General features: G+C 73.4%; 42 protein-coding genes and 1 pseudogene (1 of these 43 running past the window's edge). 32 read left to right on the forward strand and 11 right to left on the reverse strand.

Annotation, left to right across the window (positions count from 1 at the left end; translation table 11 throughout):
* The first annotated feature begins 88 nt into the window (after positions 1-88).
* Together AB0E24_RS21210 and AB0E24_RS21215 are read left to right on the forward strand one after the other, a co-directional pair.
* Positions 89-1,126, forward strand: a complete 1,038-nt coding sequence (locus AB0E24_RS21210; RefSeq protein ID WP_359378940.1) for an aldo/keto reductase — start codon at positions 89-91, stop codon at positions 1,124-1,126.
* Positions 1,123-2,223, forward strand: a complete 1,101-nt coding sequence (locus AB0E24_RS21215; RefSeq protein ID WP_079256125.1) for a winged helix DNA-binding domain-containing protein — start codon at positions 1,123-1,125, stop codon at positions 2,221-2,223. The genes AB0E24_RS21210 and AB0E24_RS21215 overlap by 4 nt, the downstream gene beginning before the upstream one ends.
* 100 nt (positions 2,224-2,323) lie before the next feature.
* Here the strand turns inward: AB0E24_RS21215 and AB0E24_RS21220 are convergent, their stop codons facing one another.
* From AB0E24_RS21220 to AB0E24_RS21230, 3 genes are all read right to left on the reverse strand, one after another.
* Entirely contained in the window at positions 2,324-3,517 is a 1,194-nt protein-coding gene (locus tag AB0E24_RS21220) for an acyltransferase family protein (protein ID WP_359378943.1), read from the reverse strand.
* Positions 3,518-3,643: 126 nt separating this feature from the next.
* Positions 3,644-4,564 (reverse strand): MBL fold metallo-hydrolase, encoded by a 921-nt coding sequence (locus tag AB0E24_RS21225; RefSeq protein ID WP_093701636.1) that lies wholly within the window; start codon positions 4,562-4,564, stop codon positions 3,644-3,646.
* Positions 4,565-4,585: 21 nt separating this feature from the next.
* The gene (locus AB0E24_RS21230; RefSeq protein ID WP_359378946.1) at positions 4,586-5,866 is read right to left on the reverse strand and encodes an MFS transporter; all 1,281 of its coding nucleotides are present in this window, start codon (positions 5,864-5,866) and stop codon (positions 4,586-4,588) included.
* 144 nt (positions 5,867-6,010) lie between these two features.
* On the opposite strand from AB0E24_RS21230, the gene AB0E24_RS21235 reads away from it, so the two are divergent.
* The 3 genes from AB0E24_RS21235 to AB0E24_RS21245 all read left to right on the forward strand — a co-directional run bounded on the left by AB0E24_RS21235 (position 6,011) and on the right by AB0E24_RS21245 (position 8,298).
* Positions 6,011-6,220 carry a hypothetical protein gene (locus tag AB0E24_RS21235; RefSeq protein WP_069862411.1) on the forward strand — a complete coding sequence of 70 codons (210 nt, stop codon included), beginning with the start codon at positions 6,011-6,013 and terminating at the stop codon, positions 6,218-6,220.
* Positions 6,207-7,598 carry an amidase gene (locus AB0E24_RS21240; protein ID WP_359378950.1) on the forward strand — a complete coding sequence of 464 codons (1,392 nt, stop codon included), beginning with the start codon at positions 6,207-6,209 and terminating at the stop codon, positions 7,596-7,598. The genes AB0E24_RS21235 and AB0E24_RS21240 overlap by 14 nt, the downstream gene beginning before the upstream one ends.
* A 130-nt stretch (positions 7,599-7,728) precedes the next feature.
* A complete protein-coding gene (locus AB0E24_RS21245) occupies positions 7,729-8,298 on the forward strand; it encodes a TetR/AcrR family transcriptional regulator (protein ID WP_099012369.1) in 570 nt (189 codons plus the stop codon).
* A gap of 65 nt (positions 8,299-8,363) precedes the next feature.
* Here AB0E24_RS21245 and AB0E24_RS21250 read toward each other — a convergent pair whose 3' ends face one another.
* Positions 8,364-9,584 carry a cysteine desulfurase-like protein gene (locus AB0E24_RS21250; protein WP_359378954.1) on the reverse strand — a complete coding sequence of 407 codons (1,221 nt, stop codon included), beginning with the start codon at positions 9,582-9,584 and terminating at the stop codon, positions 8,364-8,366.
* Positions 9,585-9,799: 215 nt separating this feature from the next.
* On the opposite strand from AB0E24_RS21250, the gene AB0E24_RS21255 reads away from it, so the two are divergent.
* From AB0E24_RS21255 to AB0E24_RS21270, 4 genes are all read left to right on the forward strand, one after another.
* On the forward strand, positions 9,800-11,053 hold the full coding sequence (locus AB0E24_RS21255; protein ID WP_425508781.1) for an AI-2E family transporter: 1,254 nt from the start codon (positions 9,800-9,802) through the stop codon (positions 11,051-11,053).
* A 37-nt stretch (positions 11,054-11,090) separates the two neighbouring features.
* Positions 11,091-11,540, forward strand: coding sequence for an RrF2 family transcriptional regulator (locus tag AB0E24_RS21260; protein WP_359378958.1), 450 nt, complete (start codon positions 11,091-11,093; stop codon positions 11,538-11,540).
* Positions 11,541-11,664: 124 nt separating this feature from the next.
* The gene (locus AB0E24_RS21265; RefSeq protein ID WP_359378961.1) at positions 11,665-12,876 is read left to right on the forward strand and encodes a globin domain-containing protein; all 1,212 of its coding nucleotides are present in this window, start codon (positions 11,665-11,667) and stop codon (positions 12,874-12,876) included.
* 170 nt (positions 12,877-13,046) lie between these two features.
* Positions 13,047-13,865 (forward strand): class I SAM-dependent methyltransferase, encoded by an 819-nt coding sequence (locus AB0E24_RS21270; protein WP_069862399.1) that lies wholly within the window; start codon positions 13,047-13,049, stop codon positions 13,863-13,865.
* Positions 13,866-13,909: 44 nt separating this feature from the next.
* On the opposite strand, the gene AB0E24_RS21275 is transcribed toward AB0E24_RS21270, so the two are convergent.
* On the reverse strand, positions 13,910-14,137 hold the full coding sequence (locus tag AB0E24_RS21275; protein ID WP_069862397.1) for a hypothetical protein: 228 nt from the start codon (positions 14,135-14,137) through the stop codon (positions 13,910-13,912).
* A gap of 202 nt (positions 14,138-14,339) precedes the next feature.
* Here AB0E24_RS21275 and AB0E24_RS21280 point away from each other — a divergent pair, with 202 nt between their 5' ends.
* Positions 14,340-15,080, forward strand: a complete 741-nt coding sequence (locus AB0E24_RS21280) for a MerR family transcriptional regulator (RefSeq protein ID WP_069862395.1) — start codon at positions 14,340-14,342, stop codon at positions 15,078-15,080.
* Entirely contained in the window at positions 15,077-15,757 is a 681-nt protein-coding gene (locus AB0E24_RS21285) for a hypothetical protein (RefSeq protein WP_232636440.1), read from the forward strand. Before AB0E24_RS21280 ends, AB0E24_RS21285 begins: the two co-directional genes overlap by 4 nt.
* Before the next feature lie 112 nt (positions 15,758-15,869).
* Here AB0E24_RS21285 and AB0E24_RS21290 read toward each other — a convergent pair whose 3' ends face one another.
* The gene (locus tag AB0E24_RS21290) at positions 15,870-16,889 is read right to left on the reverse strand and encodes an aldo/keto reductase (protein ID WP_174882432.1); all 1,020 of its coding nucleotides are present in this window, start codon (positions 16,887-16,889) and stop codon (positions 15,870-15,872) included.
* 204 nt (positions 16,890-17,093) lie between these two features.
* On the opposite strand from AB0E24_RS21290, the gene AB0E24_RS21295 reads away from it, so the two are divergent.
* Together AB0E24_RS21295 and AB0E24_RS21300 are read left to right on the forward strand one after the other, a co-directional pair.
* On the forward strand, positions 17,094-17,684 hold the full coding sequence (locus tag AB0E24_RS21295) for a TetR/AcrR family transcriptional regulator (protein WP_069862389.1): 591 nt from the start codon (positions 17,094-17,096) through the stop codon (positions 17,682-17,684).
* A 76-nt stretch (positions 17,685-17,760) separates the two neighbouring features.
* Positions 17,761-18,048 carry a YiaA/YiaB family inner membrane protein gene (locus tag AB0E24_RS21300; RefSeq protein ID WP_069863131.1) on the forward strand — a complete coding sequence of 96 codons (288 nt, stop codon included), beginning with the start codon at positions 17,761-17,763 and terminating at the stop codon, positions 18,046-18,048.
* A gap of 38 nt (positions 18,049-18,086) precedes the next feature.
* Here AB0E24_RS21300 and AB0E24_RS21305 read toward each other — a convergent pair.
* Positions 18,087-18,269: pseudogene (locus tag AB0E24_RS21305) on the reverse strand (substrate-binding domain-containing protein); the annotation flags it as partial.
* A gap of 103 nt (positions 18,270-18,372) precedes the next feature.
* On the opposite strand from AB0E24_RS21305, the gene AB0E24_RS21310 reads away from it, so the two are divergent.
* On the forward strand, positions 18,373-18,897 hold the full coding sequence (locus AB0E24_RS21310) for a hypothetical protein (protein WP_232564252.1): 525 nt from the start codon (positions 18,373-18,375) through the stop codon (positions 18,895-18,897).
* Positions 18,898-18,958: 61 nt separating this feature from the next.
* On the opposite strand, the gene AB0E24_RS21315 is transcribed toward AB0E24_RS21310, so the two are convergent.
* Both AB0E24_RS21315 and AB0E24_RS21320 read right to left on the reverse strand, forming a co-directional pair.
* Complete coding sequence (locus AB0E24_RS21315) at positions 18,959-20,011, reverse strand: acyl-CoA dehydrogenase family protein (RefSeq protein ID WP_359378970.1); 1,053 nt, start codon at positions 20,009-20,011, stop codon at positions 18,959-18,961.
* A gap of 121 nt (positions 20,012-20,132) precedes the next feature.
* Positions 20,133-20,879 (reverse strand): TetR/AcrR family transcriptional regulator, encoded by a 747-nt coding sequence (locus AB0E24_RS21320; protein ID WP_359378973.1) that lies wholly within the window; start codon positions 20,877-20,879, stop codon positions 20,133-20,135.
* 96 nt (positions 20,880-20,975) lie between these two features.
* Between AB0E24_RS21320 and AB0E24_RS21325 the strand changes: the two genes are divergently transcribed.
* Entirely contained in the window at positions 20,976-22,499 is a 1,524-nt protein-coding gene (locus AB0E24_RS21325) for an MFS transporter (RefSeq protein WP_093706320.1), read from the forward strand.
* A gap of 377 nt (positions 22,500-22,876) precedes the next feature.
* On the opposite strand, the gene AB0E24_RS21330 is transcribed toward AB0E24_RS21325, so the two are convergent.
* Both AB0E24_RS21330 and AB0E24_RS21335 read right to left on the reverse strand, forming a co-directional pair.
* Positions 22,877-26,239 carry a type 2 lanthipeptide synthetase LanM family protein gene (locus tag AB0E24_RS21330; RefSeq protein ID WP_359378977.1) on the reverse strand — a complete coding sequence of 1,121 codons (3,363 nt, stop codon included), beginning with the start codon at positions 26,237-26,239 and terminating at the stop codon, positions 22,877-22,879.
* A gap of 88 nt (positions 26,240-26,327) precedes the next feature.
* On the reverse strand, positions 26,328-26,498 hold the full coding sequence (locus AB0E24_RS21335) for a mersacidin/lichenicidin family type 2 lantibiotic (RefSeq protein ID WP_079152910.1): 171 nt from the start codon (positions 26,496-26,498) through the stop codon (positions 26,328-26,330).
* 293 nt (positions 26,499-26,791) lie between these two features.
* Here AB0E24_RS21335 and AB0E24_RS21340 point away from each other — a divergent pair, with 293 nt between their 5' ends.
* The 17 genes from AB0E24_RS21340 to AB0E24_RS21420 all read left to right on the forward strand — a co-directional run.
* Positions 26,792-27,964, forward strand: coding sequence for a hypothetical protein (locus AB0E24_RS21340; RefSeq protein ID WP_359378979.1), 1,173 nt, complete (start codon positions 26,792-26,794; stop codon positions 27,962-27,964).
* Positions 27,955-28,269, forward strand: coding sequence for an acyl carrier protein (locus AB0E24_RS21345; RefSeq protein ID WP_359378982.1), 315 nt, complete (start codon positions 27,955-27,957; stop codon positions 28,267-28,269). The genes AB0E24_RS21340 and AB0E24_RS21345 overlap by 10 nt, the downstream gene beginning before the upstream one ends.
* The gene (locus AB0E24_RS21350; RefSeq protein WP_079256142.1) at positions 28,262-29,212 is read left to right on the forward strand and encodes a thiamine pyrophosphate-dependent dehydrogenase E1 component subunit alpha; all 951 of its coding nucleotides are present in this window, start codon (positions 28,262-28,264) and stop codon (positions 29,210-29,212) included. The genes AB0E24_RS21345 and AB0E24_RS21350 overlap by 8 nt, the downstream gene beginning before the upstream one ends.
* Positions 29,209-30,267, forward strand: a complete 1,059-nt coding sequence (locus tag AB0E24_RS21355) for an alpha-ketoacid dehydrogenase subunit beta (RefSeq protein ID WP_359378986.1) — start codon at positions 29,209-29,211, stop codon at positions 30,265-30,267. The genes AB0E24_RS21350 and AB0E24_RS21355 overlap by 4 nt, the downstream gene beginning before the upstream one ends.
* Entirely contained in the window at positions 30,264-31,493 is a 1,230-nt protein-coding gene (locus tag AB0E24_RS21360; RefSeq protein WP_359378989.1) for a 2-oxo acid dehydrogenase subunit E2, read from the forward strand. Before AB0E24_RS21355 ends, AB0E24_RS21360 begins: the two co-directional genes overlap by 4 nt.
* Complete coding sequence (locus AB0E24_RS21365) at positions 31,493-33,229, forward strand: hypothetical protein (RefSeq protein ID WP_359378992.1); 1,737 nt, start codon at positions 31,493-31,495, stop codon at positions 33,227-33,229. The genes AB0E24_RS21360 and AB0E24_RS21365 overlap by 1 nt, the downstream gene beginning before the upstream one ends.
* Positions 33,222-36,545 (forward strand): non-ribosomal peptide synthetase, encoded by a 3,324-nt coding sequence (locus tag AB0E24_RS21370; protein ID WP_359378994.1) that lies wholly within the window; start codon positions 33,222-33,224, stop codon positions 36,543-36,545. Before AB0E24_RS21365 ends, AB0E24_RS21370 begins: the two co-directional genes overlap by 8 nt.
* Positions 36,535-41,151, forward strand: coding sequence for an SDR family NAD(P)-dependent oxidoreductase (locus AB0E24_RS21375; RefSeq protein ID WP_359378997.1), 4,617 nt, complete (start codon positions 36,535-36,537; stop codon positions 41,149-41,151). The genes AB0E24_RS21370 and AB0E24_RS21375 overlap by 11 nt, the downstream gene beginning before the upstream one ends.
* Positions 41,152-41,238: 87 nt before the next feature.
* Positions 41,239-44,589: a non-ribosomal peptide synthetase gene (locus AB0E24_RS21380; RefSeq protein WP_359378999.1), complete on the forward strand. Its 3,351-nt coding sequence runs from the start codon at positions 41,239-41,241 to the stop codon at positions 44,587-44,589.
* Positions 44,586-47,996, forward strand: a complete 3,411-nt coding sequence (locus AB0E24_RS21385) for a non-ribosomal peptide synthetase (RefSeq protein ID WP_359379002.1) — start codon at positions 44,586-44,588, stop codon at positions 47,994-47,996. The genes AB0E24_RS21380 and AB0E24_RS21385 overlap by 4 nt, the downstream gene beginning before the upstream one ends.
* Positions 47,993-49,810: a condensation domain-containing protein gene (locus AB0E24_RS21390; protein ID WP_359379005.1), complete on the forward strand. Its 1,818-nt coding sequence runs from the start codon at positions 47,993-47,995 to the stop codon at positions 49,808-49,810. The genes AB0E24_RS21385 and AB0E24_RS21390 overlap by 4 nt, the downstream gene beginning before the upstream one ends.
* Entirely contained in the window at positions 49,807-50,742 is a 936-nt protein-coding gene (locus tag AB0E24_RS21395) for a class I SAM-dependent methyltransferase (RefSeq protein WP_069862357.1), read from the forward strand. The genes AB0E24_RS21390 and AB0E24_RS21395 overlap by 4 nt, the downstream gene beginning before the upstream one ends.
* An 89-nt stretch (positions 50,743-50,831) precedes the next feature.
* Complete coding sequence (locus AB0E24_RS21400; protein WP_069862355.1) at positions 50,832-51,053, forward strand: MbtH family protein; 222 nt, start codon at positions 50,832-50,834, stop codon at positions 51,051-51,053.
* Positions 51,054-51,106: 53 nt separating this feature from the next.
* The gene (locus AB0E24_RS21405) at positions 51,107-52,453 is read left to right on the forward strand and encodes a lysine N(6)-hydroxylase/L-ornithine N(5)-oxygenase family protein (RefSeq protein WP_283888067.1); all 1,347 of its coding nucleotides are present in this window, start codon (positions 51,107-51,109) and stop codon (positions 52,451-52,453) included.
* Positions 52,454-52,464: 11 nt separating this feature from the next.
* Positions 52,465-53,136, forward strand: a complete 672-nt coding sequence (locus AB0E24_RS21410) for an FMN-binding negative transcriptional regulator (RefSeq protein ID WP_069862353.1) — start codon at positions 52,465-52,467, stop codon at positions 53,134-53,136.
* A 28-nt stretch (positions 53,137-53,164) separates the two neighbouring features.
* Positions 53,165-54,001: a 2OG-Fe(II)-dependent halogenase WelO5 family protein gene (locus AB0E24_RS21415; protein ID WP_141729573.1), complete on the forward strand. Its 837-nt coding sequence runs from the start codon at positions 53,165-53,167 to the stop codon at positions 53,999-54,001.
* A gap of 27 nt (positions 54,002-54,028) precedes the next feature.
* On the forward strand, positions 54,029-57,671 hold the 5' portion of the coding sequence (locus AB0E24_RS21420; RefSeq protein ID WP_359379011.1) for a non-ribosomal peptide synthetase. It continues 419 nt past the right edge of the window; the window shows 3,643 of its 4,062 coding nt (coding positions 1-3,643); the start codon lies at positions 54,029-54,031; the stop codon falls past the right edge of the window.

A 57,671-nucleotide genomic window follows, 5' to 3' on the forward strand; every position in this document is an offset into this window, starting at 1 on the left:
GCGCCGGTGACGGACGTCACCGGCGCGGCTCCGGAACCCAGGAGCCAGGGAACCCAAGAACCAAGGAACCGAAGGGAACGGCGCGACCGTGAAGACGCGTGAGCTGGGGCGGACCGGTATCCGGGTCAGCCCCTACTGTCTGGGCACGATGGTGTTCAACCCGATGGGCAACCCCGATCACGACGACTGTGTCCGGATCATCCACCGGGCGCTGGACTCGGGGATCAACTTCATCGACACCGCCGATGTGTACGGCCACGGGGAGTCCGAGGAGATCGTGGGCAAGGCGCTGAAGGGGCGGCGCGACGACATCGTGCTGGCCACCAAGGTCAACGGAAGGATAAGCGAGGACCCCAACCGCGGCGGCAGCTCCCGGCGCTGGATCGTCACCGAGGTCGAGCAGTCGCTGCGGCGCCTGGGGACCGACCACATCGACCTCTACCAGGTGCACCACCCCGACCCGCACACCGATATCGAGGAGACGCTCTCCGCGCTGACCGATCTGGTGCGCAGCGGCAAGGTGCGCGCCATCGGGTCCTCCAACCTCCCGGCCTCGGAGATCGTCGAGGCGCAGTGGGTCGCCGACCGGCGCGGACTGCACCGCTTCCGCACCGAGCAGCCCACGTACTCCATCCTCAACCGGGCGATCGAACAGGAGGTCCTGCCGGTCTGCCACCGCTACGGCATGGGCGTACTGGTGTGGAGCCCGCTGGCGATGGGCCTGCTCACCGGCCGCTACCGCAAGGGCGGGCCCACGGTGCGGAACGAGCGGATGAAGTGGGTGCCCCGCCATCTGACCGACGAGCGCAAACTCGACGCCGTGGAGCGGCTCATCCCGCTGGCCGAGGAGGCCGGTCTGTCGCTGACCCATCTGGCGATGGCCTTCGCCATCACCCACCCCGATGTCACCTCGGCCATCATCGGGCCGCGCACCATGGAGCAGTTGGAGGATCTCCTGGCCGGGGCCGCGGTGAGCCTCGATGACGAGATCCTCGACCGGATCGACCGGATCGTGGCGCCCGGAACCGACATCGGCCCGCTCGATGTGTCCTACACCCCGCCATCCGTCCAACACGCGGCGCTACGGCGGCGATCGGCCGATGAGCGCGCCGCGGTGGCACGATGACCGTTCTCGGCAACCGGGCGCTGGGCCGCGCGACGCTCGCCCGACAGCTGCTGCTCGACCGCGCCGATGTGCCGGTCGTCGACGCCGTCGCGCACCTGTGCGGTATGCAGGCGCAGGAGCCGCAGGAGCCGTTCACCGGGCTGTGGTCGCGGCTGCGCGCGTTCGCACCGGGCGCCCTCTCCGACCTGCTGATTCAGCGAAGCCTGGTGCGCACCCACCTCATGCGCCGCACCGTCCATCTCCTCACCGCCGATGACACCGTGGCCTGGCGGGCCCGCCACGACGCCATGCTGCGCCAGCGGGTGCTCGGGACCTACCGCCGCGAGCTGGCGGGGATAGACCTCGGCGAACTCGGCGCCGCGGGCCGGGCGGTGATGGCCGATGGCGAGCCGCGCTCGATGGCCGAGCTCGTCGGGGCGCTCGCCGCGCGCTGGCCGGGCCCGCCGCCGCGGGCGCTGGGCGAAATGCTGATCGCCGCCCTCGTCCCGGTGGCGCAGACGCCGCCCCGCGGGCTGTGGCGCGCCAAGGGAGGGGTGCGTAACGTCCTGCTCTCCTCCTGGCTGGGGCGGGAGATGGCCCCGCCCGCCCCCGATGGCGCCGATCCGGTCGGCCAGGCGCTGGTACGGCGGTATCTGGCCGCCTTCGGCCCCGCGGCCTCGGCCGATCTGCGCGCCTGGTGCGGTCTGGCCGGACTCCCGGCCGCGGTGGCGGCGATACGGGAGGAGCTGGTCACCTTCCGCGATGAACGCGGCCGGGAGCTGCTCGACCTCCCCGGCGCGCCACGCCCCGACCCCGACACGCCCGCGCCGGTACGGTTCCTGCCCGCGTTCGACAACGCGATCCTCGGATACCACGACCGCGGCCGGATCATCGACGACGCCCACCGCGGCCTTTCGGTGGCCGGGGAGCGCGTTGTGCTGGTGGACGGCCGGGTGGCCGCGACCTGGACCGTCGACGCCGGCACCGTGGCCGTCGCCCCGCTGGGCCGCCTCTCCCCCGCCGACCGCACCGCGGTGGCCGAGGAGGGGCGGGAACTGGCGTCGTTCCTCTCCGACGGCGAAAGCCATCGCGTAAGCGTCGCCGCCTCGCCAGGCTGAGCGGCTCCGCGCGACCGCCGCGCGCGGGCGTTCACGGGGCCGCCCGGTGGGCGGTGTTCACGGGGCCGCCCCGTCAGCGGTGCTCACCGGGGCGCCCCGGTCATGGGGCCGGGTCCTCCTGGCGCATGGGGGCGGTCCGGTCGTCGGGCGTGGCGGGGCGCGCTGGCGGCGTGGAACGGCCGCCGGGGCGGGCGAAACGGCGCATCATCGGCACCTCGACCCCGCGCCACAGCAGCAGCGACACCGCCACGCACAGCGCCGATACCGCCACGGACAACACCGTGGCGGTCACGGTGTCGAACGTCCGCCGGTCCAGCAGTACCCGGATCGCGTACAGCACCGGGAAGTGGACCATGTAGAGCGCGAACGACGCTTCGCCCAGCAGCACCAGGCCGCGACGGCCCAGCCGGCTCTCCCGGCCCTGGATGTCGCGGGTGGCGAGGGCCGGGATCAGGGCGGCCACCGGCAGACAGGTCGCCGCTCCCCATACGTACTCCTCCGGCAACTCCGGCCGCACCGCGAAGACCGCCGCCAGGGCGAGCAGCGGCCAGGCGGGGCGGAGCGCCGGCCAGCGGCCCAGCTGGACCGCCCGGGCGAGCACCAGGCCGAGGATGAACTCCAGCAGCCGCACCGGAGGGAAGAAGTAGATCAGCCACCAGCGCTCGGTCGACAGCGGTGACCAACTCCCCGGGGCCGCCTCGTCGGTGACGGCCATGGCCACCATCGGCATCGTCACCACCGCCCCCGCCACCAGGGCGATCACCGGCCACAGCAGCCGCGCCGGGACCGCCCGCACCGGCCGGATCAGCAGGGGGAAAAGAAGGTAGAAGAACGCCTCGCACGAGATGGACCACGTCACCGGATTGACACTGCTGAAATCGGTCATGGCCGGAACCCAGGCGTGTACCAGCAGCAGATTCCGGACCGCCTCCCCGAGCCCCGGATCCGGCACCGGAAGCAATGCGGCGGTGCCCGTCACCATGAGCAGACCCAGCATCAAGGCCCAGGTCACCGCGTGGTTGGGGAAGATCTTCACCACTCGGCGGCGCCAGAACCTGAGGGCGGTGTCGGACGGGGACGCGTTCCACGCCAGCACAAAGCCGCTGAGGAGGAAGAACGAGGAAACCGCCGCCGCGCTCGCCATGGACGAGGCGTCGGCGGCCTCGTAGACCCCCTGGGCCTCGAAGAATCGGCCCAGCGTCAGCACATGGCCCGCCAACACCACACCGGCCAGCAGAAAGCGAAGCCCCGTCAACGACGGCAGCCGATCGCCACGCGGTAACACACCGGCCACAGAAGACCCCTCCCCATACGAAGCAGGCACAGCACCCACGAGCCTGCCCGCCGCACCGCCCCGGCCCCAAGACCGCCCCTACGGGAACATCCACGCGAACACCACCACCCCCCGGGAGGACTCGCGTCAGTGCGAGGCCGGGGGCACGGGCGAGAGCCGGTAGGCGTTCCCGTCGGTGATCACATGACCGCCGGTGGGCGGCGGGAAGTGGGTGCCCAGCAGAAGGGTGCCCGTATCGGCGAGGGAGCCGAGAAGCTCGCGGCGGGTGGCCTCGGACTGCTCGGGGGCGATGTCCACGCACGAGCCGATGGCGGGATGGGCGAGCTGGACGGGGTGGTGGACACAGTCGCCGGTGATCAGCGCCCTCTCGCCGTGGCTGTCGAGCTGGAGGGCGATATGGCCGGGGGTGTGCCCGGGTGTGGGGATCAGCCGCAGCCCGGGGGCGACCTCGGTGCCCCCGGCCGGGACGTCGACCAAGTCGAGCAGTCCCGCGTCCTCGACGGGCGTCACGGAGTCATGGAACATCCGCGCACGCGGTTCGTCCATGTCGTAGGACGCCCAGAACTCACGCTCGGTACGGGAGGTGAGGTAGCGCGCCCGGGGAAAGGTGGGCACCCATGCGCCGTCCACCTCATGGGTGTTCCAGCCGACGTGGTCGGTGTGCAGATGGGTGAGGATCACCAGGTCGACGGATTCCGGAGGGAACCCGGCGGCGGTGAGTCGCTCCAGGTAGTCGGTACGCAGATCGTGCCAGGCCGGGTTGGCCCGCGTCTTGCCGTTGCCTATGCCGGTGTCGACCAGCACCCGCGCCCCGGCCACCTCGAAGGCGAAGCTGTGGCTGTCGAGGCGCAGGATGCCCCGCTGGTCGGCGAAGTCGGGGCGCAGCCAGTCCTGTTGGGCGACCACGTCGGCGGTGGCGTCGGGCAGCAGCCACGGCCCGGTCCGCGGTGGCAGCAGCACCTCCTCGATGCGGTGGACGGCGATGTCGCCCACGGTCCAGAAGGGGATGGTGTGCGGCGCGCGCGTGCTGGCGTGCGGTGTGCGCATGGTGTGTCGTCTCCTGGGTGGCTAGTGAGGGAGGGCGTTGGTGGTGCGGGGCGCGGTGCGGCGCCGTGACGCGGTCAGTGCCGCCACCGCCGCGGCGGCGAGCACGGCGGCACCGATGGCGTAGGCGTGGCAGGCGGTACGGAGCCCGTAGTGCTGGGTGGCGGCGCCCGCGGCGATGGCGGGCAGACTCATCGACAGATAGCTGAGGATGTAGTAGGCGGCCACGGTGGTGGCCCGGTCCCGCTCGTCGAGCGAGGCGAGCAGCAGCCGCAGCGCTCCCTGGGACACGGCGCCGAAGGCGACACCGGCCAGGGCCGCGCCTCCGAACAGGGCGAGCGGGCCGGCACCGTGCAGCGCGGCCAGGCTCAGGGCGGCGGAGGGGATGACGGCCAGGCAGCCGCCGGTCGCGGCGGCGCCCGGAGCCGTGCGCCGCAGTGTCCACACGGTGAGAGCGGCGGCGGCGCCGACGGTGAAGAACACCATCCCGCCCGCGGGAGGCGGAGTGCCGGGGGCCACCAGGCGTACGAGCGCGGGCCCCAGGGAGGAGTAGAGACCGCCCAGCGCCCAGACGGCGACGACGCCCGTGCCCACGGTCAGCAGCGCGCCGCGGGCCGACGGCGGGAGGCCGAGCCGCGGGCGCAGGGACCGCAGCGCCCCGGGCCGCCGGTGTCCGGTCTCCGCGGCGCGGGCGACCGCGGCCGCCTGGGCCACGAACAGCGCGGCCAGCAGCAGATAGACGGTGACCGTGGGTGCCGGGGAGAGGGCGATGAGGAGGGTCGAGGCCAGCACGCCGGCGGCCATCCCGGCCACCGGGGTGATGCTGTTGATCAGGGCCGGTCTGCCGGGGCGCAGGGGGTCTTCGAGGTCGAGGAGCGCCGCGCCCGAGGCGCTGGTGGCCGCGCCCGTGGCCGCCCCTTGCAGGACCCGGGCGGCGATCAGCGGTCCGGGCCCGTCCGCCGCGGCCAGCAGCGCCATCGAGCCCGCCTCCAGGATCAGCGCGCCCAGCAGGACGGGGCGCCGTCCCAGATGGTCGGAGAGGGCTCCGACGGTGAGCAGGGCCAGCAGCAGCGCCAGGGCGTAGGCACTGAAGATCACCGTGATGGTGAGCGCGGAGAGGTCCCAGCGGTCCTGGTAGAGCGGATACAGCGGGGTCGGGGCGCTGGACGCGGCCAGGAGTGCCGTGAGGACCGAGGCGTGGAGGACGAGGGGGCCGAGGGGGGCCGCGCGGTGCGCCGTGGCCTTCCGGATGGGGGCGGCCGCGTAGGGGCAGTGCGCGGGGGCGCCGGATATGGCGCTGGGCATGAGACTCCTTCTCGCTAAACGCTACGATTTTGCTTTAAGCGACCGTAGCCCCTACGATCACCTAACGCAAACCCTTAGCCTTTATCGCGAGAATCGGGGTCGCCGGGAGCGCGCCGCCGCGCTGGCCCAAGAAACGGAGACACCATGTCCACCGCCGGACTCACGCCCGAGGAGGCGGCCCGCTGGGCCGACCGGGCCGGGCTTCCGCTGCCGCCCGACCGCCACACCGCGGTGGCGGCCACCGCCCAGCACATCCACTCCGTCGTCGCCGTCCTGCGCGAACTCGACTTCGGCGACACCCCGCCCGCCTCCGTCTACCGCGCGGGAGAGGAGGAGCACGATGCGGCCGTATGAACTGACCCTCACCGCGGCCGCCGACGCGATCCGGGCCGGGCGGCTGTCCCCCGTCGAGCTGGTGGACTCCGTCCTGGAGCGCATCGAGCGGCTGGAACCCCACCTCAACGCCTACGCCACGGTGACCGCCGAACGGGCGCGTCTGACGGCCCGGGAGGCCGCCGACGACGTCGCGGCCGGCCGCCTCCGGGGCCCGCTGCACGGCATCCCGATGGGGCTGAAGGACCTGATCGACGTGGCGGGAGTGGCCACCGCCGCAGGTTCCCGGGTCCGCGCCGACCACCGCGCCCAGGCGGACAGCGCGGTCGCCGCACGCCTCGGCGCGTCCGGCGCGATCCTGGCCGGCAAGACCCACACCCATGAGTTCGCCTACGGGCTGATCACCCCGCAGACCCACAACGCCTGGGACACCGGGCGGGTCGCGGGCGGCTCAAGCGGCGGATCCGCCGTGGCCGTCGCCGCGGGCACCGCGACCTTCGCCCTGGGCACCGACACCGGCGGTTCCATACGCGTCCCGGCCGCGCTCAACGGGGTCGTCGGCCTCAAGCCGACGTACGGCCTCGTCCCCCGGCACGGCGTCACCTCCCTGTCGTGGTCGCTGGACCACGTCGGCCCCCTCACCCGCACCGTCGAGGACCAGGCCCTGGTCCTGGCGGTCCTGGCCGGGCACGACCCCCGCGACCCCGCGTCCCTGGCCGGGCCCGCGCGGGACTACCGGCCGGGCGCGGGCGAGGACCTGACGGGGCTGCGCGTCGGCGTGCCGCGCAACTACTACTTCGAGCGGGTCGACGCGGAGGTGGAAGCCGCGGTCCGGCGGGCCATCGACGGGCTCGAAGCCCTCGGCGCGCGCCTCGTCGAGGTCGAGATCCCCATGACCCGCTACATCCAGGCCACGCACTGGGGCCTGATGGTGCCGGAGGCCACCGCCTACCACGAGCGCACTCTGCGCGCGGCCCCCGAGCTGTACCAGACGGATGTGCGCACCCTGCTCGAGGCCGGCGAGCTGATGCCCGCCGGGGACTATCTGCGCGCCCAGCGCTCCCGGACGCTGATGCGGCGGGAGTGGGCGCGCATGCTCCAGGACGTCGACCTGATCGCCGCCCCGACCGTCCCGGCGACCGCGGTGAAGGCCGATGAGGAGGTGATCACCTGGCCGGACGGCACCGTCGAAGCCGTCTCCGAAGCCTATGTACGCCTCTCGGCCCCCGCCAACGTCACCGGGGTGCCGTCGCTGTCCATCCCGGTCGGCCATGACACGGCGGGCCTGCCGATCGGCATGCAGCTGCTCGGGCGGCCGCTCGGGGAGAGCGTGCTCCTGCGGGCCGGTCACGCCTACGAGCGGACCCGGCCCGCCCGCGAGCTCGCGCCGGTGGTCTGACGACGGCCCCGGGCCCGGTCTGGAGCCCACCGGCGGACGGCCGGGCCACGGCGGCCGAACTCCCCTGAGCAGCCTCGGGGCGCACCGCTCCTAGAAGCAACGGAATTGCCTTAAGGCTTAAGGTGGTGGAATGAGCAGGCAGATGGTGCGCCCCGGCGGGCGCAGCGCCCGGGTCCAGGCGGCGGTGCACACCGCCGTGCGCGAGCTGGAAGCCGAGGTGGGCCGCGACGCTCTGACGGTGCCGCTGATCGCCCAGCGCGCGGGGGTCACCCCCTCCACGATCTACCGCCGCTGGGGAGCCCTCACCGAGCTGCTGTCGGACGTGGCGGTCGAGCGCCTGCGGCCCGACACCGCGCCCGGGGACCACGGCGGCCTGGCGTCCGATCTGGCGGCCTGGGCCGAGCAGTTCCTCGACGAGATGTCCTCCCCCGCGGGCCGTGCCTATATCCGCGACGCCCTGCTCGGCGACCCGGACGGCAGCAACGCTGGCCGGTGCTCGGCCTACGCCGCCGATCAGGTCGACGTCATCCTGACCCGCGCGGCCGAGCGCGGGGAGGACACCCCCGCCGTCGAGACGGTCATGGACCGGGTCGTCTCACCTCTGATGTACCGCATCCTCTTCCGCCCCGCCGGGCTCGGCGCCGCGTATGCCCGCGGCCTGGTGGCGGGGCTTCTCGAAGGGGATTCGGCCGGGAACTGACGGCGTTCCCGGCGGGGTGGGTCAGCCGTCCCGGCGGGGTGGGTCAGCCGTCCCGGCCGGGTGCGTCAGCCGCGTGGGGTCGGCGTGCGCAGGAAGTCCGAGAGGGCCTCCAGCAGTCGGTCCACGTCCTCGCCGCTGTTGTAGGGGGCCAGGCCGATACGCAGTCCTCCGGTGTCGCCCAGGCCCAGCCTGCGGGACGCCTCCACGGCGTAGAAGGAGCCGGAGGGGGCGTCGACGCCACGGCTCGCGAGATGGCGGTAGGCGTCGGTGGTGTCGTGGCCGTCGATGGTCAGCAGCACGGTCGGGGTGCGGTCCGCCGCCCGGGAGTGGACGGTGATCGGGTCGAGGGCGGCCAGCCCCTCGTCGATACGCCGCCGAAGGGTGGCCTCGTGCCCTTCGAGGGCCGTGAACGCCGCCGCCAGCCGCTCCCTGCGGCCGCCTTCGGCGCCGGGGGCCAGGGTGGTGAGAAAGTCGACGGCGGCGCGGGTGCCGGCGAGGAATTCATAGGGCAGGGTGCCGAATTCGAAGCGCTCGGGAACGGCGTTCGAGGAGGGGAGCAGCTTGTCCGGGGTCAGGGTCTCCAGGAGCTCGGACGCGCTTGCCAGAACGCCGAGGTGGGGGCCGAGGAACTTGTAGGGGGAGCAGACGAAGAAGTCCGCGCCGAGCCGCTCGATGTCCACCTGGGCATGGGCGGCGTAGTGCACCCCGTCGACGTAGAGCAGCGCTCCGGCCGCGTGCGCCCGCCGGGAGATCTCCGGGATGGCGGGGCGGGTGCCGATCAGGTTCGATGCGGCGGTGACCGCGACCAGCCGGGTACGGTCGCCGAGCTGGGCGCTGACGTCATCGGGTGTCAGTTCGCCGGTGGCGGGGTCGAAGTCGGCCCAGCGCACGGTGGCCCCGGCGGCTTCGGCGGCCTGGATCCAGGGGCGGATGTTGGAGTCGTGGTCCAGCCGGGACACCACGACCTCGTCCCCCGGTGACCAGGTCTTGGCGAGGGTGCGGGCGAAGTCGTAGGTGAGGGCGGTGGCGCTGCGCCCGAAGACGATCCCGGCCGGGTCGGCGCCGAGCAGATCGGCCATGGCCTGCCGGGCCGACCGGACGAGGGCCTCGGCGTTGCGCTCCCCCGCTGTCAGGTGGCCGCGATTGGACAGGGGGTTGGCCAGTGCGTCGGAGACGGCCTCGATGACGGGGAGCGGGGTCTGGGTGCCTCCCGGGCCGTCGAAGTGGGCCGACCCGGCCTTCAGTGCGGGGAACTGCGCGCGGATGGCGGTGATGTCGTATGTCACGAGCGACTCCTTGCAGAGGTCCTGGCACAGGGGTGACCAGGGCGATCCTAGGCAGTCGACGGTGCGGAACGGCAGGGGGCGGGCAGGGGCCGCCGCGCCGGGGAGAGGTGTTCGGGCGCCCGGACGGCCACCCTGATTGAATCTGTGCGTATGGGGATGAATCGCCATCCTCTTCCGCCGCGCAGGACCGGGACGCAGAAGGCGGTGGCGCCGACGTGAGCAGCGACTCTCCTCCCCCGCCCGAGCGACCGGGAGGGCGGGGCAGGCACCCTCGGCGCGGTGTGACCGGCGGACCGGCGGGGCGGGCCTCACGGGCGGTGGCGCGGGCCCGCGGCACCGGTTCGGCGGCCCTGGCCGCGGCGGTGCGCCGGGCGGGGGACGAGAACGGGAGGGTCCATCCGGGACTGCGGCTGGCCACCGCGTACGTATGGCGGCTGATGGTCATCGGGGTGGCCGTCTATCTGGCGTTCTCGGTGCTGGGGCAGTTCGAACTCGTCGCGATCGCGGTGTTCCTGGCACTGGTGGCCACCGCCCTGCTGCGGCCGTTGGCCGATCTGCTGGCACGGGCGGTCCCCAGGCCGCTCGCGGTGGCGCTCGCGGTGTTCGGCACGCTGTTCGTCGTACTGGGGCTGCTGGCGCTGGTGGGAAGCGCGGCGGCCGCGGAGGCGGGCCGGCTCGTGGGAGAGCTGCGCGGTGGGATCGGCCGGATCGAGCGGTGGCTGGAGGGGCCGCCGTTCCATGTCCGGCGCGGTGTGCTCTCGGGGGCCCACCAGAAGGTCAGCGACTTTGTGACACGGCATCGCGGGGCGCTGATCAGCAAGGCGCTCAGCAGTGCGGGGCGGGTCGTGGAGGCGGGCACGGCGGCGTTCCTGGCCCTGTTCTGCTCGGTCTTCTTCGTCCATTCCGGCGACCGGATGTGGCAGTGGTTCCGGGAGCAGCTCCCCGAGCGCGCCCGGTCCACCTGGGATCGGGGGGCGCGGGCGGCCTGGAGCACCTTCGCCGGATACACCCGGGGCATCATCGTCGTGGCGGCCTCCAACGCGGTCCTGGTCGGCATCGCCCTGTCCGTGCTGCGGGTGCCGCTGGCCCTGCCGCTGACGCTGCTGGTCTTCTTCGCGACGTTCGTTCCGCTGATCGGTTCGCCCATCGCGCTGGCGGTGGCGACGGTGGTGGCTCTGGCCGGGCGCGGTCCGGCCATCGCGGCCGTGGTGCTGCTGCTGATCGTGGCGGTGGGTCAGTTCGAGGGCCATGTGCTGCATCCGCTGGTGATGAGCTGGGCGGTGCGGCTGCATCCGGTGGTGGTGGCGATCTCGGTCATCGCCGGCTCCATCATCGCGGGGGTGATCGGGGCGGTCGTGGCCGTGCCCATGGTGTCCGTCGCCTGGTCGGTGACCCGGGCGCTGCGCGGACAGCCGCCCGGCGGGGCCCGACCCGCGACGGGGCCACCTTCGCCACCCAAGCGCCCATAAATTGCATCTCAGATTCGCATTAAGTTAATCTGAGGCCATGCGGCTGACGAAGTCAACGGACCTGGCCCTCCGCACGATCATGCGGCTGGCGGTCACCGGAGCCGAGCCCTGCACCGCGCGGCAGATCGCCGGGGAGATGCAGGTGGCCTATAGCCATCTGGCCAAGGTGGCGGCCCGGCTCCAGCACCTGGACCTGATCGAGACACGGCGCGGACGGGGCGGCGGGCTGACGCTCACCGCGACCGGGCGCACCGCCTCGATCGGCCGGCTGGTCCGGGAGTTCGAAGGGGTCGGCGATGTCGTCGACTGCGAGGGGGATATGCCGTGTCCGCTGCGGCAGGGCTGCCAACTGCGCATGGCGCTGCGCCGGGCACAGGAGGCGTTCTTCGCCTCGCTCGACCCCCTGACGGTCGACGATCTGGTGGCGTCCCCGACCGGTCCGGTACTGCTGGGGCTGGTCGGGCGCGCACCCGGCTTGTCCCCATGAGGCCGCCGCGCGGGGCATGAACCCCGGGCCCCGCCCCGCCGAGCAGCGAGGACACGGAGGCCCTATGCCCGGCTCACCGACCATGCCGCATAATACGAATCTAAGATACAAGTTAGGCCCGCCCATGCTCACCCAGAAGTCCGCCGAGACCGTTCGCGCCACGCTTCCCGCCGTCGGTGAGGCCATCGACACCATCACCGACCTGTTCTACCGAAAGCTCTTCGCGGCCCACCCCGAACTGCTGCGGAATCTGTTCAACCGGGCCAATCAGGCGGCGGGCACCCAACGACAGGCTCTCGCGGGCGCGTTCGCCGCGTTCGCCACCGCCCTGGTCGAGCGGCCGGGCACCCGCCCCGACGCGCTGCTGAACCGGATCGCGCATAAGCACGCCTCGCTCGGGGTGAGCGCCGCGCAGTATCCGGTGGTGCACCGTCATCTGTCCGCCGCCATCGCGGAGGTGCTCGGCGACGCGGCCACCGAGGAGGTGACCGCCGCCTGGGACGAGGTCTACTGGCTGATGGCCGACGCCCTGATCCAGATCGAGCGGGGGCTGTACGCGGAGCGGGGTGTACTGGTCGGCGGGACCTGGCGGCAGTGGCGGGTGATCGAGCGGGTCCGGGAGACGGCGGATGTGGTCACCTTCCGGATCCGGCCCGCGGACGGCCGCCGCGCCCCGGCGTTCACGGCCGGCCAGTACATCTCGGTGCGGGTGGAGTTGGCCGACGGGGCCCACCAGATCCGTCAGTACAGCCTGACCAACGCCCCGGGCGCCACCGTGCGCTCCTTCTCCGTCAAGCGCGCGGACACCGGCGAGGGCCCGGCCGGTGAGGTCTCCGGCCATCTGCACGACCATGTCCACGAGGGCGATGCGCTCACCGTCTCCGCGCCGTTCGGCGACACCGTGCTCGACACCACGGACGCGCCGCTGCTGCTCGCCTCCGCGGGGATCGGCTGCACCCCGATGGTGGCCATGCTGGAGGATCTGGCGGCGCGCGGGCACCGGGCCCCGGTCATCGCCGTCCACGGCGACCGCTCCCCCGCCGACCACGCCCTGCGCGCCGACCAGGAGCGGCTGATCACCAAGCTGGCGCGGGGCACGGCCCACATCTGGTACGAGCGGCCCGAGGGCGACTGGCCGGCCGGGCGCACCGGCCTCGTGGACCTGTCCGGGATCGAGCTCCCCGATGGCGTCCAGGCGTATCTGTGCGGACCGCTGCCGTTCATGCGGTCGGTGCGGGCCCAGCTGCTGGATCGCGGTGTGCACCCCTCCGCGATCCACTACGAGGTCTTCGGTCCCGACCTGTGGCTGACGCGGGACGACGGCGAGGGCCGCTGACGCTCGCCGCCGCGCCCGTCCCCCGATGTTGGCCGGATGAACTCGAATGGCCCAGACGCCGGTCGCTTTTGCCCGGGGGAACGTGGGACCGTACGGACACGGGTTCTGCCCATTCCGTACACAACCGGTACGCAATGGTCCGTCCGGTACCCCCACATCGACGAGGAACCATGGATCGCGAAAAGATCACTCTCAGCGGCGCTCAGGAAACCTTGCTCGCCACGCTGTACGGCAGGGCGGTGGACAGCCGTTCACCGGACTCCGTCCTGCACGACCACACGGCCCGGGAGGCCGTGGAGCGCGTGGCCTACGACTTCGGCAAAACGGGGATGACGGATACGACAGCGGTCGGCATCGCCCTGCGGGCGAAACAGCTCGACGACTGGGCGATGGAGTTCCTGGCCGAGCATCAGAAGGCCACCGTGCTCCATCTCGCCTGCGGTCTGGACACCCGGGTGCAGCGCCTGGACCCGCCCTCGTCGGTGCGCTGGATCGACGTCGACTACCCCGAGGTGATCGAGTTGCGCCGGCGGCTGCTTCCCGAGCCGTCGGGGAACTACGAGATGGTCGGCGCCTCCGTGACCGATGAGGCATGGCTGCGCGAGGTGCCCGACGACCGGCCCACCGTGGTCGTCGCCGAGGGGCTGACGATGTATCTGCGCAAGGAGGAGGGCAAGCGGCTGATTCAGCGGATCACCGACCGGTTCCCCAGCGGCCAGTTGCTCTTCGACGTCTACGGGCCGCTGGGCATCCGACTCCAGAAGATGGTCCCCGCGGTGCGCAACGCGGGCGCCACACTCCACTGGGGGCTGGACGACCCCCATGAGATCGAGAGCTGGCACCCGGGGCTGACCTGCCTCGACGCGGTGCGCAGCGTGGACATGCCGGGGGTGGAGAAGATGCCCGCCTCCGGCCGGATGAGCATGCGGCTGATGGCACACCTTCCCGGCTTCCGGGATGTGGGCCGGATCCTGCGCTACCGCTTCTAGGGCCTGTCCGGGGTTGTGATCCGTCGAGCGGGTTCGCCGGGCGGTTATTTGATGCCCACCAGCATGGAGTAGCCGTCCGTCAGCGGTTCGATCCGGCTGCCGCGGAAACCCGCCTCGGCCATCCAGGCGCGGCCGTCGGCGGCCAGGCCCTCCTGGTCCCGGTAGATGGCGTCGAATACATCGCCGCCGTGCTTGTGCTCGTTCTGCGGCTTTCCCGTTCTCAGCGCCTCGGTGAGCGATCCCCAGAAGGGATACAGCCGGCTGTTGGCCATCTCCAGAATGCCGCCGGCATACGGGGCTGATCTCGTGCCGCATAAGGCTCCCTCACTGCTTCCCGGATGTGCGTTCGCACCGCACCTGGCCGCATTTCGGCCTCGCTACGCTACCGTGCCGTTGCCCCCTACACCGGTCGCGTCCCGGGCGGGCCGGGGCCGCGCTTGACCTTGACGCAGCGGCAGGGTTTCTACTGGCACCATGCGCATCGGAGAGATCGCCGCGCTCGTCGGAGTCACATCCCGGACCGTGCGGCATTACCACCACATCGGCCTGCTGCCCGAACCCCAGCGGCGGGCCAACGGCTACCGCGTCTACACCATCCGGGACGCCATTCTGCTGGCCCGGATCCGGCGGCTGACCGAGCTCGGGCTGGCCCTGGACGAGGTGCGGGACGTCCTCGCGGACGACGCCGGGCGCGAACTGGCCGAGGTGCTGGGCGAGCTGGACGCCGACCTGGCGCGCCAGGAACACGCGATCCAAAAGCGCCGCAAGGCGCTGGCGGCCCTGCTGGCCGGGCCGCTCACACCGGACGCGCCGATCTCCCCCGCACTCGCCGAGCTGCTGAAAAGCGCACCGGTCACCTCCTCACCGACCGCCGCCAAGGACCGCGAGCACCTGATCCTGCTGGACGGGGTGGTCGGCGGTGACGCGGTGTACGCGGCGCTGCGGCCGCTGGCGGACGACCCCGCCGTGGTCCCGATGTACGAGCGGCTGGACGAACTGGAGGGGGCCGCGGCGGACGATCCGCGGATCGCGACGCTGGCCGACGACCTGGTCGCCGCCGTACCCGACGAGGTCCTGGCGGCCATCCCGGACAGCGGCCCGACGGCGACGGGCTTCGAGGAGGCGCTCCTCGCCGACTACTCGCCGGCCCAGGCCGAGGTGGTGCGCCGGGTGATGGAGAGGGTGACCGCCCGGCTGAGGAGGAGGTCGTCATGAATCGGCGGATCGCACGGACGGCGGAGCGGGCGACGGGCGCACTGGAGAAACTGGTCCCGGCGATCGTGCGCCGACTCATCCGGCACGAGATCCGGGCCCTGCACAGCCTCTGGCTGTGGGTGCTGCGCCGCCGCCACCAGATCCCCGAGGGGGCGCTGGCCTTCCCCTACACCGGGCCCCAGACGGCCATGATGTACGGGATGCTCTTCGTCTCGGTCATCGAGACGATCGCGCTGGCCCTGGTGATCCCATGGCCGGTCGTACACCGGATCCTGCTCGTCATCGATGTGTACGGGGTGGTGCTGATCCTCGCCCTGCACGCGGCCTGTGTGGTCCGGCCGCATGTGGTGGGGCCGGACGGCTCACTGCGCATACGGTACGGCGTGCTGTTCGACCTGCGGGTTCCGGCCGCCACCATCGCCACCGCCCGGGTCGACCGGCGCTATCCGGACGGACGGCTGGTGCGGGTGAGCGCGGACGGGGTGCTCGACCTCTCGGTGGGCAGCCAGACCACGGTGACGGTGGAGCTGGCGGAGCCGGTGGCGTTCGTACGGCCGCTGGGCGCGCGGGGCTCCGCCCGTACCCTCCGGTTCCACGTGGACGATCCGCGGGAGGCGGTGGCCGCCCTCACCCGGGTCCGGACGGCCCCGCCGCCCGTGCCGGGCTCCGCCGCCTGAGCACTCCGCCGGGAAGTGCCCCGACCTGCCGTCGATCGTCCGCGGCGTGGCCGATCGCGCCCAGGCGGCGGGGCCGCACATCGACACAGCCCCCGCCTCCTTCGGGGCGCCCTCAGCGGCGCCGCAGTGACGGGTCGAGCAGCGCGGGCGGGGTGTCGTGCTTCTCATGTGCGGCGAGATCGGTGCCGGGGGCCACGATCGCGTCGATGGCGTCGAGCACATCGGCGGAGAGCACGGTGTCGGCGGCGGCCAGTTGCGAGTGCAGATGGTCCAGTGTGCGGGGGCCGATGAGCGCGCTGGTCACGGCGGGGTGCGCGGTCACGAAGCCGAGCGCGAGCTGGATCATGGTCAGACCGGCCTCGTCGGCCACCTCGGCCAGCCGCTCGACGGCGTCGAGCCGGGCCCGGTTGGCGGGGATGGTGAGGTCGAAGCGCTCCGGCATGAAGGCCGAGCGGCTGGTGGTGATGTCCCGGCCCGCACGGATCGCGCCCGACAGCCAGCCCGAGGCCAGCGGGCTCCACACCAGCACACCGAGCCCGTACTGCTCGGTCACGGGCAGCACATGGGCCTCGATCCCGCGTTGCAGTATCGAGTAGCTGGGCTGCTCGGTGACGTAACGGCTCAGGTGGCGCTCACGGGCGGTCCACTGGGCCTGCACGACGCGGTAGGCGGGGAAGGTCGAGGAGCCGAAGTAGCGGATCTTGCCCGCGCGCCGCAAGTCGGTCAGCGCCGACAGCGTCTCCTCATCGCTGGTGCTCGGGTCCCACCGGTGGATCTGGTAGAGGTCCACGTGGTCGACACCGAGGCGGCGCAGGCTGTTGTCCAGTTCGGTGACCAGCCAGCGGCGCGAACCGCCCCGGTGGTTGCGCTCATCGCCCATGGGCATGCCCGCCTTCGTGGCCAGCACGATATCGTCGCGGCGGCCCGCGATGGCCTTGCCGACCATCTCCTCCGACTCGCCGCCGCTGTACATGTCGGCGGTGTCGATGAGGTTGATCCCGGCCTCGAGAGCGGCATCGACGATGGCGGTGGCCTCGTCCTGGGTGGTGCGCCCGATCGCGCCGAAGTTCATCGCGCCGAGCGCGAGTGAGCTGACCTGCACACCGGTGTGGCCCAAGGTGCGGTACTGCATGACCGTGTTCCTTCACTGCGGGGAAGCGTGGCGGCATCGCGAGATGGCGATGCGTGGTTTGGTCGCGGGCCCCTGCTCTGGCATCATAAGCAAACGGAACCTCGCTCCGGTAAAGATACGGAACGTCGTTCCGCTTGGCAAGCCCGGTAGTGTCCGGCAGTCCCGGCAGTCCCGATAGTGTCCGGCAGTGGAAGGAGCGGCGCGGTGAACGACGGCGGCAAGGGCGCGGAGCCCGCGGCCCGGTCCAAGCGGGCGGACGCCCGGCGCAACGAGGAGACGCTGCTCGACGCGGCCGCCTCGGTCTTCGTCAGCTCGGGCGTGGAAGCGCCGGTGCGCGATATCGCGGCCAAGGCCGGTGTCGGGGTGGGCACCATCTACCGCCACTTCCCGACCCGGGCGGATCTCATCATCGCCGTCTACCGGCACCAGGTCGAGGCGTGCGCCGAGGCCGGTCCGGCCCTGCTGGAGAGCAGCGAGACCCCATACGCCGCACTGACGCGGTGGATCGACCTCTTCGTCGACTTCCTGGTCACCAAGCATGGCCTCGCCGCCGTACTCCAGTCCGACAACAGCGGCTTCGACACGCTGCACAGCTACTTCATCGACCGGCTCCAGCCCGTGGGCACCCAGTTGCTCGAGGCCGCGGCCGCCGCCGGCGAGATCCGGCCCGGCCTCGAGGCGTACGAGCTCATGCGCGGCGTCGGGAACCTCTGCATCGGCGCCGACCACGATCCCCGCTACGACGCACGGCGACTGGTCGCGCTCCTCATCGCGGGACTGCGCCAACCGCGGTGACAGCGCCCGATTTCTGAGTACGTTCTGAGTATCCGGACGGATGCGGGGTCGGGCGCATCCGCCCATCGTTGTCCGCATGAGTGAGACACCGGTCAAGCAGCAGAGCACGGCCGCGTTCTACGGCCAGGCGATCGCCTCCTTCGGCGTCGCCATGGCGGCCACCGCCATCGGCATCTTCCAGCTGAGCGCCGACGCCTGGGTGCGCGGCTTCCTGGCCATCTCCGTGCTCTACCTGGTGACGTCCGCGTTCACCCTGGCCAAGGTGATCCGGGACCGGCAGGAGGCGGGGCAGATCGTCAGCCGGGTCGATCAGGCACGGGTGGAGAAGCTGCTCGCCGGGCACGACCCCTTCGAAAAGCTGTGACCACCACTCACACCGACACCCCGTAGCCGGGATCGGGCTCACACCCCCGGTGGTGGTCCGCTGGTGCCGCGTACGGTCAGCTTCGGATCCAGTACCGCCTCCCGCGGCTCCGGCGCCCCGCTCCCCAGCCGCTCCACGGCGAACCGAACCGCGTACTCGGCCATGAGCACCGCGTCCTGGCGGACGGTGGTCAGGCCGATCGGCATCGGATGGGAGAGGTGGCGCCGCCTGAGCGCAAGGATCCCGTCAAAGGTGTTCGCGGCGGCGTAAGAGGTGCGTCAGGGCGCATTCCACCTGGTCGTACGCCCGACTTAGCGTGCTCGTATGGAACGGATCATGGCCTGGTCCGCCCGGACGCCCCGTGGCCGCCGTCAGGGTGCGAACGCACGGTGGGCGGTGTGTATCGCGCTGGCGTTCGCCGGGGTGACCACGCTGCTCGACTGGGCCTCGGGCGGGCTCACCGTGGCGCGGGCCGATCTGTGGGCCCTGCTCGGAGTGGCCGCCTTCACCGTGCTCCGGCCACCGCGGGTGACGGCGGGCGGCGGCCGGCTGACGGTTCGCGGTTTCGTACGCGTCCGCCGGGTGCGTATCGACGCCCTGGCCGGGGTGTGGCTGGACGGCCGGATCGCCACCCGGCTGATCCTGTGGGATGTCCACGGCCGCCGGGTGGCGCTCGACCTCCGCGCCCTGGCCGCGGACCCCGTCCTATGGCATGAGCTGGAGACCGGTGCCCGGCGCTCCCTCGAACGCGGTACGTTGCGGCACGGCACCGAAATCCTGCGGTTGCTGGGCCGCGACCTCGACGACACGGCCGCCCGGGGGATCCTCGGGGCGTCGGGCCTGGAGTAGGCACACGGGCACCGTCGGGCCTACTCAGAGCACACCGAGCCCCCGGGGCCCCGGCGGCGGGTCAGCCGCGCAGCGCCCGCAGATGTGCGCTCCGGACGTCGGTGGTCTGGCCCTGCACCACCAGGAACAGGCCCTCCCGGGCCAGCCGCTGGGCGGGGCTGCCGAGGCCGAAGGCCCGGCCGCCGCCCGCGACGAGCGCCGCGGTGGTGGCGGCGCGCAGCACCTCGTAGGCCCGGGTCTTCACCGCGAGCCGGTCGGTCAGGCGCTCGCCCGCGGGGACCTCGTCCACCAGCACGTACGCCTCCCGGCGGACCTCACGCAGCCGTTCGGCCAGCACCTGTGCCGTCTCCTTCGCCTCCGCGTCTCCGGCGGCCGCCAGCAGGTCCAGGGCCGCGCCGGCCACGCCGAACACGGCGGGGTTCGGGTTGGTGTTCTTCGGCCGGTCCATGACCGCCCACTCCTCGTGAGGACGGCTCCGGACCACCGCCTCCTCGGGCACCACCAGGCCGTCCAGCTCCAGGCCGACCGTGCGGGTGCCGGTCAGCGCGGCCAGCTGGAGCGGCGGTGTGGGCCGCAGACCGGGCTGCTCCCGGGCGTCCGCGAAGGCGAACAGCGCCTCACCGTCGTCGGTGACCCCGGCCAGCAGCATCACGTCGTTCAGGCCCCAGCCGGTGTACCACGGCACCCGGCCGTCGAAGCGCCTGCCGCCCGGGACCCGGGTGACCCGCACCGGTCTGCGGGGGAAGGCCCGCAGATGGGAGAAGGCGATACCGGACAGCAGTGTGCCCTCGCACAGCGGCCGCAGCAGCCGCTCGCGCACCGGGGAGCCGGAGGTGGCGAGCATCCTGACCGGGGTGTGGTGCTGGGCCTGGACGAAGTAGGTGGAGCAGCAGGCCCCGGCGAGGATCTCGGCGATCTCGCGGGCGACCGCGTCCGGCGCCTGCGCCCCGCCGTACGCCGCGGGGCCGCCCACCCCGAGCACCCCGGACCTCTTGACCTCGGCGATCGCGGCCGGCGAGACACCCTCGCGGTCGGCGGACTCGGCGCCGGGGGCGAGCACCTCGTCGGCGAGGCGCCGGGCCGCCTCGATCAGCGTCGGGGCCGCGGCGGTCATGAACGCTCCTTTCGTCGGCACGTCGGCACGTCGGCACATCGGCACATCGGTCGGTCGGCTCGTCGGCTCGTCGCTTCTTCGGGGTGGGCCCGTCCGGCCACCTGTCAGGTCGCCGGGCCGCTTACGCGTGGGCGTCGGGGGACGTGAGACCGGCGAGCAGCAGACGCATGCCGCGGTGGAAGTGGGAGTCCCAGTCGTCCTCTTCGAGAAGCGGGAAGTGACCGGCGAGGGTGGGGTATTCGTCGATATGGGCGCGGATGTGGGCGTCCACGGCCGAGCGGGTCGCCGCCTCGTCGGAGCGCTGTTGCCACACCGCCTCGGAGGAGGCCGAGCCGATCACATAGTGGGTGATGGTGGCCGCGGCGGACGACAGGTGGACCCCCTCGAAACCGCCCGTGGTGAGCGCGGTGTAGGCGAACTCCGAGGAGCGCAGGGCGTTGGGCCCCACGAGGGGGCGGGAGTTGGCCAGGGCCGCGGCCCACGGATGGCGCAGGAGGACCGAGCGCAGGCCGGTCATGAACGCCTCGATGTCCTCCTGCCATGAGGCGCTGTGCTCCTCGGGGAGGTCGAGTTCGGCGAAAACCGCGTCGAGGGCCAGGTCGAGGACATCGTCCTTGGTGGCCACATGCCAGTAGAGGCTGGTGGCGTGGGCGCCGAGCCGCTCGGCGAGCCGTCGCATGCTCAGCTTCTGCACGCCGTCGCGGTCCAGCAGCTCGACGGCGGTGGCGATGATCCGCTCATGTGACAGCTGAGGCCGCGGCCGGGACGTCTTCTCCGCGCGGAACCATACGGCTCCCGGTGCGTTCTCCAGCGCCTTCTTCCCTTTGTTCCTGTTCGTTCCCTTGTTCCCATTCGGCTTCGCGCTCACGAGCCCGCAGCCTACCCCGTTGCCGTTACCGCTCCACCACTCCTACAGTGGTGGATAGATTCATACACTGTTGGGGAAATGGAACGAGGGAGAACCATGAGCGACGAAGAAGGCCATCCGCGCCGGTGGGCGATCCTGGTGGCGCTGTGCGCCGCCCTGCTCGTGATCGTCATCGACAACACCGTCCTGCATGTCGCGGTGCCCGCCATCGGCGATGCCTTCGACGCCTCGACGGATCAGCTCCAGGCGGTGATCGACGCCTATGTCGTGGTCTTCGCCGGACTCCTCATCACCGCGGGGGTGCTCTCCGACCGGTACGGGAGGCGGCGCGCCCTCGTGGCGGGACTGCTGGTCTTCGGGGCGGCGTCGGCGCTCGCCGCGGCGGCACCGTCGGTGTGGTGGCTGATCGCCATGCGGGCGCTCATGGGGGTGGGCGCGGCGCTGGTGATGCCCGCGACGCTCGCGGTGCTCGTCGTGGTCTTCCCCGAGCGGGAGCGCCCGCGGGCCTTCGCGGTGTGGAGCGCCGTCGCCTCCGTCGGTATGGCGGCGGGGCCGCTGCTCGGTGGCGCCCTGGTGGACATGTGGAGCTGGGCGGGGGTCTTCCTGATCAACATCCCCGTGGTGGCGGTGGCCCTGTTCGGGGTCGTACGGCTGGTGCCCGAGACGCGGGCGCCCGATCGCCGCGGGCTGGATCCGTTCGGCACCGTTCTGGTCACCGCGGGCATGACCGGCCTGGTGTGGGCCCTGATCGAGGCACCGGCGTACGGGTACACCGCGCCCGCGGTGCTGGGCGGGGCGGCGGTGGCCCTGATGGCGCTGATCGGCTTCGGCGTGCGGCAGCGGCGCTCCGCGGCGCCGATGGTCGATCTGCGGCTCTACCGGGACCGGCGGTTCTCCGGGGCCAGCTTCGCGGTGGCGGTGATGACGATCGCCACCGGCAGCACCCTCTTCGTGCTGAGCCAGTATCTGCAACTGGTGCTGGGCTACAGCGCGTTCGAGACCGGGCTGGCGGCGGTGCCACTCGCGGCGGGGGTCGTGGCGGGCTCGACCGTGGGCGGCCGGGCACCGGCCAGGTTCGGGCCACGGGCCTGCATCGTCGCCGGGTTCACCGTCACCGCGGCCGGATTCGTGGTGCTGGCCTCGCTCTCCGAGGGCAGCGGCTATGTGGCGGTGTCCATCGGGCTGGCGCTGGCCGGTGTCGGATCCGGTATCGCGGGGCCCTCGGCCACCAGCACGGTGCTGGGGGCGGTGCCGCCCGAGCGAGCCGGAATGGGCTCCGCGCTCAACGACACCCACCAGCAACTCGGCATCGCCCTGGGCGTGGCCGGGCTGGGCAGCCTGCTCGCCACCGTCTACCGGGGCAAGCTGCCGGACGGTCTGCCCGACGACGCGATGTCCTCGCTCGGGGCCACCCTGTCCCACGCCCGGGACCACGCGGACGGCGGGGCGCTGGCCGACGCGGCCCGCTCGGCCTTCACCGACGCCCAGTCCGTCACGATGAGCGTCGGGGTGGCGGCCGCCCTGGTCGGCGCGGCCGTGGCGCTGTTCGCACTGCCGGGCCGCGCCACCCGGGCGACGGCACCCGACCCGGAGTCCGAGGAGGCGGGGCAGCCGGGGTGAGCGGGGGGTGCGGCGCCCGGCCGGGTCGTGTCCGGGCGCCGTCCCTTTGCGCGGGCCTCGTGCCGTACCTTGGCGCGGAGCTCGCGCCGCGCCTCAGCATGGGGATCGCGCCGCGCTTGCGCGCACGGCTCACGCCACACGTCCGCATGGGGCTCACGCCGTACCTGACCACACGATGGGGCTCACGTCGTACCGGCTCACACGGCCGGCGCCACACCTCGGCACGGGCCTCGCGCCCCACCTACGCGCATGGCTCGCGCCCCTCGGCACGGGCCGTGCGCCGCACCTCGGCGCGGAGTTCGTGCCGTACCCGAGCACGGGGCTCATGCCACACCTCCGCGCATGGCTCGCGCGCCATCTCCGCACGGCCGGGAGGCTCAGTGGCGTCCCGGTAGCGGCGGGTGCAGCAGCAGGACCGATGGCACCTGGTCCGGGCAGGCGAAGCGCAGCATCTGGTGCCCCACGCCCGACAGGCCGGTCATCAGCCCGGGCGTCTCGCTCCTGGTCGGTGAGCCGCACACCCAGCCTCTCTCCGCCGCGGTGTCCAGCTTCGCCCCGAGCGTGCGCATCAGCCGGCCGGGCTCGGCCCGGCCGGATCGCTCGGCCAACAGGACGAGTTCGAGGTTGCCGAGGTCGCCGTGGCACATGCTGTCGCTGCCGCGGCCGGTGAGCCGATGCGCTCCGCCACCGGTGTGCGAGTCCGCGCCGTGGCCCTCGGGCCGCAGCGCCACCAGGGCGTCGGCGGCCAGTTCCGCCTCCCGGCCTGCCATGCCGGGCCTGCCGATCAGGTCGAGCCGGGACATCCCGATTCCCGCGGCCCCGTGACACCACAGCGACCGGTAGGGCGAGGGCGCCTCGGTGCGGAAGTCGGGCCAGTTGCCCGCCTCGGCGTCGAACACCTCCGTCTCGTACACCAGCCCGCCGTGCACCGCCCGGGCGCGACCCTCATCGGGTGCGAGCGGGGCAAGCCGGGCGAGCGCGGTCACGATGCCCGCCGTGCCATGGGCGAATCCGGTGAGCGGCCGGGCGCTGTCGATCCGGTGGTGCTCCCAGGTCAGCCCCCGCCCGCCGGCACCGGGGACGGCTCCGGCCACCAGGTGCCGGGCGGCCCGGCGGGCGAGGGCCGCCGCCCGTCCGTCGGTGTCCAGTCCGGCGTCGACCAGGGCGAGCAGGACGAGGGCGCAGCCCGCGGACCCCGCCACGATGTCGTACGCCTTGGTGCCGCCCAGGGCCCGCTCGACAGCGGAGAGCACCGGCTCGCGCACCGCGGCCAGATGTGATGTGCCGCCGTGCAGCCGGTCCAGGTGCGCCAGGAAGTACAACGGCCCGAGCAAGCCGCCGAACGCCCCGATGTCGGCCTCCGATTCGGCACCGCCCGCGCCACGGCCGGCCGCGCCCCCGCCGCCCGCGTCGCGGGCCCCGAGCCGGCGGACCACCTCGTCGGCGACGTCCAGCGCCAGCGAGGCGAAGCGTGGGTGGCCACCGACGCTGCCCAGCCGTGCGAGGAAGAGGCCGATGCCGGAGAGCCCGGAGTAGAGGTCCTGGTCGAGCGGGGCGAGGTCCCACACGCCATATGCCACCGGCCGCGGTGCGATCCACCCGATCCGCCCCCGTCCGGCCGTGGCCAGGCGCCGCACCCGGTCCCCGATCTCGGTGGCGGCCGCGACGAGTTCACCGGGGTCGGCGGTGCGGGTGCGCGGCCGACGGCGGGTGGCGGGTGGCGCCTCCAGCAGGCTGATGTCCACCCCACCGGCGAACGACCCGGCGACGATCCGCTCCTGGAGTTCCCGGTCCTCCGGTCCCATGGCCTCGATGCGCCGCCGCACGGCCACGAGGGCCGGTTCGGCGAAGAAGCCGGGCACCGACCGCCCGTCGTCGAGCAGGAGCTTCCGCGCCCCCGGCAACGCCTCGAACAGCGGGATGTCCCCGCGCAGCACCGCGTCCATCTCGGCCCGTGCCACCACCTCGCCGGCGGGGCCCGCGTACCGGCCGCCGCACAGCCGGGCCGTGCCGCGCTCCCGTTCCAGCGCGTCCCGCAGGAAGTCGGGGTGCGTGCTCTCGGTGAGCACCTTGGCGTAGACATAGCTGGGCCGGGGCAGGAAGCGCACCGGTGTGCCGGCGAAGCCCGCCACCAGTCCGCCGGGAGCGAGGAGTTCGGCCCGTTCGGCGGCGATCCAGTCGTAGCCGAAGCGGAATCCCGCCAGCACATCGGATACGTGGTCGTCGAGGCGGGCGTGGCTGCCGTCCGGGAGCCGCGGGCGGTTCTCCGCGCCGGGCGTGCGCACGTGTTCCCACACGATATGCACCTGATCGGTGCCCGCGTTCTTCTCGACGGGCACCGGGACGACGGACGGCTGGTCGCCGGATCCGTTGAGTCCGCTGTAGTCGGCGGCGGACGCGCCCGCCACGGCCCCGTCCAGCACCACCTTGGTGGGCAGCAGCGCGGTGGCGCGCACCGATGCGCGCAGCGCGGCGAGGGCGGGCTCCTCGGGCTCGGCCTCGGCGGTGTCGCCGGAGCCGTTGGGACCGCTGGGGTCGTGGCGGGGCGCCTTCGCAGGCGGGCGGGGGTGCAGCAGCGCTTCGAGGTCGACGAGCACCGGGTGTTCTCCGGAGGCGATGACGTTCTCGTGGTGGAAGTCGGCGCCGTGCAACGCGTGCACCAGGGCCAGCAGCGCTCCGGTGCGCCAGTAGAAGCCGGCCATGTCCCGCGGTGTCGCGCAGGGGCGGGCGGTCACGCATTCCGCCCAGCCGTGGTCGGCGCGGGTCAGGGTGCGCGGGGTACGCAGTCCGTACGGGCTGTCCTGGTTGAAGCGGCGCAGCAGCCGGGCGAACTGCTCGTCCACGGCGAGCGAGCGCGGTTTGTAGAACACCGGTGGCGCGGCGCGGAATTCGACCCGGCACACCGACCTGCCCCGGCGGTGGACATCGCCGTGGCCGAAGCGGACGGACACCACCCCGCCGGGACGGGCGCCGGACAGCAGCGCCTCGCACAGCGGGGCGAGGTCATCGCGCAGATGGCGGGCGAAGCGGAGGCGATCCGCCACCCAGCCGTCGAGCAGTTCGGCCACGCTCCGGGCCAGCACCGGGTACTCCGACCACAGGCGGTGCCGCACCTCGGGCCTGGTGAGGGAGTCCACGAAGAGGGCGTAGCGCTCCTCGCCACTCGCCGCGGACGCGAGCCGGCCCTCGACGCGCGCCACATTGATCTCCAGGATCATGGTGGGTTTCAGCAGCACCGCCAGCCGGTTGACGGGCACGCTTGCCGTCAGGGCCGCACACAGCCCGTCCAGGTCCGTGGGGAAGGGGCCGAGGCGGCGCAGGGCGACGCGCAGCCGGTCCTGGGCCTGCCGGACGAGGGGTTCGGCGATCCGCAGCAGACCGGGCAGCGGCTCCTCACCGCAGGGGCGGTCGGACACTCGGTCCGCGGAGCGCACCCGGCCCGCCCACACCGGGCGGCCGGGCAGCCGGGCGACGAGCGCCGCGGGGTCCTCGCCGAGCAGCCGACGCAGTTCGGGCGCCGTCACCCCGACCGCGCGCAGCCCGTCGGTGAAGCGCTCCTCCGGGCCCCGGAAGGGCGCAAGCGCCCGCCACCCGGCAAGCCGGTCCGCCGCCGGGATCGGGTCAGCGGGGTCCCGCGGCGCGGAGGAGGGCGTGATGCGCTCCCGCAGATAGCGGGCGGGGGCCCAGAAGTCGGGGGCGAGGGATGCGGTGTGGCCGCCGGAGGGACGGCTGGACGGCATGGTGAGTCCTTTCCTGGCGCGGGCCGCTATACGCGTGGTGGCCGCCCGAGAGGCGGCCACCACTGGATTTCGCGTGTGTTGCGGAGGGTCAGCCGCAGCAGTCGAAGAACGGCTGCGTGGAGAGGGTCTCGGCGGCCCCGGTGCCGGTCTCGTCGGGGAGGTCGGCGCTGAGGTCCACCGCACCGGCCGGGTGAGCCGGCTCCACCGCGAGGCCCTCGCGGTACATGGCGTTCTTCCAGGCGGTCACTGTGGTGTTCATCGAAGTCCCTTTCCCTATCGGTGATACGGCGCGGCATCCGGTTCACGGCCGGTCTCCGCAGAGCATCGGGACATTAACCCGCACCGGTACGGAATCCCTACCTCCGCTCTCCGCGCTCACCACTTCTCGCAGGTGACCAGTCGATAGAGAGGCGGTAGTTGTTCCACAGCGCATTCATGGAAGCGACCGGTAGCGTGCATTCCCGGATGAGCGCTCCCGCGATATCGCACAACGTTTTCCATTCACCTATCCCGCCCCTTCCTCTTCCGTCAGGACCCAGGAGGTTGCTGTGCATGGACGGACCGTTGCGTTCCCCACTCGATGACGACGACGGTGATGACGCCGGAGATGGCTCCCCGAAAGGTCCGGAATCCGGCGGTGTCGCGGTAGCGGGCTCCTTCACCCTGGACCTCTTCCGGGAAAGGCTGGTGGAGCACCCCTTTTTCGAGACGTTCCGGGACCGTGTGACCTGCGCTCCGTACGGGCAATTGACGCCGTTTCTGCTGACCGCGCCTTCGGCCCGCACAGTGGTCCTCCTGGTCCGCTGGGAGGACTGGTTCCGGCACGCCGGCGAGGCCGCGCGTGGGGATCTCTCCCCACCGTCGGTGGTACGGGAGTTCGCCGAGCGGCTGGAGTCCTTCTGTACCCGTCACGCCTCCCGGGTCCTGCTGGTCGTCTGCCCCTCACCGGCGGACGGCCGGGCCGCGGGCGGGGATCCGGAGACCGCTCTGGCCGAGGAGGAGCTGGCCCGGCGCATCGCGCGGCTGCCCGCGGTCACCGTGGCGTGGGCCGAGGGCTGGGCCGGGCATCCGGGCGACGGCGAGGTCCATGACCCGTATCTGGACCGGCTGGCGCATCTGCCCTACACCGAGGCGTTCTTCGGCCTGCTGGCCGACCGGGTGGCCGGCCTGCTGGCCGAGCAAATGGCCGGACCGCCGGCCGACCGGGGCGCCGGGCGGCCGACGGCGGGGAACCGGCCCGCGCCCCCGCCGAGCGCGGCCGATGGGCCCGGGGCAGGGTGGACGGGGACGGAGTGGAAGGAGACGGCCCGGCCCGCACCGCCGCCCGACCGCACCTTCCGCAGGCTGGTCGACGCGGCGGGGGATCTGCGGGCGGAGAACGGCGGTACGGGGATCGTGCCGCTCGCCTGGCGCCCATGGCTGCCCGCGGACGCCGCCGACGGCCCGGGATGGGGACGCGCCGCACGCGCGCTGGACGCCCTGCTGGCCGATCTGGTCCTGGCCGTCCGCGAGTTCCGGCGGCACAGCGGCAGACCGCTGCTCATCACCGTGCCCCCGAGGGAGCGCGTTCCCTCACCGCTCACCAATCTCTTCGGCCACGCCGAGGATTCCGTATGCGCGATGACGGCGGAGCTGACCGATATGACCGTCGTATGGGCCGCTCCCGCTGATTCCGCGGGCGCCGTGCCCGGCGAGGACGAGGAAAGGGTCCCCGAGTGGAATTGACCGCGATCGTCGCCGATGTGCTGGGAATCGCGCCCGAGCGGGTCGTGGATTCCGCGCGCCCCGGCGAGCTGGAGAACTGGGACAGCGTACGGCATGTGCATCTCATCATGCGTCTGGAGAAGCAGTACGGAGTGTCCTTCGACTATGCGGAAATGACCCGGCTCACCTCCGTCGGCGACATTCGCTCGGCACTGCGGGAAAAGGGCGCGGACACGGGTGTGGCCAGGGATGGGGAAACGGGCGGGCGATCCGGCGGGGAATCGGGTGCGGAGCCCGCCGCGAGAGCGGAGAACGGAAATGTCTGACACCATGTTGCGCACGGCCGTTCCATCTGAGCGGCTCTCGGCGGTGAGCGACGAGGACCTGCGGACCCTGCTGCTGATCCGCCACTTCGAGACCGCGCTGCTCGACCTGTTCGCCGCCGGTGAGCTGCACGGAACCGTGCACACCTGCCTGGGGCAGGAGTACGTACCCGTGGCACTGCGCCCGCTTCTGCGGGACGACCACGTGCTCAGCAACCACCGCGGCCACGGCCACTATCTGGCCCGGTACGACGATCCGGCGGGTCTCCTGGCCGAGATCCTGGGCCGTGAGGGGGCCGTCTGTGACGGCGTGGGCGGCAGCCAGCACATCCACCGGGACCGCTTCCTGTCCACCGGAGTGCAGGGCGAGAGCCTTCCGGTGGGCTGTGGCATGGCCCTGCACACCAGGCGGCGCGGCCGGTCCGAACTCGTGGTCGGGTACATCGGGGACGGCACATGGGGCGAGGGCGCGGTGTACGAGGCCCTGAACATGGCGGCCCTGTGGCGCCTTCCGCTGCTCGTCGTCGTGGAGAACAACGGCATCGCCCAGTCCACGCCGACGGGGGCGCAGATGGCGGGCGGCGTGGCGGGCCGTGCCGCCGCCTTCGGCATCCCGTACGAGCACATCGACGGCATCGACATCAACGCCGCGCGGCGGCGGCTGGCGGAGCCGGTGGCCCGGGTCCGCGCGGGCGAGGGCCCGCTGATCGTCGAGTTCGCCACTCACCGGCTCGGCCCGCACAGCAAGGGCGACGACACCCGTCCGCCCGAAGTGGTCGAGGAGGCCCGGCGGCACGACTGGTACCGGCTCTACCCGGCCGTAGCACCCGAGCAGTTCCGCCGCCTGGACGGCGAACAGCGCGCACTGGTGGCCGAGTTGGTGCGCGAGGTCATGGCACGGCCGCCCGCGCGGTGGACCGGAGCACCGACGGGAGGGACCGCATGACCGCCACGACGACCGCCACGACAGCCACGACAGCCACGACGACGAACGCCGCGCCCCGCGTCGCGGAGGATCTCAACGGCGCCCTGCGCGCCCTGTTCGACGACGATCCGCATCTGTATCTCCTCGGCGAGGACATCGCCGATCCCTATGGGGGCGCCTTCAAGGTCACCAAGGGGCTGACCGGGGAGCATCCGGAGCGTGTGCTCGCCACCCCATTGAGCGAGGGCGCGATCGTGGGGATGGCCGGCGGGCTGGCGCTGTGCGGGGAGAGCGCCATCGCGGAGATCATGTTCGGCGACTTCGCGACCCTCTGCTTCGACCCGCTGGTCAACTTCGCCGCCAAGTCGGTGTCCATGTACGGCCACCGGGTGCCGATGCGCCTGGTGGTGCGCTGCCCCGTCGGCGGAAACCGGGGCTACGGCCCGACGCACAGCCAGAGCCCGCAGAAGCACTTCATCGGGGTGCCCGGCCTCTCCCTCTTCGAGATGTCGCCGCTGCACGACAACCACACCGTGCTCACACACATGCTCTCGCTCGGCGAGCCGTGTGTGTTCTTCGAGGACAAGACCCTCTACGCCCGCCGGATGGTGACCGGCCGTGCGGTGGACGACCTCTTCGAGGTCCGTTACCTGGGCGGGGCCGGCCGGTGGGCCGAGGTCGGCGTGGCCGGTGAGGAGGGCGGCGACTGTCTGCTCATCGCGGCGGGCGGCATGGTGCACCGCGCCCTGGGCGCCATGCGGGAGCTGCTGCTGGAGGACGAGATCTGCTGTCGGCTGCTGGTGCCGTCCCGGCTCCACCCGTTCGACACCGGACCGCCCGTGGCGGCGTTCACCGACGGCGCGCACATCGCCGTCGTGGAGGAAGGGGCCGCGGGCGGCACCTGGGGCAGCGAGGTCGCCGCCCGTCTCCACGACGAGCTGTGGGGCCGGCTGCGCCGTCCGGTGGGGCTGGTCTCCTCCCGCGACAGCGTCATCCCCGCGGCGCCACATCTGGAGAGGCAGGTCCTTGTGCAGCAGGACACCATCCGCGACGCCGTCAGGAGGGCAGTGCGGTGACCGCGGTGCGGGTACCGAAGTTCAACAGCAACGACGCCGCCTATCTGCTCCTGGAGTGGGTGGTCGAGGACGGTGAAACCGTCACCGACGGCCAGGAGATCGCGCTGCTGGAGACCTCCAAGGCCGTCGTCGAGCTCAACAGCCCCGGGGACGGCGTGCTGGAGCGGAAAGCGGAGGCCCACACCGAGTGCGCCGTCGGCGACCCGGTGGCCGTCCTCCACCCGGACCGGACCGCCTATGAGCGGGGCGCCACGCCGGTGGCGCCGCCGAACGCCCCGGCGGGGCCGTCCGCGCCGCCGTGCTCCGTGACCCGCGGGGCACGTGAACTGGCCGAGGAGCGCGGCATCCCGCTCGAGCGTCTGTACGCCCTGGGCCGGAAGGTCGTACGGCGCTCCCATGTGGAGGATCTGCTGGCGAAGGCGGCAGGGCGGGCCCACCGCCCCGGGGAAACGGACGCCCCCGGCCCTCAGGGGAACGGCATGGCGCCGCCGGGGGCCGGTACGGACGAGGCGGTGGACGGCCCGACGGAGCCCCTCTCCGCCGTGCAGCGCGCCGTCGCCGCCACCGTGAGCGAGTCGCACCGTACCGTCCCCACGGCCTTCGTGGCGGTCCGTGTGGGCGTTGACGCCGCGCTGGAGCACGCCGCCCGGCTGAGCCGCTCCGAGCGGGCGCTCATCGGACTGCCCGAACTGCTGGTGGCCGCCATCGCGGCGGTGCGTACGCGCTTTCCGCACTGCTTCGCGACGCTCGTCGGCGAGGACGCGGTGCGCGTGCGCCCCGCCGCCCACGTGGGCGTCACCATCGACACCGGGAACGGCCTGTTCGTGGCCACCGTCCGGGACGCGGAGACCCTGACGCCCGCCGACATCGCCCACCGGCTCATGGAGTTCCGGCTGCGCTCCCTGCGGGGCGGTTTCCGTGCCGAACACCTCGCGGACAGCGCGGTGGCCCTCTCGTTGCACACCGAGGACGATGTCGTCCTCGCCCGGCCCATCGTCTTCCCCGGCCACACGTGCAGCGTGGCGCTTCCCGGTGTGCTCGACGAGGTCGTACTGGACGCGGACGGCGCGCCCCGCCGACGGCGCGTGGTGAACCTGGGGCTCGCCTACGACCACCGTGTGCTGAACGGCCGTACCGCCATGGCCTTCCTCCGCGCGCTCAAGGAGTTCCTGGAGAGCCCGGCCCTCCCGGCCGCTCCCGCCCCCGAGCCGTCGGAGGCGCCGTGATGCCGGTCCTTCCCGCCGACGCGGGCCACAATGTGCGCGCCTGGCAGCGCCGCACCGCCCCCGCCTGCTCCGACGGCCCCGTCGCCCCCGGTCCGCGCGTCGCGGTGCTGGCCTCCTTCACCGCCGATCCGCTGGTGCCGCATCTGGGGACTCCGCTTCATGACGCGGGGACGCACCCGGAGTTGTTCATGGCACCGTTCAACCAGATCGCGCAGGAGTGTCTGCGTGACGACAGCGCCACCGCGCGGTTCCGTCCCGACGCGCTCGTGGTGTGCGCCCGGCCGGAGGACCGCCCCGCCGTCGCCAGTGGCAAACGCGAGGCCGACGCGGGCGACCCGCGCACGCTGGAACCGCTTGCGGCCACCGCCCTGGACGCGGCCCGCCGTTGGGGCGCACTGCTGGTGTGGGCCCTGCCCCCGCTGCCGTACGAGCCCTCCCGGGGCGTGGGCGACTGCGGCGATCCGCGGGGTGCCATGGCCCGCGCCGTGGCCTCCCGGGAAGCGGTACGGGGACGGCTGGCCGTGGATCCCGACGCCTGCGTGGTGGACCTGGAGGACACGGTCCGCGCGGTCGGTGTGCGGCACGCCCGCCATCCGGCGCTCTTCCGGCTCGCCCGGGTGCCGTTCACCGAGGACGTCTTCTTCCGGTTCGGCGGCGAGCTGGCCAGGGTCCTGCTGGCTCGGAACGGGCAGGGGTGCCACGGGGTCCTGGCCGATCTCGACGGGCTCGTGCTGGACCCGGCCGCGCCGTTCGCCGGGGACTCCGCCGCCGAGTTGGCCTCGGCGCTCGACGAACTGCCCGCGGGGCGCCGGCTCGCCTACCGGACCGGCCACCCGGTGGCCGAGGCGCACCGCGCGCTCGCCACGCTGGCGCCCGCGCTGGCCCGGCTGCCCGCCGAGTGGATCGCCGAGGGCCGTACGGCGGTGGAGGATCTCGCCCGCTTCGCCGGGGCGCGGGGCGTGACGACGTCCACCATCGCCGTGCTGACCGGGCCCCCGGCCACTGAGACGGACACCGCGGCGGCGGCGCCGCACCGGCTCGTGGTCTGCGACGGCTCCGCCGACCAGGTCAGGCTCGGGCTGCTGGACGCGGGCGCGTTCGACACCGTGCCACCGGTCACCGCGTACCCCGGCGGCACACCCCCCGCCGCCGAGGGGAACGACACCGCCACGCGGTCCGACGGCGCCGACGCCACACCGGGCGACGACTACGCCGCCTTCCTGCGCGGCCTCGGCGTCTTGGCGGAACTGGCCGAGCCCACCGGGCCGGATCTGTCGGCCGAGGCGGACGTGGCCGCCCGCGCCCACGACTTCACCCTGGCCCTGTCCCACTCCCCCGAGCATTTCGCCTCTGTGGGCGACGGCGGACGGCTGCTGCTGTCCGCGCACGTCCGCGATCGATACGGCGACTACGGCACGTCGGCGGTGATCGGTGTACGCGCCGCGGGGGCGGTGTGGCATGTGGAGCTCTTCTCGCTCTCCTGCGTGGTGATGGGCAAGGGCGTGGAGGACCTGCTGCTGCGCTCGCTGGTGGAGCGGGCGGCCGAGCGTGGCGCCACCGAACTCGCCTTCCACTACCGGGACACCGGCCGGAACCATCCCGCCGTCGGCTTCCTCCGCGCCGCCGCGCGCCACCACCGGGCGCACAAGGGACGCGATGTGTGCGTGACATCGGTGGAGCACACCGCCGCCACGGCGGGTGGCCACCACGAGGACGGAGGAGGAACCGATGACTGACAGCGCCGTACACACCGGGACGGCAGCCGGGCCCGCGCCCCGCGACCACTCCCGCCACCGAGCCTCCGTCGAGCAGAAGGCCCTGATGCTGGTGGAGGAGGTCCACCCGGACACCGCGGCCTACACCGTGCCGGTGGTCTTCCGGATCCGCGGCCCGTTGCACACCGCCGCGCTGCGGCGCGCGGTCGCCTGGCTGATGGCTCGGCACGAGGCGCTGCGCACCACGTTCCACTGGGACGACGGCACCCTCTACCAGCACATCCTGGACGGCCAGGACCCCGCCTGCCGCCCTGAGCTGTCGCCCGAGGACCCGGCCCCCACCCCCTGGCGAGCCGTCGTCGAGAGCGAGGCACTGCGGCCCCTGGACATGCGCCACGGCCCGGGGATGCGGGCGCGGCTGCTGCGGCTCGCCCGGGAGGACCATGTGCTCTCGCTGGTCTTCCACCACGCGGTGGTCGACGGCTGGTCCCTGCGTCTGCTGCTTGACGAACTGTCCGCCGGATACGCGGCGTACGCCGCCGGGCCGGAGGCCCCGGCCCGCTCCCCCGCCGTCCCGTACCGGGTCCACAGCGCCCGGCAGGCCACGGCCGAGTGGCGGCGCGGGGTCGAGGCGGCGCTGGTCCACTGGCGCACCCGGCTGGCGGATCCGCCGGCTGGGTCGGGCCCGCGGACCGACCGGATGCGGCCCGCCGTACAGGACCTCACGGGCGGCGTCCGCGGCCGCCGCCTCAACGACGGTCTGGCGGCCGCGGTGCGGTCGGTCTCCCTCGACCAGGGGGTGACCCCGTACATCACGCTCCTCGCCGCCTACTGCGCGCTGGTGCGCCGCGCCGGCGGCGACACCGATCTGCTCGTGGGCTCCCCGTGGGCGGGCCGGGAGCGGGCGGAGGACGAGGAGGTGGTCGGCTGTTTCGTCAACACCCTGGTCCACCGGGTGGACCTGTCCGGCGACCCCACGTTCGCCGAACTGACCGGGCGCGTGAGGGAGTCGGTGCTGGCGGCCGTCGAGCATCAGGTGCCCTTCGACCGGCTGGTGGGTGAGGTGGCGCGGGAGCGGGACCCGGCGCTGCCGCCGCTGGTGCGGACGACGTTCGGCACCGAACCGCCGCACCCCGGGCTGGTGTTGCCCGGCTGCGCCGTGGGGGCGGTACCGGTGCACAACGGGTGCGCGAAGTTCGATCTGTCGTGGGTGGTGGCCGACGAGGGCGATGTGCTGTCCGTACGTGCCGAGTACGCCACCCGGCTGTACGACGCCGACACCGTCGACCGGCTCATCGACCGGTACGAGGTGCTGCTCACCGCCGCCCTCGACCATCCCGGGCTGCGCTTGAGCCGGCTGCCGCTGCTGCGCCCCGCCGAACACCGACGGCTGGTGGGCCGGTACGGGCGGGGCCCCGCGCTGCCGGGTGGCGGGCCGGGGCGCGCCGAGGAGGCGTTCGCCAGGCAGGCCACCGCCACCCCGTCCGCCATCGCGGTGGAGCAGGGCGGACTGCGGCTCACCTATCGGGAGCTGGACCGCCGCTCGGACCGGCTGGCGGCGGTGCTGCGCGGACGCGGCGTGGCGGCGGAGCGCCTGGTGGGCCTGGTGGCGGACCGCACACCTGACTTCATCACCGCGGTGCTGGCGGTGTGGAAGGCGGGCGGCGCCTATCTGCCGCTGGACCCCGACCACCCGGCAGAGCGCATCCGGTATGTCCTCGACGACGCCCGGCCCGCTCTGCTGATCACCGACCGGGAGCAGCCGCCGGATCGTGTCCCGCGGACGCTGCCCGTGTTGCGCCTGGACCGGTGGAGCGCCGGTCACACCGGTCCCCACGACACCGCGCCGGAGCCGACGGCCGTACCGGCACCGTGTGCGTCGCCACGGAGCCTGGCGTACGTCATCTACACCTCCGGCTCCACCGGCGCTCCGAAGGGGACCCTGATCGAGCACCGCGGGGTGGTCAATCTGGCCGCCGCGCAGCGACGGCTGCTCGGTGACCTGGGCGCGGCCCGTGTGCTCCAGTTCGCCCGGGTCACGTTCGACGCCTCGGTGTGGGAAATGGTCATGGCGCTGCTGAACGGTGGCACGCTCTGTCTGCCCCGCGACACCGGGCCGCTGTCCGGCGGCGCCCTGACGGCGGAGGTGCGCGAGAGCCGGGCGACCCATCTCACCGCGCCCCCTTCGGTGTTGTCCTCCGTCCCCCCGGAGGACGGCCCCGGGCTCGAGGTGCTCGTGGCGGCCGGTGAGGAACTGCCCGAGACGCTCGCGGACCGCTGGGCGGGACGCTGCCGGCTGGTCAACGCCTACGGCCCCACGGAGACCACCGTCGCCGCGACCGCCACCCGCTGTGCGCCCGACGGCGGACGGCCCGCCATCGGCGGCCCGATCGGCGGCACCGAGGCGTATGTCCTGGACCCGGCGATGAACGTGGTCCCGGTGGGCGTACCCGGCGAACTCCACGTCGGCGGCGCCCCGTTGGCCCGGGGCTATCTCGGCCGGCCGGGGCTGACGGCCGAGCGGTTCGTACCGCATCCGTTCGCCACGGGGCGGGGTGAGCGGCTGTACCGCACCGGGGATCTGGTGCGCTGGCGCTCCGACGGGCAACTGGAGTTCCTCGGACGGGTGGACCGCCAGATGAAGGTCCGGGGCGTCCGGGTCGAGCCGGGCGAGCTGGAGGAGGCGCTGCGAAGCCACCCCGCTGTGGGCAACGCGGCCGTGACCGTACGGGGCGAGGACCCGCGGGAGCGCCGGCTGGTGGCATACGTGGCGGCCACCGGCCCCACGCCGCCGACCGCCTCGGGGCTGGCGGGGCATCTGCGGACACTGCTGCCGGGCTATCTGGTGCCATCCGCCTTCGTGGTGATGGACCGGCTGCCGGTCACCTCGCACGGGAAGACCGACTACGCCGCCCTGCCCGCACCGGACGGGGACCTGTCCGGGCGGGGGCGCGACCACACCGCGCCGGAGGGCCCCACCCAGACGGCGCTCGCGGCGATGTGGGGCGAGGTGCTCGGGGTGGAGAAGGTCGGTGCCGACGACGACTTCTTCGCGCTGGGCGGCACATCGGCCGATCTGGTCAGGCTGCGGGACCGCATCGAGCGCCGGTGGCGGACCAGGGTGCCGATGGCCGAGCTCTTCCGCGCCCACAATGTGCGCCTGCTCGCCTCCCATGTGGACCAGGAGACCGCCGCCGGGGAGCCGGAGCCGCGCTCGGCCGCCGGTCCAGGTCCCGCTCCCGACGCCGCCCGTGACAAAGACGCCGTCCGTGACAAACGGCACGCCGCCGTCGCCGCACTGCGTGCCAGGAAGGGGAGGACCCGCGATGCACGCTGATCACCCCGAACGCCGAGGGCCCGGCTCGTCGGCCGCGCCACCGGACGGCACCGCACCGGACACCGGGCAAGCGCCTCACACCGGGGAAGCGCCGGACACCGGGGAGGCCGGGCTGCTCGACATCGCCGTCGTCGGCATGGACTGCCGCTTCCCGGGGGCCCGTGACCCCGAGGAGTTCTGGCGGCTGATCCGGGACGGCGTCGAGGCCGTATCCCGGTTCGGCGAGGCGGAGTTGAGGGCCGCGGGGGTGGACGAGGACATCCTGCGCCACCCGGACTTCGTGGGCGCGGCGGGCGTCGTCCCCGACGGGGACACGTTCGACGCCGACTTCTTCGGCTACCCGCCCGCCGAGGCCGCTGCGCTCGACCCGCAGCAGCGGATCTTCCTCGAATGTGCCTGGCGCGCACTGGAGGACGCCGGACACGACCCGGCCGCCTTCCCCGGCGACATCGGGGTCTTCGCGGGACAGACGGTGAGCACCCATCAGCCGGCGCCGCTGGAGGCGCTGCTCACCAGCCCCATGGACGTCTTCCAGCAGATGTCCTCGAACGACAAGGACTTCCTGCCGACCCGGGTCTGCCACAAGCTGGGCCTCACCGGGCCGGGTATCAACGTGCAGACCGCCTGCTCCACTTCGCTCGTCGCCGTGCACATGGCCGCCCAGAGCCTGCTCAACGCCGAATGCGACATGGTCCTGGCCGGGGGCGTGTCCTGGACGGCGCTCAGGTCTCGGGGCTACCGCCACCAGCCGGGCGGCATCATGTCGCCGGACGGCCACTGCCGCCCCTTCGACGCCGACGCGGCCGGGTTCGTACCCGCCGACGGGGCCGGTGTGGTGGTGCTGCGGCGGCTGGCGGACGCCCTGGCCGACGGCGACCGGATCTACGCGGTGCTCAAGGGCAGCGCCGTCAACAACGACGGTGCGGACAAGGTCGGCTACACCGCGCCGGGCCTCACCGGTCAGCAGCGCGTCGTCGCCCAGGCGCTGGCCAACGCCGATGTGCACCCGGACACCATCGGCTACGTCGAGGCGCACGGCACCGCCACCCGGCTGGGAGACCCCGTCGAACTGTCCGCCCTCACCCGCGCGTACCGCTCCCGGGGCGCCACGTCCACCGGCCGGTGTGCCGTGGGTTCGGTCAAGGCCAACATCGGGCACACCGATGTGGCAGCGGGTATCGCCGGATTCCTCAAGACCGTGCTGATGCTGCACCACGGGCATCTGCCACCGAGCGTCAACCTGTCCCGGGTCAGCGAGGAACTCGACGTGGCCGACGGCCCGTTCCGCTTCGCGCGGGAGGGCGAACAGTGGAAACCCGGGGAGTGGCCGCGCCGGGCGGCGGTCAGCGCCTTCGGCATCGGCGGCACCAACGCGCACGCGGTGCTCGAAGAGGCCCCGGCGCGCCCCCGGATGCCCTCCAAGCGGCCCTGGCACCTGATCACCCTCTCGGCCCGTGACGAGACCGCGCTGCGCCGCAGCTCCGAGGAGTGCGCCGGTTTCCTCGAGGCCGAGCCGGAGGCCGACCTCGGGGACGTCTGCCACACCCTGGCGCGGCGCCACCCCATGCGGCACCGGCTCGCGGCCGCGGTGCCCGACCGCCCGACGGCCCTCGACCGGCTCCGGGCCGGTGCGGTGACGCCCGCGGTGCAGTACGGGGACGCGGGTGGCGAGCGGCCCGACGCGACGGTGTTCCTCTTCCCGGGCGGCGGAGCGCACTACGCCGGGATGGGCCGGGGCCTGTACCGGGACGAGCCGGACTTCCGCCGCGCCTTGGACGAGGGGCTGGCCCTGCTGCCCGACACGGAGCTGCGCGGACGGATCCGGGAGGCCCTGTCCATACGCGGTGGCCACCGCGACGGCGGCCCCGACCCGCTCGCGGACCCGGCCGTCGGGCTGCCGGCGCTGTTCCTCACCGAAATGGCCCTCGGCGAACTGCTGCTGGCCCGAGGCGTGCGCCCCACCGTCTTCCTGGGGCACAGCCTCGGGGAGTACGCCGCGGCCTGCTTCGCCGGGGTCTTCGACAAGGAGGACGCGCTGTCGGTCGTGGTACGGCGGGGCGAGATCCTCGCGGATATCGTCGGCGGTGCGATGCTCAGCGTCACCGCCTCCGAGGAGGACGTACGCCGTCGGCTCACCCCGGCGCTGTCGCTCTCGGTGGTCAACGGGCCGCGGATGTGCGTGGTCTCCGGGCCGGGCGAGGCCATCGAGGCCGCAAGGGCGGACTTCGCCGCCGACGGTATCGACTGCCGGCCCGTCCCCATCGCCACCGCGGCGCACTCGGCACTCGTGGACCCCGCCCTGCCCGGCTTCCGTGCCTTCCTGGCGGGCATCCGGCTCCGGCCGCCCGCCCGGCATCTGATCTCCAACGTCACCGGCCGGCAGGCGGGCGCGGAGGTCGCCGAGCCGGGCTACTGGGTGGACCATCTGCGGGGCACGGTGCGCTTCGCCGAGGGGCTGGCCGGTCTGACGGCGGAGCGGCCGGTGTTCGTCGAGGTGGGGCCCGGCACCACGCTCTCCACCGTGGTACGCGCCCATCCGCGGACCGCGCGGGCCACCGTCGCGCACACGCTGCCGCACCCCGACGCCCCGAGCGAGGACAGTGAGATACTGCTGGGCGCCCTGGGCCGCCTCTGGGTGAGCGGCGTGGACATCGACCCCGCCGCGCTCTACGACGGGGAGACCAGGGCGCGACAACCTTCCGTGCGCTATCCGTTCACCCGGCGCGGGTTCACCCGGCCGGACCATGACCGGGCGACGCCCTCGGTGGCCGCCGGAAACGCCGCCGGAAACGTCCCGGGCAGTGGCCGCCCCGGAGCCGCGCTGTATGCCGCGAGCTGGCAGCGGACACCGCTTCCCCCGGCCCCGCCGCCGGGACGCGCCCTCGTCCTCACCGACGGCTCTCCACTGGGCGAGGGGGTGCTGCGGTGGCTGACCGAGCGGGGAACGGCCCCGCTGGTGGCGCGCGCGGGCGATCCGGGCGGTGCGTTCCGCCGGGACGGGCAGGAATACGTCCTGGACCCCGGCGACCCGGAGCAGTGCGCCCAACTGCTGGACGCGGCGCGGGAGGAGCAGGGCTCCGGTGCGCCGGGCGATGGCGCCACGCCTCTTCGCGTGCTCGATCTGTGGTCCGGCCGTGGCGAGACCGGGACGGGGAACGACGGCGGCCGACCGGAGCGGGAGCCGGTGCCCGCGGGTTTCCTGGCGCTGGCCCATGCGCTGGGGCGGAGCGCCACGCCGGTCGAGCTGACGCTGGTGACCCGCGCGGCCTACGGGGTCACCGGTGCCGAGCGGCCGGATCCGTTGGCGGCATGCCTCGCCGGGGCCGCCCATGTGCTGCCCCTGGAGCTGGAGCACATACGGCTGCGCGTGGCCGACGTCGACCCCGGCGAGTGGGCGGAGAGCGGGGAGTCCGGGCTTCGAGCCCTCGCCGGGCCGCTGGCTGCGGAGAAGCCCGCCGAGCGCGGCGCCGACCCCGTGGCCGCCTACCGGGGCGGACATCGCTGGACACGCCGCTTCCTGCCACTGGCGCGTGGCGGCGAAACACCTGCTCTGGTGCCCGGGGGCACATATGTGATCACCGGGGGCCTGGGCGGTGCGGGCCGTCATCTCGCCACGCGTCTCGCGGAGCGCCACTCCGCCCGGCTGATCCTCGTCGGGCGTGGCGCGGAGGAATGCGACGCCCTCGACGGCGATCCGCGAATCGTGGTGCGCCGGGCGGATGTCACCGACCGTGCCCGGATGGCGGAGGTCTTCCGGGAGGCCCGAACCCGTTTCGGTGCCCTCGACGGGGTCGTCCACGCGGCCGCCGCCCCGGCGGGCGGAATGCTCCAGTTCCTGACCCCCGGGGCCCTGGCGGAGGGGCTGAGCGCCAAGGTGGCCGGAACGTATGCGCTGGTCGACGCGTTGGAGGCGGCCGGTGAACGGCCCGGGTTCCTCGCGTTGTTCTCCTCGCTCGGCTCCTTCTCGGGTTCGGTCGGGCTCGCCGCGTACTGCGCGGGCAACGCCTTTCTCGACACCTTCGCGGTGCACGCCTCCCGCACCCTCGGCATCCCGGCGCTCTCCCTCGACTGGGACCGCTGGCAGGGCACCGGGATGGCGCGGGAGGTGGAGCGGCGGCACCGGGAGCTGACAAAGCGGGACCTCGCCCCGGGCCTGGACCCCGGCCAGGCCGCCGAGCTGTTCGCCGACGCCCTCGCGCATCTCCCGGTCCACCAGCTCGCCATCTCCCTCCGCCCGCCGGACGAGCTGCTCGCCGGCCCCGGGACACCGGCCCCGGAGCCACCCGGCCGCACCTCGCCGGACACCGCCGACGGCGGTGGCACCGGCGATGGGCTTCCGGCGGACGAGTCCGCCGGGGACGGATGCGAGGACGAGCGGGAGCGTGCGGTGCTGCGCATCTGGGAGGAGACCCTCGGTGTCAGCGGCATCGGCGTGGACGACAACTTCTTCGCCCTCGGCGGCCATTCGCTGACCGCGATGCGCATCGCACAGCGCTTCAACGACCGCTTCGGCACCACGGTGACCGCCCAGGACCTGCTCAGGTCGCCGACGGTGGCCGGACTGGCGGGACTGGCCGGGGACGGCCCCGAGGAGAGCCATGAGTGACCCGCACCGCGCGACGGACCCGGCCACGGCACACCGCCACGCACCCGCGGGAACCGGCCGTAACGCATACGAAGGGGAGGGACCGGCATGACACAACACCCCACGGCGGGCGCCGCGTCCGACGGCTCGCTCGACGCACGCGACGCACGCGTGGACGAGGTCCTGACGGAGGCTCTGAAGTCCGTCCTGGGCAAGGCGGGGGCCGACGACGAGGCCCTCTTCAGCGACCTCGGCGGGGACTCGCTGCGTGCCGTCAGGGTGCTCGCCGCCTGCTGGCGGTCCCTGGGCGTCGAGCTGCCCCTGCGGTCGCTGGCCCCCTCCACCCGGCTGGGCGACTTCCGCCGCGCCCTGCGGGAGGCGGTGGGCGAAACGCCAGCGCCGGGCACCCCGGCCCCGGGCGTGGACCCCGGCGGCGAGCAGCAGCGCCCGGAGCCCGATCGGCCCTCCGCGAACAGCGCCGCCTCCGAGGACACGGGCCGGATCGCCCGGCAGCCGTACGGCGCCGCGCTGCCCCTGTCGCCCGGTCAGGAGAGCCTGTACGCGCTGTACCGCGCCGACCCGGCGAACCCGGCGTACAACGTGCCGCTGACCCTCCGGCTCGACGCGCCCGACGGCGGCCCGGACGGGCGGCGGATCCGCTCGGCGCTGGAGGAGCTGGCGCTGCGGCACACCGCGCTGCGCACCGTTTTCACCGAGCGGGACGGCGGGGCGGTGGCCTCGGTGCGGGAGCGGCCGGACACCGCTTGGCGGACCGAGGACCTCTCCGCCCTGCCGCCCGCCGAGCGGGAGGAGCGGGCGGAGGCGCTGGTGAGGGAGGCGTCGGTCACCCCGCTCGAACTGGACCGCTCCCCCGTACGGGCCCTGCTCATCCGGCTGACGGACGACAGTGGCCTGCTGGTGCTCGTACTGCATCACATCGTGTGCGACGCCTGGTCGCTGCGTGTCCTGGTGGACGATCTGCTGGAGCTGTGCGGCGGCCGGGACCCGGTCCCGGACGGCTCCGGGGCCCCGCTGGGCGCGGTGGACGTCGCCGCCTGGGAGCGCGATCGGCTCAGCGGCGAACGTCGGGAGCGGCTGACCGCGTTCTGGCGCCAGGCCCTGGACGGTGTGCCGGAGGTGCTGGAGCTGCCCGCCGACCGCCCCCGCCCGGCCGTCCGCACCTTCCGCGGCGCGCGGATTCCGGTGCGGCTCGACCGCACGCTGGTCGCGGCGCTGACCACGTACGCCAGGGAGCGTGGCGTCACCCTCTTCACGGCGCTCGCGGCCGGCTGCGCGCTGACCCTGCGGCGGTACACGGGCCAGGACGACTTCGTCCTCGGCTTCCCGGTGGCCGGACGGGTGCGGCCGGAACTGGACCAGGTGGTGGGGTACCTCACCAAGACGGTGCCGCTGCGGGTCCGGCTGGACGACCGTCCCGCCACCGGCACACTGCTGACCCGGTTGCACGAGGGCATCGCCCTGGCGCAGGAGCACGCGGAGTTGCCGCTGGACGCGATCGCCGACGCCGTCGGGGTGCGGCGGGCTCCGGGCGTACCGCCGCTGGTGCAGTGTGCGCTGGTGCTGTTCGCCGACGGCCGGCAGACGGTGGCGCCGCCGGGGCTGCGGGCGCTGCGGGCGGAGCCGGGTACGGGCACCTCGAAGTTCGACCTGAATTGGTACCTGGAGGAGCGGGACGGGGAGCTGGCGGGGTATGTCGAGTTCTCCACCGACCTGTTCGACACCGCCACGGCCGAGCGGCTGCACGGCCACTTCGCCGGGCTGCTGCGCGCTCTGGCCACGGCCGACCCCGAACGGCCCGCCACGCGGCTGCCGATGCTCACCGCCGGGGAGCACACGGAGCTGCTCGGCCGCGCGCAGCCGCTGGGGATGGCCGGTGAGGCGGACTGGCTGCCGGTGCACCGGATGTTCGAGCGGGAGGCCGCGGCGCGACCGGACCACGCGGCGCTGTGGCACTCGGGTGGCAGCGTCACCTACGCCGAACTCGATGCTCGCGCGAACGCCCTGGCCAGGGCCCTGGCCGCCCGCGGGCTGGGACCCGAGGACCTCGTCGGTGTGCACATCGGCCGCTCGCCGGAGCAGATGGCGGCGCTGCTGGCCGTGTTGAAGACGGGCGCCGCCTACCTGCCGCTCGACCCCGCCTACCCCGCCGACCGGCTGGCCTACATGGCGCGCGACGCGCGGCTGGCCGCCGTGCTCACCCAGGGGCAGGCTCCCGCCTTCGCCGTGGCGGCCGGAGTAAGCGAGGTCATCGACATCACCGCGGTCCACGACACCGGGGGCGGCGCGCCGGACACGGCGCCGGCCGGACCCGATGGGCTGGCGTACGTCATCTACACCTCGGGCACCACCGGCCGGCCCAAGGGTGTGCAGATCACCCACCGCGCCCTGGCCAATGTCATCACCGCCTCGCGGGCGGACTTCGGCATCGGGCAGGACAGCCGGGTGCTCCAGGTGGTCTCCTTCAACTTCGACGCGTCGGTGTGGGAGATCTTCATGGCCCTCGCCTGCGGCGCCACGCTGTGCCTCGGACCACCGGACGTGGCGCGCGCCGAGCGGTCGATCGAGAGCGTCATCCGCGACTGCGGGGCCACGCTGATGTATCTGCCGCCCGCGCTCCTCTCCCTCGTCGACCCGGCGGCGGTGCCCGGTGTCCGGCTCGCCATCACCGGCGGCGACCTCATCACCGGGGAGCTGCGCCGCCGGTGGACCGATCGGTGCCGGTTCTTCGTGGCGTACGGCCCCACCGAGGGCACCATCGTGCAGACCTGGCAGGAGCACACCGCGGACGTCAGCGCCGCGCTGCCGATCGGGCGGCCCTTCGCGGGGGTGCGGCTGTACGTGCTGGACGCCGAGCTCGACCCGGTGCCCATCGGGGCGGTGGGCGAGGTGTACGTGGGCGGGCTCGCGGTGTCCCGGGGCTACCGGGACCGGCCGGGTCCGACCGCGGCGGCGTATCTCCCCGATCCGTACGCGGCGTGGCCGGGCGCCCGGATGTACCGCACCGGGGACCGGGTGCGGCGGCTGCCCGGCGGCGAGCTCACCTTCGTCGGCCGCACGGACCACCAGGTCAAGGTCCGCGGCTACCGCATCGAGCCCGCCGAGGTCGAGGCCGCGCTGCTCAAGTGCCCCGGGGTGGAGGCGGCCGCGGTGATGGCCGAGCCGGGGCCGGGCGGCCGCTCCCGGCTCGTGGCCTACGCCGTCACCTCGCCGGACCGCCCGGAGGCGCTCGCCGGTCTGCGCGATGCGCTGCGGGCCACCTTGCCGGACCACATGGTGCCCTCCCGGATCCACCGGGTGCCGACCGTTCCGCTCACGGCCAACGGCAAGGTCGACCGCGCGGCGCTGCCCGCTCTCGCCGACGTCGACGACGACGCGCTCATCCGGCTCCTGGACCAGGTCGAGGGGCTCGCACCGGAGGACGGGAGGGCCACCGCATGAACGACCCCACGACGGCCGGGATCGAGGACATCTATCCGCTCACCCCGTTGCAGAGCGGCATGCTCTACCACTCACTGCGGGCCGAGGAACCCGGCGCCTACACCGAGCAGTTCGTCTTCGTCTGCCGGGCGGAACCACCGGCCCGCCGTCCGCGCGCGGACACCCTGGGCGCCGCCTGGCAGACGGTGGTGGCGCGGCATCCGGTGCTGCGCACCGGATTCGTCTGGGCGGAGGTGGAGACGCCCGTCCAGGTCGTCGCCTCGTCCTGCGTACTGCCGGTCGAGGAGCGGGATCTGACCGGTCTCGGCCCCGAGGAAGCGGAGGCGGGCGTCGAGGAGTTCCTCGCCGCCGACCGGGCCCGCGGCTTCGACCTGGCCAGGCCGCCGCTGACCCGGCTCGCCCTGCTGCACGCCCGGGACCGGACGTACCTGGTGTGGACGGTGCACCATCTGGTGATCGACGGCTGGTCGATGCCGAAGATCCTCGCCGAGGTCGGCGCGGTCCACCGGGCGGGAGGCGACGCGGCCCTTCCGGAGGTCCGGCCCTTCCGCCACTACGTGGACTGGCTGGACCGGCAGGACGACGAGGCGGCCACCCGCTTCTGGAAGGACCGGCTCGGCACCCTCCCACCGGCCGACCGGCTGGCACTGCGCCCCGGTGCGGAACGGGAGCGCCGGGGCCGCGCCGCGGCGGGCAGTGCCGAGCACGAACTGCCCGCGGAGCTGTCGGCGACGGTCCGGGGCGCCGCGCGCGGCGCCCGGGTGAGCCTCAGCACCTGGTTCCAGGCGGCCTGGGCGGTGGTCCTGTCACATATCGGGCCCGGCCCCCAGGTGTTCGGCGTCACGGTGGCATCGCGGCCGCCGGACCTGCCCGGTGCCGACGGCGTCATCGGCCCCTGCGTCAACACCGTGGTGCAGCGCCTGGACGTGACCGGCGGCGGCACGCTGCGCGACTGGCTGCGGCACATCCAGCGGGGCCAGACCGCCGCCCTCCCCCATCAGCACCTCGGCCTCCCGGAGGTGCGGCGGGTGTGCGGCGCGCGCGGGGAGACACCGCTGTTCGAGTCCATCGTCGCCTTCGAGAACTACCCGGACCAGGGCACTTTCCTGGACCTGGGCCCCGGCACCTCGGTGGAGCTGTGGCGGTATGTCGAGGACACCACCTACCCCCTGACGGTCGTGGTGCTGCCCGGGGAACCGGCCCTCGGGCTACGGCTGTTCTACGACCCCGGGCGCTTCGGCGCCGAGGAGATCCGCACCGTGCTGGGCCGGGTGGAGGCGGCCGTCACCGCGATGGCACGTGGCCTCGACGCCCCGGTGTCCGCCGTACGCGCGGCCTCCGCGCACCCCTCGCTGGTCCGCGGCGCCGACCGGGACCACGCCCCCGACGGCCCGTCCGCGCTCGCCGGGATGTCCCTGCACCGCATCGTCGAGGAGCAGGCGGCACGCACCCCGGGCGCGCCCGCCGTGGACGACCACGGCCGGGTCTGCGACTACGCCGAACTCGACGCCGGGGCGGCCCGGTTGGCGGGTCGGCTGCGCGCGCTCGGGACGGGCCGGGACACCGTGGTGGCGCTGCTGCTGCGGCGGACCACCCGGGCGCTGGTGAGCATCCTCGGGGTGCTCAAGGCGGGGGCCGCCTATCTGGCGCTGGACCCCGACCACCCCGACGAACGGCTGGAGTTCCTGCTCACCGACTCCCGGGCGGCGGTGCTGATCACGGAGGAGGGCACCCATGGCCGCCTGCCCGGAGCGGGTCCGCCGCGGCTGCGTGCCGACGAGTCGGCCGCCGGCGCGCCGGCGCCGTCCGCCGAGAGCGGCCCGGACGACCTGTGCTACGTCACCTACACCTCCGGCTCCACCGGACGCCCCAAGGGCGTGGCCATGCGGCACGGCGTGATGGCGGGGATGCTCGACTGGGAGTTGGCGGGCGGCTCGGTCCCGGCCCCCGCCAGAACGCTCGCACAGGTGTCGTTCACCTTCGACGTCTCCGCTCAGGAGATCTTCACCACCTGGGGCAGCGGCGGGTGCCTCGTCCTCGCCGACGAGGACGACCGGACGGACTTCGAACGGCTGGTGGCGCTGGCCCGCGACCGGGAGGCGCAGCGCTGGTACATGTCCCCGGTGGCGCTCCGCCATGTCGCCGAGGCGGCCGCGCGTACCGGCGTCCGGCTCCCCCGGCTGCGCGAGATCATGACCGCGGGCGAGCCGCTGGAGGTGACCGACGCCGTCCGTGAGCTGCTCACCGGGCCCGAGGCGCACGTACGGCTGGAGAACCAGTACGGCTCCTCGGAGTGCCAGGTCGTCAGCAGTCTGCGGCTGACCGGCGACCCCCGGACCTTCCCCCGGCGCCCCGGCATCGGCTCCCCCATCGACGGGGTCGACCTGTATGTGCTGGACGAGGAGTGGCGCCCCGTGCCCGTCGGGGTGCCCGGCATGATCTGCGTGGGCGGGGCGGCGGTCCCCCGCGGCTATCTGGGCCGCCCGGGGGCCACGGCGGAGCGGCTCCTGCCCGACCCCTTCTCGCGGTGGCCGGGGAGCCGCATGTACGCCACCGGCGATCTGGGCGTGCTGCACGCCGACGGCACCCTGGAGTGCCTCGGCCGCGCCGACGACCAGGTCAAGATCCGCGGGCACCGGGTCGAACCGGGCGAGGTGCGCGCCGCGTTGCGCGGCCTGCCGGGGGTGCGGGACGCGGCGGTCGTCGTACGGGACACGGCCGGGGAGCACCGGCTCATCGGCTATGTCGTGCCGGAGGACGGCGCGGCGCGGCCCGAGGACGGTCCGCGGCCGGAGAACGGCGCACGGCCCGGGGACGGCGTGCCGCCGGAGGCGGACGTACCGCCCGAGGACACGGCCGCGGAAGAGGCCCGGTTGCGCGCCGCGCTACGTGAGAAGCTGCCCGCGCCCTTCGTGCCGTGGCGCATCGTCCGGCTTCCGGCCCTGCCGCTGACCACGAGCGGCAAGGTCGACCGGAGCGCCCTGCCGGCCCCGGGGGAGCCGCCGCGCGGCGCCGTGGCCGGCACACCGGGAGAGCGGCCCGCCATGGAGGCGATGCTGCGCCTGTGGGAGGACGTGCTTCCGGCGGACCGGGTGGAACCGGACGCGGACTTCCTGGCACTGGGCGGCGAATCGCTGCTGGCGATCCGGCTCACCGGCCGGATCAGGAACGTCTTCCCGGTCGGCCTGGGGGTGAGCCGGCTGCTGAAGGAGCGCACCCCACGGGCGCTGCTCGCCGAGGTCGACGCGGAACTCGGCGGCCCCGCGGCGTCCGACCGCGCCGCACGGACCTATCTGCGCGACCGGTCGGCCACGTCCGCGGCCCCGGAGCCCCGGCCGGCCGCGCCCCCGCGGAACGTCACCCGGACGTCCGAAGACATCCCCGTACCCACAGGAGAGCGACCATGACCACCCCGGGTTTCACCGAACGGCTCGCCCGGCTGACCCCCGCCCAGCGCGAGGCCCTCGAGCGGCTGCTGGACGAGCGGCGCGCGACCACCGCCGCCACCGCCCCCTCCCCTGCCGACGGGCGGCCACGGAACGCGACCGAGGAGGCGCTGGCCCGGATCTGGGCGGAGTGCCTGGGCGTGCCCGTCCCCTCGGTGCACGACGGCTTCTGGGCGCTGGGCGGCGACTCGATCATCGGCATGCAGATCGCGGCGCGGGCCGCTGCCGAGGGAATCGCCGTCTCCCCGCAGCAGGTGCTGGAGGCGGAGACCGTGGCGCGGCTGGCGGAGCTGGCCACGACCGGGGAGGCGGTGCGGGACGAGGCGGACCAGCCGCTGGGCGAGGTTCCGCTGACGCCGATTCAGCGCTGGTTCTTCGAACAGGATCTGCCGGGCGCCCGCCACTGGGACCAGACGCTGTACCTCCCCGTCCGCAGGGCCCTCGACCCGGAACTGCTGCACCGGGCGCTGTGCGCGGTCGCGGCCCACCACGATGTGCTGCGCAGCGCCTTCCGGCAGGACGCGGCGGGCGGTGGGGACGGCTGGCGGCACGAGGTGCGGAGCGCCGCCCCCGATCCTCCGCTGACCGTCGTACGCCTGCCGGAGGAGGACGGCGCGGCGCGCCAAGCGCGGGAGGACGCGGCCGTGGAGAGCGCGCAGCGGTCGCTGGACCTCGCGGACGGGCCGCTGGTGGCTGCCGTACTGCTCCAGGAGGACGACGGCCCGGCGGGCCCTGGGCGGCTGGTGCTCGTCGCCCACCACCTGGTGGTGGACGGCATCTCGCTGCGGCTGCTCACCGACGATCTGGAGCGCGCCTACCGCGCCCTGGAGGGCGGCCGGGAGCCGATTCTGCCCGCCCGGACGACATCGTTCCGGCGCTGGGCGCAGCTGCTGCGCCGCTGGGCGGACCATCCCGATGTCGCCGGGCAGCTCCCCTACTGGCGTTCGGTGCCGGACGCCTCGGCGGCGGCCCTGCCGTTCACCGCGCCGGACGAGCCGGGCGAGGGCCCGCGGGCCGACACCATCGGCCGTAGCGCCACCGTGCGCAGGCGGCTCGGCCAGGACGTCACCGAGGCCCTGCTGCGGGACGCCCCCGCCCGTGGGCTGTCCCCCTTGAACCTGCTTCTCGCGGCGCTGCTGCGGGCCTGGCCGCGGTCGCCGGGGGCGACGGAGCTCCAGCTCGATCTGGAGGCCCATGGCCGGGAGGTGGTCGAGAGCGGGGCCAATGTGTCCCGCACCGTCGGCTGGTTCACCTCGATCTTCCCGGTCCGGCTTCCGCTGCCGTCCGCCGCCGGCGGCGATCCGGCGGAGGAGGTGGCTGACGAAGTGGCGGCCGTGGGCGGCAGGCTCGACGCGGTGCCACACCGCGGCCTGGGCTACGGACTGCTGCGGTACCTCTCGGGCGCGCCGGGGGCGCGGCTGGCGGAGCTGCCGCAGTCGCGGCTGAGCTTCAACTACCTGGGACGGTTCGAACGGTCCGTCGACGACGCGGTCTTCGGGGCACCCGCGCAGGTGCCCAGCGTGCTCCAGAGCCCCGACGCGCCCCGCCGCTATCTGCTGGAACTGGTGGTGACGGCGGTCGAGCGCGAACTCGTCGTCGAGCTGACCCATGCGCGGGACCACCTCCCGGACGAGGCCGCGGAAGCGCTCACCGAGACCTACGTCCGCCACATCGGGGAGCTCACCCGGCAGGCCACGGGCGGCACCGGGGCGCGGACCGGCGGGGTGGCCGAGGACCAACTCGCCGCCATCAAGCGACGGATGGGGATGGCATGACGACACCCGCGGAGTACGCACCGCTGTCCGAGGCGCTGGCGGGGCTGGACGCGCTGACCCGGATCACCGAGCGGGTGCTGGCCGGCTGGCCCGAGCACCGGGACTTCCTCGCCATGCGGTTCAGCGGCTGCGACGCCGAGCACCTCGCGTTCTGCGAGAGCGTCGCACGGTCGCTCCTGGCCATCGCCGGTGACGGGCTGGACCGCTACGCGGACGGCTACCGCTGGACCTGCGAGCGGATGCTCGAGGAGGACTACCACTTCCAGCTGACCGGTGAATACCGCTACCGGACCTTCCGCGAGGTCCAGGACGGCCTGGGCCTGGACGCCGCCTATATGACCCGCTACACCGACGGGCTGCTGCTCTCGCAACTGCTCTGGGTCAACCAGGCGCGCGCCCTGCACCTGTACGTCACCGGCTTCCTCGGCGCGGTACGGGAAGGGGAGAGCCTGCTGGAGGTCGGCCCCGGGCACGGCCTGCTGCTGGCCCTGGCCGTCGAGCGCGCCCGCGCCCGGATCACCGGCTGGGACGTGAGCGACGGCAGCGTCGCCAGCACCCGTGAGGCGCTGGCCCGGCTGGGGCACACCGCGTGTCTGCGCCGACAGGACCTGCACCGGGCCCCGGCGACCGAGCGTTTCGACCATGTGGTGGCCAGCGAGCTGCTGGAGCACGTGGACGAACCGGAGGCGGCCCTGCGCCGGCTGCGGGACCTGGTCCGCCCCGGCGGCCGGCTCTTCGTCAACATCCCGGTCAACAGCCCGGCGCCGGACCACATCAATCTGTGGCGGACCCCCGAGGAGGTCTCCGCCTATGTACGGGAGGCGGGCCTGGAGGTGCTGACGGAGGCGGTGTTCCCGATGACCGGCTGCACCGAGGAAGAGGCGCGCGCCACCGCCTCCACCCTGTCCTGCGTCCTGATCTGCCGTGCGTGACAAGGGCGCGCGGCTCTGCGGCGGGCGGCGCCGTAAGGCTTCCCGGCACAGGCTTCCGAGCACAGCAGCGAGCGGAGGGAGACCCATCCATGCACGACGAGCAGCGTGATGAGCGGTCGTACCGCGTCGTGGTGAACGACGAGGAGCAGTACTCCATCTGGCCCGGCGACCGTGAACTGCCCGGGGGCTGGCGCGAGGAGGGGACGCGCGGGGACCGCGAGACCTGCCTGGCCCATATCGACCGAGTGTGGACCGATATGCGGCCCAGGAGTCTGCGCGAGGAACTGGCCCGCCCCCGGCAGGGCGGCTGAGGAACGGATATGGCGGACCACACACGCTCATGGCGAAGCGAAGGGACGGCGGCATGACCGACAGCGCACCAGAGGACCGCACCGTGGACGTCACGGGGATCGGTTTCGGGCCCTCGAATCTGGCGCTCGCCACCGCGCTCGCCGAGCCCTCGGCCACCGGTCCCGGCAGGCCGCTGGAGGCCGTCTACTTCGAACGCAAGGACCGGTTCTCCTGGCACGGCGGAATGCTGCTGGACGGCGCCACCATGCAGATCTCCTTCCTCAAGGACCTGGTGACGCTGCGCGATCCGCGAAGCCCGTACAGCTTCCTCAGCTACCTCCACCACGCCGGCCGGCTCTCGGACTTCATCAACCACAAGCTGCTGTTCCCGTCCCGTATCGAGTTCCACGACTATCTGGAGTGGGTGGCCGGCTTCTTCGAGGAGCAGGTCGTCTACGGGTCCGAGGTCGTGGATGTGCGTCCGGTCGCCCGCGAAGACGCGGTGGAACACATGGACGTGGTGGTCAGGCAGCGGACCGCCGCCGGGGAACGTACCGTGGTGCAACGCACCCGCGACCTCGTCGTGGCCACCGGCCTGGAGCCGTCCCTGCCCCCGGGGACGGTGTGCTCGGACCGCGTATGGCACAGCTCCGAGCTGCTGTACCGGGTGGAGCGGCTGCCGCCCACGCCGCGCCGGATCGTCGTGGTGGGGGCCGGACAGAGCGCGGCCGAGGCGGCCGAGTTCCTGCACAGCCGGTTCCCCTCGACGGACATCTGCGCGGTGTTCTCCCGCTACGGCTACAGTCCCTCCGACGACAGCCCGTTCGCCAACCGGATCTTCGATCCGGCGGCCGTGGACGACTACTGCGCGGCCGCCCCCGAAACCAGGCGCATGCTCCTCGACTACCACCGGAACACCAACTATTCGGTGGTCGACCCGGAGCTGATCGACGAGCTGTACCGGCGGGTCTACCAGGAGAAGGTGCGGGGGCGGCCAAGGCTCAACATCCTCGGCGCTTCGAGGCTCACGGCCGCGGAACCGACCGGCGACGGTGTGGACGTGGTGGTGGAGTCCCTGGTCACCGGGGAGCGCACCCCGATGCGGGCCGACTGTGTGGTCTACGCGACCGGTTACCGGCCGACGGATGCGCGCGGCCTGCTGGGCAGCATGGCGGGGCTGTGCAAGGCCGATGAGCTCGGCCGCCTCGAGGCCGACCGGCGGTACCGCGTCATCACCGAGGGGGACGTGCGGTGTGCGATCTACCTCCAGGGCGCCACCGAGCACAGCCACGGGATCTCCTCCAGCCTGCTGTCCAACACCGCCGTACGGGCCGGGGAGATCGCGGACGCCATCCGGGCCGACGCCGTACGGGCCGGGGCCCGGGCCACCACGCGATCACAGCCACAGCCACAGACCTGAGGGGGATGCCGATGTTCGTACCTCAGCACTACCGGACCGATGACCGGCGGTGGCCGGTGCGGATCGTCCAGGACAATCCGCTGGCCCTGCTGATGTCCACCCGCGACGGGCGGGCCCCGTTCGCCAGCCATGTGCCGGTGATCGTCCTGCCGCGGCAGCGGGAGGAGCTGGAGCGCACCGGCCGCTGGCAGGGGGCCGTGCTGCACGGCCATATGAACCGCGCCAATCCGCACTGGAAGTCCCTGGCCGACGGGCAGCCCGCCGGGCTGGTGTTCCAGGGCCCCGCGGGCTATGTCTCCCCCGCCGTCTACAACACCTCGCCCGCCGTGCCGACCTGGAACTTCACCGCGGTGCATGTGCAGGGGCGGCTGAAGCTCGTGGCGGACGAGGAGGCCACGCTGGGCGTGGTGTCCGCCACCGCCCGCCAGTTGGAGGAGCGCTTCGGGGCGCGGTGGACCGTGGAGCCCTCGGTGGACCACTTCCGGCAGATCCTCCCCGGCGTCGGCGCCTTCGAGCTGCGTGTCGAGGAGTGCGACTCCATGTTCAAGCTCAGCCAGGAGAAGGAGCACGAGGTCAGGCATGCCGTCATGGACTGGTGTGCGCGCAGCCCCCGCGGCAGGAGCAACGACCTCGCCGCCGTGATGCGCGACTACTACCCGCCCACGACCACCTGGCCCAGTTGAGACCACGTGAGCACCGGAGGTGTTCGTGATGCAGAAGTACGCCGTCGACGGGGAACGCGGCACGGGCCACGGCGGTGCGACCCCCGTCCACACCCTGTTCGACGCCGAGGTGGCCGAGGAGCTGGACAGCAGGCGGCTGAGCCGGGTGGCGGCCGGGCTGTTGGGGGCGCTGAGCGTCCGGAACTTCTTCACCGAGCGGGAGTGCCGGGCGATCGTCGCGTCCCTGGCGGAGGACCGGATGGGGCAGTACGACGCCGCCGTGGTGGGAATGCGCATCAAGAAGCTCGGCCCCGCCGTGTTCGACTTCTACAACAACGGCTCGGTGGCCGACGCCTATTGGGAGCAGGCCGCGGAGGCCACCCGGCAGCGCGCCCGGCTGCTGGCCGGCCAGGACCCCTTCCAGGCGGCCCTGGACCGGCTCGCCAAGGCGTGGCACGGCGGGGCCGCGGTGGCCACCGCGGGCGGGCGGCCGCTGTTCGCCGGGATGATCCGTGAGATGGGCGAGGGCGCGGGCCTGCACTTCGACGAGGTGGAGCGGGAATTCCCCGACGGTCTCGACGAGACCCCGCTGTGCCAGCTCGCCTTCAACTGCTATCTGTCCGTGCCCGAGTCGGGCGGTGAGGTCACCGTCTTCCGGCGCCGCTGGCGGCCCGGCGACGAGGACCACCGCGACGGCTACTGGTACCGGCCGCATCTGGTGGCGGACGAGCCACGGGTGACCGTGGCCCCACGATGCGGAGACGCGGTCTTTTTCGACCCCCGCAACTACCACCGGGTGGGGGCCAACGAGGGCGGCGGACGGCGCGTCACCCTGTCGTTCTTCATCGGCGTCTCCGCCCACGGAAACCTCCTGCTGTGGTCCTGACCCCCACCCCGCCGGAGGGAGCACACCATGAGTGACACCGACACCGACACCGAACCGATGGCGGCCAACCAGCTGCGCCTGTGGATCAACCAGGAGTTCGACCCGGACTCCAACGCGTACAACGTGACCCGCTGTCTGCGGCTGCGCGGACCGCTCGACGCCGACGCGCTCGTGGACGCCGTGAACGCCCTGGTGGAACGGCATGAGATCCTGCGCACCGTATTCCTGGACACCGAGGACGAGGTCCTCCAGCGGGTGTTGCCCGACAGCCCCGCCCTGGCCGGTGTCACGGCGGCGCCCGGTGTCCGGGCTCCGGAGACCGGGGCCGCCGCGGGTGGCGGGGACACCGCCGGGGCGCTGGACCGGCAGGCGCGTGCCTTCGCCCTGCGCCCCTTCGATCTGCGGCGCGAACCCCCGTTCCGGGCCCGGCTGATCCGCGTGTCCCCGACCGACCACACGCTGGTGCTCGCCTTCCACCACATCGGCGTCGACGCCTGGTCGCTGGGCGTCTTCGAACGGGAACTCGCCGACGCCTACCACTCCTTCGCCGAACACGGGGAGTGGCGTCCGGCCACCGGGCCCACCCAGTTCCGGGAGTTCGCCCGCTGGCAGCGGACCGTCCTCGCCGACGGCGCGGACGAGCGGCATCTGGCGTACTGGCGGACGGCGCTGCCCGCCGAGCTCCCGCCTGCGGACTTCCTGGCGAGCGCTCCGCTGGACGCGCGGGGGCCCGGCCCGGCCGCGGTGCACGAGGCGCCGCTGCCCCCGGAGACCGCCGCGGCGCTCACCGGGCTGGGCACGGCCTTCGAGGTGACGCCGTTCGTGGTGCTCCAGACCGCCGTGCAGATCCTCGCCCAGCGGTTCTCGGGCAGCACCGGGGTGGTGCTCGGCGGCACCACCCTCAACCGCAAGCTGCCCGCCTTCGACACCGCGCTCGGCTTCTTCGTCAACACCGTGCCGCTGCACACGCCGCTCGCCGACAACCCCTCCTTCGCGGAGGCGCTGGCGCGCGGCAAGGAGACGGTGATGGGCGCCCTCTCGCACGACGACGTGCCGTTCGACAGGATCGCCGAGGCGGTGTGCGCGCGGCCCTCCGGGGAGCGCGGCGGGCTGTACCGGATCGCCGTGGAGGTGCAGGCGGCCCCGCCCGGCGAGCCGCGCCGCTGGCGTGATGTCACCCTCACCGCGAGCAGCTTCGACGGGGACGCGGACAAGCGCGCCCGCTGCGATCTGACCTTCAACCTGCTGTACGGGGAGGACGGCCCACGGCTGGTGACCGAGTACGACGCGTCCCTGTTCGACGAGGCGTACGTCTCCAGTGCCGCGCACGCGCTGTTCGCCCTGGTGCGGCACGGCGAGCGGGAGCCCGGTACGCCGGTGGGCGACCTGGAGCTGCTGTCCGGTACGGAGTGGCGGCGGCAGCTGACGGTGCGGGCGTACCCGCCGCGGAACGCCGTGCGCGAGCCGACGAGCGATATCGTGCGGGCGCTGGCGGAGCGGCACGGGGAACGCACCGCCGTGCGCACCCCGGACGAGCGGCTGACCTTCCGCGAGTTGGTGGACCGGGCGGAGGCGGTCGCCGCGGCGCTGATCGGCGATGGCGCGGTTCCGGGTTCCTTCGTGGGCGTCGTGGCCGACCGCTCCGTCCACGCGGTCGTGGCGCTGCTCGGCTGCTGGCTCGCCCGGTGCGCGTATGTGCCGATCGAACCCGCGGAGGCGGAGGAGCGCCGGCGCTGGATCGCCGATGACGCGGGGCTCACCCGGGTGCTCGGCCCGCCCGGATACGACCTCCCGGGCACGGCCCTCATCGATGTGCGTTCCCTGCCCGCCGACGCCCGCGGTTCGGGCACCGTCGCGGTGGGGGCCACGCGGCCCGACGACATCGCGTACGCCATCTACACATCCGGCACCACGGGCAGACCGAAGGCCACCCTGGCGACACACGCCACCATGCTGAACGTCAAGGCGGGCCTGGCGGAGTGCTTCGAGGTGGCGGACTGGCGGCGGGAGACCGTGTCCCTCAACGGACCGCTCGTCTTCGACGTCTCGTTGCAGCAGCTGCTGCCCATGCTCGACGGCGCGACCGTGGCGGTCGTACCCGGCCCCGTACGGCTGGACCCGGAGGCGCTGATCGCCTATGTGGCGGAGGCGGGCATCACCTTGCTGGATGTGAGCCCCGCCCATCTCCAACTGCTCGTCGAGGCCGGTCTTCTGGAGCGCCGGGACCTGCCGCTGCGGCGGCTGATCTCCGGTGGGGAGGCGCTGCCGGCCCCGCTGTGGCGGCCGCTGTCCCGCAGCGGTCTGCGCGTCTTCAACTGCTACGGGCCCACCGAGTGCACGGTCAACACCACCGTGCAGAAGGTCGATTCCACGGTCGAGCGACCGCTGATCGGCACGGAGGTGCACGGAGCGACGCTGCACATCGCCGACGAGAAGGGCCGGCTGGTGCCGTACGGGGCGGCCGGGGAGCTGTACATCTCGGGCGAGGGCCTCGGCCCCGGCTATCTGAACCGGCCCGAGCTGACCGCGGAGCGCTTCCCGATGCTGCCCTGGGGCCCGCACGGCGAACCGCTGCGGGTCTATCGCACCGGTGACCGGGTGCGGCTGGCGAAGGGCGGGGCCGTCGAGCATCTGGGCAGGCTGGACGACCAGGTCAAGATCCGCGGCAACCGGGTCGAACTGCGCGAGGTGACCGCCACTCTGCTGTCCCACCCCGCGGTGGGCGCGGCCGAGACCGTGGTGGACGAGAGCCACCCCGGCGGGCCCCGGCTGCACGCGTTCGTGGTGGCGTCGCGGTCCCCGGCCCGCGAGGAGGAGCTGCGCCAGCATCTGGCCGGCTATCTGCCCGGATACATGGTGCCCGCGCGGATCACGGCCCTGGACACGCTTCCGACCACGGTCGCGGGCAAAGTGGACCGCAGAGCGCTGCGCGTGCTGTGTACCGGGCAGGCCCCCACGGACGGCGTGACGGCAGGTGTTCCGAGTGGCGCCGCGGACGGGATCGAGGAACGGTTGATCGAGCTGTGGCGGGAGGTGCTGGGGCTGACCTCGGCGGGCCCGGACTCCCACTTCTTCGCGCTGGGCGGCCACTCGCTCCTCGCCGCTCGGCTGATCACGCGTGTCCGGCATGAGTTCTCCGTCCGGCTCCCCCATGCGACGCTGCTGGAGCGGGCGACCCCGCGCCGCTGCGCGGAGTATCTGCGCAACGGCCCGGACGGCGCCCCGGCGGCCGCCCCGGGACGTGGCAACCTCCTGGAACTGCGGGGCGGCGCCACGGATCGCGTCCCCGTGGTGTGCTTCCACCCGCTGGGCGGGGACGCGCTGGTCTACCAGGATCTGGTGGACGCCCTGCCGGACCATCAGCCGGTCTACGCCGTCTTCGACGGCCGTACCGACCCCCGCGGCCGCACGGGGTGGGAGTCTCCGGAAGAGATGGTGCGGGCGTACGCCACGGAGGTGACCGCGGCCACCGGAACCCGGGGCTGCCATCTGGTGGGCTGGTCGCTGGGCGGGCTGATCGCGCACGGCGTGGCCGATCTGCTCGAACGGCGCGGGGTCGCCGTCCACTCCGTCTCCATCTGGGACGCGGGGTGTTCCCCGGTGCGGTACGCCCGCCCGGCCGAGCCGGACTGGTCGATGGGGCCCCTGACCGTGCTCAACACCCTCGCCC

The organism is Streptomyces malaysiensis subsp. malaysiensis (assembly GCF_040653035.1).
Classification (GTDB): domain Bacteria; phylum Actinomycetota; class Actinomycetes; order Streptomycetales; family Streptomycetaceae; genus Streptomyces; species Streptomyces malaysiensis.

Excerpts from the sequence above, each read along its gene's own strand:
- AB0E24_RS21335 (WP_079152910.1), bottom strand. The coding sequence starts at position 26,498 with ATGAACACCACAGTGACCGCCTGGAAGAACGCCATGTACCGCGAGGGC.
- AB0E24_RS21310 (WP_232564252.1), top strand. The coding sequence starts at position 18,373 with ATGGAACGGATCATGGCCTGGTCCGCCCGGACGCCCCGTGGCCGCCGT.
- AB0E24_RS21245 (WP_099012369.1), top strand. The coding sequence starts at position 7,729 with ATGAGCAGGCAGATGGTGCGCCCCGGCGGGCGCAGCGCCCGGGTCCAG.
- AB0E24_RS21340 (WP_359378979.1), top strand. The coding sequence starts at position 26,792 with ATGGACGGACCGTTGCGTTCCCCACTCGATGACGACGACGGTGATGAC.
- AB0E24_RS21275 (WP_069862397.1), bottom strand. The coding sequence starts at position 14,137 with ATGGCCAACAGCCGGCTGTATCCCTTCTGGGGATCGCTCACCGAGGCG.
- AB0E24_RS21400 (WP_069862355.1), top strand. The coding sequence starts at position 50,832 with ATGCACGACGAGCAGCGTGATGAGCGGTCGTACCGCGTCGTGGTGAAC.
- AB0E24_RS21235 (WP_069862411.1), top strand. The coding sequence starts at position 6,011 with ATGTCCACCGCCGGACTCACGCCCGAGGAGGCGGCCCGCTGGGCCGAC.
- AB0E24_RS21230 (WP_359378946.1), bottom strand. The coding sequence starts at position 5,866 with ATGCCCAGCGCCATATCCGGCGCCCCCGCGCACTGCCCCTACGCGGCC.
- AB0E24_RS21390 (WP_359379005.1), top strand. The coding sequence starts at position 47,993 with ATGACCACCCCGGGTTTCACCGAACGGCTCGCCCGGCTGACCCCCGCC.
- AB0E24_RS21385 (WP_359379002.1), top strand. The coding sequence starts at position 44,586 with ATGAACGACCCCACGACGGCCGGGATCGAGGACATCTATCCGCTCACC.
- AB0E24_RS21325 (WP_093706320.1), top strand. The coding sequence starts at position 20,976 with ATGAGCGACGAAGAAGGCCATCCGCGCCGGTGGGCGATCCTGGTGGCG.
- AB0E24_RS21370 (WP_359378994.1), top strand. The coding sequence starts at position 33,222 with ATGACTGACAGCGCCGTACACACCGGGACGGCAGCCGGGCCCGCGCCC.
- AB0E24_RS21405 (WP_283888067.1), top strand. The coding sequence starts at position 51,107 with ATGACCGACAGCGCACCAGAGGACCGCACCGTGGACGTCACGGGGATC.
- AB0E24_RS21365 (WP_359378992.1), top strand. The coding sequence starts at position 31,493 with ATGCCGGTCCTTCCCGCCGACGCGGGCCACAATGTGCGCGCCTGGCAG.
- AB0E24_RS21375 (WP_359378997.1), top strand. The coding sequence starts at position 36,535 with ATGCACGCTGATCACCCCGAACGCCGAGGGCCCGGCTCGTCGGCCGCG.
- AB0E24_RS21260 (WP_359378958.1), top strand. The coding sequence starts at position 11,091 with ATGCGGCTGACGAAGTCAACGGACCTGGCCCTCCGCACGATCATGCGG.
- AB0E24_RS21225 (WP_093701636.1), bottom strand. The coding sequence starts at position 4,564 with ATGCGCACACCGCACGCCAGCACGCGCGCGCCGCACACCATCCCCTTC.
- AB0E24_RS21410 (WP_069862353.1), top strand. The coding sequence starts at position 52,465 with ATGTTCGTACCTCAGCACTACCGGACCGATGACCGGCGGTGGCCGGTG.
- AB0E24_RS21285 (WP_232636440.1), top strand. The coding sequence starts at position 15,077 with ATGAATCGGCGGATCGCACGGACGGCGGAGCGGGCGACGGGCGCACTG.
- AB0E24_RS21330 (WP_359378977.1), bottom strand. The coding sequence starts at position 26,239 with ATGCCGTCCAGCCGTCCCTCCGGCGGCCACACCGCATCCCTCGCCCCC.
- AB0E24_RS21415 (WP_141729573.1), top strand. The coding sequence starts at position 53,165 with ATGCAGAAGTACGCCGTCGACGGGGAACGCGGCACGGGCCACGGCGGT.
- AB0E24_RS21290 (WP_174882432.1), bottom strand. The coding sequence starts at position 16,889 with ATGCAGTACCGCACCTTGGGCCACACCGGTGTGCAGGTCAGCTCACTC.
- AB0E24_RS21280 (WP_069862395.1), top strand. The coding sequence starts at position 14,340 with ATGCGCATCGGAGAGATCGCCGCGCTCGTCGGAGTCACATCCCGGACC.
- AB0E24_RS21355 (WP_359378986.1), top strand. The coding sequence starts at position 29,209 with ATGACCGCCACGACGACCGCCACGACAGCCACGACAGCCACGACGACG.
- AB0E24_RS21395 (WP_069862357.1), top strand. The coding sequence starts at position 49,807 with ATGACGACACCCGCGGAGTACGCACCGCTGTCCGAGGCGCTGGCGGGG.
- AB0E24_RS21380 (WP_359378999.1), top strand. The coding sequence starts at position 41,239 with ATGACACAACACCCCACGGCGGGCGCCGCGTCCGACGGCTCGCTCGAC.
- AB0E24_RS21240 (WP_359378950.1), top strand. The coding sequence starts at position 6,207 with ATGCGGCCGTATGAACTGACCCTCACCGCGGCCGCCGACGCGATCCGG.
- AB0E24_RS21265 (WP_359378961.1), top strand. The coding sequence starts at position 11,665 with ATGCTCACCCAGAAGTCCGCCGAGACCGTTCGCGCCACGCTTCCCGCC.
- AB0E24_RS21300 (WP_069863131.1), top strand. The coding sequence starts at position 17,761 with ATGAGTGAGACACCGGTCAAGCAGCAGAGCACGGCCGCGTTCTACGGC.
- AB0E24_RS21350 (WP_079256142.1), top strand. The coding sequence starts at position 28,262 with ATGTCTGACACCATGTTGCGCACGGCCGTTCCATCTGAGCGGCTCTCG.
- AB0E24_RS21315 (WP_359378970.1), bottom strand. The coding sequence starts at position 20,011 with ATGACCGCCGCGGCCCCGACGCTGATCGAGGCGGCCCGGCGCCTCGCC.
- AB0E24_RS21215 (WP_079256125.1), top strand. The coding sequence starts at position 1,123 with ATGACCGTTCTCGGCAACCGGGCGCTGGGCCGCGCGACGCTCGCCCGA.
- AB0E24_RS21270 (WP_069862399.1), top strand. The coding sequence starts at position 13,047 with ATGGATCGCGAAAAGATCACTCTCAGCGGCGCTCAGGAAACCTTGCTC.